This window comes from Streptomyces sp. NPDC050448, from assembly GCF_040655295.1.
GTDB lineage: Bacteria > Actinomycetota > Actinomycetes > Streptomycetales > Streptomycetaceae > Streptomyces.
In genome coordinates this window covers 57,672-114,048 of the sequence record NZ_JBFAJR010000018.1, presented here as the reverse complement: position 1 = coordinate 114,048, position 56,377 = coordinate 57,672, and the positions used below count along the sequence as shown (strand labels likewise).

At 71.8% G+C, this 56,377-nt stretch carries 52 protein-coding genes, 1 pseudogene and 1 riboswitch (2 of these 54 only partly in view); of the genes and pseudogenes, 35 read left to right on the top strand and 18 right to left on the bottom strand.

The window, feature by feature from the left end; all coding sequences use genetic code 11:
• Window positions 1-69, top strand: partial view of a hypothetical protein gene (locus AB0I68_RS22060; protein ID WP_363179030.1) — the final stretch only. 606 nt of this gene lie to the left of the window's left edge; 69 of the gene's 675 nt are visible here — the last part of the coding sequence; its start codon lies beyond the left edge, outside the window; it ends in the stop codon at window positions 67-69.
• 133 nt (window positions 70-202) lie between these two features.
• Here the strand turns inward: AB0I68_RS22060 and AB0I68_RS22055 are convergent, their stop codons facing one another.
• Both AB0I68_RS22055 and AB0I68_RS22050 read right to left on the bottom strand, forming a co-directional pair.
• Window positions 203-1,321, bottom strand: coding sequence for a glycosyltransferase (locus AB0I68_RS22055; protein ID WP_363179029.1), 1,119 nt, complete (start codon window positions 1,319-1,321; stop codon window positions 203-205).
• Complete coding sequence (locus AB0I68_RS22050; protein ID WP_363179028.1) at window positions 1,318-1,857, bottom strand: WcaF family extracellular polysaccharide biosynthesis acetyltransferase; 540 nt, start codon at window positions 1,855-1,857, stop codon at window positions 1,318-1,320. The genes AB0I68_RS22055 and AB0I68_RS22050 overlap by 4 nt, the downstream gene beginning before the upstream one ends.
• A 124-nt stretch (window positions 1,858-1,981) precedes the next feature.
• Here AB0I68_RS22050 and AB0I68_RS22045 point away from each other — a divergent pair, with 124 nt between their 5' ends.
• Entirely contained in the window at window positions 1,982-3,466 is a 1,485-nt protein-coding gene (locus AB0I68_RS22045; RefSeq protein ID WP_363179070.1) for a hypothetical protein, read from the top strand.
• A 174-nt stretch (window positions 3,467-3,640) separates the two neighbouring features.
• Here the strand turns inward: AB0I68_RS22045 and AB0I68_RS22040 are convergent, their stop codons facing one another.
• Genes AB0I68_RS22040 through AB0I68_RS22030 form a run of 3 tightly spaced genes read right to left on the bottom strand, consistent with a single transcriptional unit; the run spans window position 3,641 to window position 7,829 of the window.
• Window positions 3,641-4,858, bottom strand: a complete 1,218-nt coding sequence (locus tag AB0I68_RS22040; protein WP_363179027.1) for a hypothetical protein — start codon at window positions 4,856-4,858, stop codon at window positions 3,641-3,643.
• Entirely contained in the window at window positions 4,855-6,627 is a 1,773-nt protein-coding gene (locus AB0I68_RS22035; RefSeq protein ID WP_363179026.1) for a lipopolysaccharide biosynthesis protein, read from the bottom strand. The genes AB0I68_RS22040 and AB0I68_RS22035 overlap by 4 nt, the downstream gene beginning before the upstream one ends.
• The gene (locus AB0I68_RS22030; RefSeq protein ID WP_363179069.1) at window positions 6,624-7,829 is read right to left on the bottom strand and encodes a glycosyltransferase family 4 protein; all 1,206 of its coding nucleotides are present in this window, start codon (window positions 7,827-7,829) and stop codon (window positions 6,624-6,626) included. The genes AB0I68_RS22035 and AB0I68_RS22030 overlap by 4 nt, the downstream gene beginning before the upstream one ends.
• A 173-nt stretch (window positions 7,830-8,002) precedes the next feature.
• Here AB0I68_RS22030 and AB0I68_RS22025 point away from each other — a divergent pair, with 173 nt between their 5' ends.
• Entirely contained in the window at window positions 8,003-8,473 is a 471-nt protein-coding gene (locus AB0I68_RS22025; protein WP_363179025.1) for an adenylyltransferase/cytidyltransferase family protein, read from the top strand.
• A 24-nt stretch (window positions 8,474-8,497) separates the two neighbouring features.
• Here AB0I68_RS22025 and AB0I68_RS22020 read toward each other — a convergent pair whose 3' ends face one another.
• Window positions 8,498-9,220 carry a CDP-alcohol phosphatidyltransferase family protein gene (locus AB0I68_RS22020; RefSeq protein WP_363179024.1) on the bottom strand — a complete coding sequence of 241 codons (723 nt, stop codon included), beginning with the start codon at window positions 9,218-9,220 and terminating at the stop codon, window positions 8,498-8,500.
• Window positions 9,221-9,281: 61 nt separating this feature from the next.
• Window positions 9,282-10,481: an MFS transporter gene (locus tag AB0I68_RS22015; protein WP_363179023.1), complete on the bottom strand. Its 1,200-nt coding sequence runs from the start codon at window positions 10,479-10,481 to the stop codon at window positions 9,282-9,284.
• A gap of 73 nt (window positions 10,482-10,554) precedes the next feature.
• On the opposite strand from AB0I68_RS22015, the gene AB0I68_RS22010 reads away from it, so the two are divergent.
• Window positions 10,555-11,067: a MarR family transcriptional regulator gene (locus AB0I68_RS22010; RefSeq protein ID WP_363179022.1), complete on the top strand. Its 513-nt coding sequence runs from the start codon at window positions 10,555-10,557 to the stop codon at window positions 11,065-11,067.
• A gap of 135 nt (window positions 11,068-11,202) precedes the next feature.
• Here AB0I68_RS22010 and glgX read toward each other — a convergent pair whose 3' ends face one another.
• Window positions 11,203-13,533, bottom strand: a complete 2,331-nt coding sequence (glgX, locus tag AB0I68_RS22005; protein WP_363179021.1) for a glycogen debranching protein GlgX — start codon at window positions 13,531-13,533, stop codon at window positions 11,203-11,205.
• A 181-nt stretch (window positions 13,534-13,714) separates the two neighbouring features.
• Between glgX and AB0I68_RS22000 the strand changes: the two genes are divergently transcribed.
• The 6 genes from AB0I68_RS22000 to AB0I68_RS21975 all read left to right on the top strand — a co-directional run bounded on the left by AB0I68_RS22000 (window position 13,715) and on the right by AB0I68_RS21975 (window position 20,282).
• Window positions 13,715-14,935, top strand: coding sequence for an Ig-like domain-containing protein (locus AB0I68_RS22000; RefSeq protein WP_363179068.1), 1,221 nt, complete (start codon window positions 13,715-13,717; stop codon window positions 14,933-14,935).
• A gap of 162 nt (window positions 14,936-15,097) precedes the next feature.
• The gene (locus AB0I68_RS21995) at window positions 15,098-16,321 is read left to right on the top strand and encodes an Ig-like domain-containing protein (RefSeq protein ID WP_363179067.1); all 1,224 of its coding nucleotides are present in this window, start codon (window positions 15,098-15,100) and stop codon (window positions 16,319-16,321) included.
• A gap of 86 nt (window positions 16,322-16,407) precedes the next feature.
• The gene (locus tag AB0I68_RS21990; RefSeq protein ID WP_363179020.1) at window positions 16,408-17,175 is read left to right on the top strand and encodes an enoyl-CoA hydratase-related protein; all 768 of its coding nucleotides are present in this window, start codon (window positions 16,408-16,410) and stop codon (window positions 17,173-17,175) included.
• A gap of 228 nt (window positions 17,176-17,403) precedes the next feature.
• Window positions 17,404-17,907 (top strand): ATP-binding protein, encoded by a 504-nt coding sequence (locus AB0I68_RS21985; RefSeq protein ID WP_363179019.1) that lies wholly within the window; start codon window positions 17,404-17,406, stop codon window positions 17,905-17,907.
• Window positions 17,908-18,255: 348 nt separating this feature from the next.
• On the top strand, window positions 18,256-19,095 hold the full coding sequence (locus AB0I68_RS21980; RefSeq protein ID WP_363179018.1) for a polysaccharide deacetylase family protein: 840 nt from the start codon (window positions 18,256-18,258) through the stop codon (window positions 19,093-19,095).
• Window positions 19,092-20,282 carry a hypothetical protein gene (locus tag AB0I68_RS21975; protein ID WP_363179017.1) on the top strand — a complete coding sequence of 397 codons (1,191 nt, stop codon included), beginning with the start codon at window positions 19,092-19,094 and terminating at the stop codon, window positions 20,280-20,282. The genes AB0I68_RS21980 and AB0I68_RS21975 overlap by 4 nt, the downstream gene beginning before the upstream one ends.
• A 156-nt stretch (window positions 20,283-20,438) precedes the next feature.
• Here AB0I68_RS21975 and AB0I68_RS21970 read toward each other — a convergent pair whose 3' ends face one another.
• Complete coding sequence (locus AB0I68_RS21970; RefSeq protein ID WP_363179015.1) at window positions 20,439-20,930, bottom strand: tRNA-dependent cyclodipeptide synthase; 492 nt, start codon at window positions 20,928-20,930, stop codon at window positions 20,439-20,441.
• A gap of 254 nt (window positions 20,931-21,184) precedes the next feature.
• Between AB0I68_RS21970 and AB0I68_RS21965 the strand changes: the two genes are divergently transcribed.
• Window positions 21,185-21,397 (top strand): EF-hand domain-containing protein, encoded by a 213-nt coding sequence (locus AB0I68_RS21965; RefSeq protein ID WP_266625258.1) that lies wholly within the window; start codon window positions 21,185-21,187, stop codon window positions 21,395-21,397.
• Between the two features lie 123 nt (window positions 21,398-21,520).
• Here AB0I68_RS21965 and AB0I68_RS21960 read toward each other — a convergent pair whose 3' ends face one another.
• Window positions 21,521-22,081, bottom strand: coding sequence for a PadR family transcriptional regulator (locus tag AB0I68_RS21960; protein WP_363179014.1), 561 nt, complete (start codon window positions 22,079-22,081; stop codon window positions 21,521-21,523).
• 262 nt (window positions 22,082-22,343) lie between these two features.
• Window positions 22,344-22,878 (bottom strand): annotated as a pseudogene (locus tag AB0I68_RS21955) (ATP-binding cassette domain-containing protein); the annotation flags it as partial.
• Between the two features lie 88 nt (window positions 22,879-22,966).
• Here AB0I68_RS21955 and AB0I68_RS21950 point away from each other — a divergent pair.
• Window positions 22,967-23,680: a flavodoxin family protein gene (locus tag AB0I68_RS21950; RefSeq protein ID WP_363179013.1), complete on the top strand. Its 714-nt coding sequence runs from the start codon at window positions 22,967-22,969 to the stop codon at window positions 23,678-23,680.
• Between the two features lie 475 nt (window positions 23,681-24,155).
• Here the strand turns inward: AB0I68_RS21950 and AB0I68_RS21945 are convergent, their stop codons facing one another.
• The 5 genes from AB0I68_RS21945 to gcvT all read right to left on the bottom strand — a co-directional run bounded on the left by AB0I68_RS21945 (window position 24,156) and on the right by gcvT (window position 29,529).
• Entirely contained in the window at window positions 24,156-24,572 is a 417-nt protein-coding gene (locus AB0I68_RS21945; RefSeq protein ID WP_363179012.1) for an SsgA family sporulation/cell division regulator, read from the bottom strand.
• 226 nt (window positions 24,573-24,798) lie between these two features.
• A complete protein-coding gene (locus tag AB0I68_RS21940; RefSeq protein ID WP_363179011.1) occupies window positions 24,799-26,181 on the bottom strand; it encodes an L-serine ammonia-lyase in 1,383 nt (460 codons plus the stop codon).
• A gap of 499 nt (window positions 26,182-26,680) precedes the next feature.
• A complete protein-coding gene (glyA, locus tag AB0I68_RS21935) occupies window positions 26,681-27,937 on the bottom strand; it encodes a serine hydroxymethyltransferase (RefSeq protein WP_363179010.1) in 1,257 nt (418 codons plus the stop codon).
• Window positions 27,938-27,952: 15 nt separating this feature from the next.
• Entirely contained in the window at window positions 27,953-28,333 is a 381-nt protein-coding gene (gcvH, locus tag AB0I68_RS21930) for a glycine cleavage system protein GcvH (protein WP_363179009.1), read from the bottom strand.
• Window positions 28,334-28,413: 80 nt separating this feature from the next.
• Window positions 28,414-29,529: a glycine cleavage system aminomethyltransferase GcvT gene (gcvT, locus tag AB0I68_RS21925; RefSeq protein WP_363179008.1), complete on the bottom strand. Its 1,116-nt coding sequence runs from the start codon at window positions 29,527-29,529 to the stop codon at window positions 28,414-28,416.
• A 184-nt stretch (window positions 29,530-29,713) separates the two neighbouring features.
• Window positions 29,714-29,817, bottom strand: a riboswitch (glycine riboswitch).
• 243 nt (window positions 29,818-30,060) lie between these two features.
• Between gcvT and AB0I68_RS21920 the strand changes: the two genes are divergently transcribed.
• The 11 genes from AB0I68_RS21920 to AB0I68_RS21870 all read left to right on the top strand — a co-directional run bounded on the left by AB0I68_RS21920 (window position 30,061) and on the right by AB0I68_RS21870 (window position 42,660).
• A complete protein-coding gene (locus AB0I68_RS21920; protein WP_363179066.1) occupies window positions 30,061-30,693 on the top strand; it encodes an AAA family ATPase in 633 nt (210 codons plus the stop codon).
• Window positions 30,694-30,840: 147 nt separating this feature from the next.
• A complete protein-coding gene (locus AB0I68_RS21915) occupies window positions 30,841-31,575 on the top strand; it encodes an enhanced serine sensitivity protein SseB C-terminal domain-containing protein (protein ID WP_363179065.1) in 735 nt (244 codons plus the stop codon).
• Window positions 31,576-31,635: 60 nt separating this feature from the next.
• The gene (locus AB0I68_RS21910) at window positions 31,636-32,376 is read left to right on the top strand and encodes an enhanced serine sensitivity protein SseB C-terminal domain-containing protein (RefSeq protein ID WP_363179007.1); all 741 of its coding nucleotides are present in this window, start codon (window positions 31,636-31,638) and stop codon (window positions 32,374-32,376) included.
• Window positions 32,377-32,910: 534 nt separating this feature from the next.
• On the top strand, window positions 32,911-33,903 hold the full coding sequence (locus AB0I68_RS21905) for an ABC transporter permease (protein WP_363179006.1): 993 nt from the start codon (window positions 32,911-32,913) through the stop codon (window positions 33,901-33,903).
• 41 nt (window positions 33,904-33,944) lie between these two features.
• Entirely contained in the window at window positions 33,945-35,711 is a 1,767-nt protein-coding gene (locus AB0I68_RS21900) for an ABC transporter substrate-binding protein (protein WP_363179005.1), read from the top strand.
• A gap of 141 nt (window positions 35,712-35,852) precedes the next feature.
• Window positions 35,853-36,854, top strand: a complete 1,002-nt coding sequence (locus AB0I68_RS21895; RefSeq protein WP_363179004.1) for an ABC transporter permease — start codon at window positions 35,853-35,855, stop codon at window positions 36,852-36,854.
• Window positions 36,851-38,005, top strand: coding sequence for an ABC transporter ATP-binding protein (locus AB0I68_RS21890; RefSeq protein WP_363179003.1), 1,155 nt, complete (start codon window positions 36,851-36,853; stop codon window positions 38,003-38,005). Before AB0I68_RS21895 ends, AB0I68_RS21890 begins: the two co-directional genes overlap by 4 nt.
• A 5-nt stretch (window positions 38,006-38,010) precedes the next feature.
• Window positions 38,011-39,087 (top strand): dipeptide ABC transporter ATP-binding protein, encoded by a 1,077-nt coding sequence (locus tag AB0I68_RS21885; protein WP_363179002.1) that lies wholly within the window; start codon window positions 38,011-38,013, stop codon window positions 39,085-39,087.
• A gap of 421 nt (window positions 39,088-39,508) precedes the next feature.
• Window positions 39,509-40,165 carry a trimeric intracellular cation channel family protein gene (locus AB0I68_RS21880; protein ID WP_363179001.1) on the top strand — a complete coding sequence of 219 codons (657 nt, stop codon included), beginning with the start codon at window positions 39,509-39,511 and terminating at the stop codon, window positions 40,163-40,165.
• 58 nt (window positions 40,166-40,223) lie between these two features.
• The gene (locus AB0I68_RS21875) at window positions 40,224-41,075 is read left to right on the top strand and encodes a thioesterase family protein (protein ID WP_363179000.1); all 852 of its coding nucleotides are present in this window, start codon (window positions 40,224-40,226) and stop codon (window positions 41,073-41,075) included.
• 421 nt (window positions 41,076-41,496) lie between these two features.
• Complete coding sequence (locus tag AB0I68_RS21870; RefSeq protein WP_363178999.1) at window positions 41,497-42,660, top strand: cysteine desulfurase family protein; 1,164 nt, start codon at window positions 41,497-41,499, stop codon at window positions 42,658-42,660.
• Here AB0I68_RS21870 and AB0I68_RS21865 read toward each other — a convergent pair.
• Window positions 42,653-43,342: a peptidoglycan recognition family protein gene (locus AB0I68_RS21865; protein ID WP_363178998.1), complete on the bottom strand. Its 690-nt coding sequence runs from the start codon at window positions 43,340-43,342 to the stop codon at window positions 42,653-42,655. The genes AB0I68_RS21870 and AB0I68_RS21865 overlap by 8 nt on opposite strands.
• Window positions 43,343-43,411: 69 nt before the next feature.
• On the opposite strand from AB0I68_RS21865, the gene mnmA reads away from it, so the two are divergent.
• Entirely contained in the window at window positions 43,412-44,545 is a 1,134-nt protein-coding gene (gene mnmA / locus AB0I68_RS21860; RefSeq protein WP_363178997.1) for a tRNA 2-thiouridine(34) synthase MnmA, read from the top strand.
• 12 nt (window positions 44,546-44,557) lie between these two features.
• Here mnmA and AB0I68_RS21855 read toward each other — a convergent pair whose 3' ends face one another.
• The gene (locus AB0I68_RS21855; protein ID WP_363178996.1) at window positions 44,558-45,481 is read right to left on the bottom strand and encodes an NADP-dependent oxidoreductase; all 924 of its coding nucleotides are present in this window, start codon (window positions 45,479-45,481) and stop codon (window positions 44,558-44,560) included.
• Between the two features lie 135 nt (window positions 45,482-45,616).
• Between AB0I68_RS21855 and AB0I68_RS21850 the strand changes: the two genes are divergently transcribed.
• The 11 genes from AB0I68_RS21850 to gatB all read left to right on the top strand — a co-directional run.
• Window positions 45,617-46,606, top strand: a complete 990-nt coding sequence (locus tag AB0I68_RS21850) for a helix-turn-helix domain-containing protein (protein ID WP_363178995.1) — start codon at window positions 45,617-45,619, stop codon at window positions 46,604-46,606.
• A 43-nt stretch (window positions 46,607-46,649) separates the two neighbouring features.
• Window positions 46,650-46,982, top strand: coding sequence for a hypothetical protein (locus tag AB0I68_RS21845; RefSeq protein ID WP_363178994.1), 333 nt, complete (start codon window positions 46,650-46,652; stop codon window positions 46,980-46,982).
• Window positions 46,983-47,086: 104 nt separating this feature from the next.
• Window positions 47,087-47,431 carry a DUF1330 domain-containing protein gene (locus tag AB0I68_RS21840; protein WP_363178993.1) on the top strand — a complete coding sequence of 115 codons (345 nt, stop codon included), beginning with the start codon at window positions 47,087-47,089 and terminating at the stop codon, window positions 47,429-47,431.
• 67 nt (window positions 47,432-47,498) lie between these two features.
• Window positions 47,499-48,188, top strand: a complete 690-nt coding sequence (locus tag AB0I68_RS21835; protein WP_363178992.1) for an SDR family oxidoreductase — start codon at window positions 47,499-47,501, stop codon at window positions 48,186-48,188.
• Window positions 48,185-49,168, top strand: coding sequence for a methionine synthase (locus AB0I68_RS21830; RefSeq protein WP_363178991.1), 984 nt, complete (start codon window positions 48,185-48,187; stop codon window positions 49,166-49,168). Before AB0I68_RS21835 ends, AB0I68_RS21830 begins: the two co-directional genes overlap by 4 nt.
• Window positions 49,169-49,198: 30 nt before the next feature.
• Window positions 49,199-51,412 carry an NAD-dependent DNA ligase LigA gene (gene ligA, locus AB0I68_RS21825; protein WP_363178990.1) on the top strand — a complete coding sequence of 738 codons (2,214 nt, stop codon included), beginning with the start codon at window positions 49,199-49,201 and terminating at the stop codon, window positions 51,410-51,412.
• Between the two features lie 398 nt (window positions 51,413-51,810).
• Window positions 51,811-54,009, top strand: a complete 2,199-nt coding sequence (locus AB0I68_RS21820; protein WP_363178989.1) for a bifunctional diguanylate cyclase/phosphodiesterase — start codon at window positions 51,811-51,813, stop codon at window positions 54,007-54,009.
• A gap of 160 nt (window positions 54,010-54,169) precedes the next feature.
• Complete coding sequence (gene gatC / locus AB0I68_RS21815; RefSeq protein WP_010984178.1) at window positions 54,170-54,466, top strand: Asp-tRNA(Asn)/Glu-tRNA(Gln) amidotransferase subunit GatC; 297 nt, start codon at window positions 54,170-54,172, stop codon at window positions 54,464-54,466.
• Window positions 54,467-54,471: 5 nt separating this feature from the next.
• Window positions 54,472-55,968 carry an Asp-tRNA(Asn)/Glu-tRNA(Gln) amidotransferase subunit GatA gene (gatA, locus tag AB0I68_RS21810; RefSeq protein WP_363178988.1) on the top strand — a complete coding sequence of 499 codons (1,497 nt, stop codon included), beginning with the start codon at window positions 54,472-54,474 and terminating at the stop codon, window positions 55,966-55,968.
• Window positions 55,965-56,210: a hypothetical protein gene (locus AB0I68_RS21805; protein WP_363178987.1), complete on the top strand. Its 246-nt coding sequence runs from the start codon at window positions 55,965-55,967 to the stop codon at window positions 56,208-56,210. The genes gatA and AB0I68_RS21805 overlap by 4 nt, the downstream gene beginning before the upstream one ends.
• Before the next feature lie 15 nt (window positions 56,211-56,225).
• Window positions 56,226-56,377 carry the 5' end (the start) of an Asp-tRNA(Asn)/Glu-tRNA(Gln) amidotransferase subunit GatB gene (gatB, locus tag AB0I68_RS21800; protein ID WP_363178986.1) on the top strand. Its footprint extends 1,357 nt past the window's final position, so the window shows 152 of its 1,509 coding nt (coding positions 1-152); its start codon is at window positions 56,226-56,228; the stop codon falls past the right edge of the window.

Below are 56,377 nucleotides of genomic sequence, written 5' to 3'. Positions count from 1 at the left end.
ACGGCAACGATCCTGTCGGGCACGACCGAGTTCACGTCGACGGGCTGCTACGCCTGGATCCCGGCGTAAAGCCCCGCCGCCGCTGTACGGATACGCCCCCGAGGCCGATGGTTCGGCCTCGGGGGCGTCGCGTTTCCGCCCCGCCGCCGTTTGAGGTGCGGGTCCGGCGGAACCCGGGGAACGGGGGAAGGGCGGATTCGTCCTAGCCCCGCAGGGCGCTCTCGTACACCGGGAGGAGGGTGTCCAGGACCGAGTCCATCGAGTAGGACTCCGCGGCCAGTGTGCGGGCGGCCGCCGAGGCCGTGGCGTTGGACTGCGGGTCCAGGAGGGCGAGGACCGCCTCCGACACCCCCGCCGGGCCGGGCGCGACCGCCCGCCCCGCCCCCGCGGAGGCGATCTCGCGGGCCAGCCCGTTCGAGTGCGTGACCACCGACGGGACGCCCACGGACAGGGCCTCCAGGACCGACATCGGGAACGGCTCGTCGACCGAGGGCAGGACGTACACGTGCGCCCGGCGCAGCTCCGCCAGGACCTCGGCGGTGGACAGCGCGCCCGGCACCGTGAAGCGGGCGCCGAGGCCCAGCTCGGCGATGCGGGCGCGGACCGCCGGCAGTTCGCCCTCGTCGGGGCCGGCCACCACGAACTCCGCCTCGGGGTGCGCCGCCAGGATCGCCGGGGCCGCGTCCACGAAGTCCACCGGGCGCTTACGGGCCTGCAGGCGCGCCGAGTACAGGATGCGCGGGGGACCGGACGGCACCGGGCGCTCGTCCTGCGCGGGGGTGCCGTTCACCAGGCGGACCGCCCCGGGCAGCGGGGAGCCCACCACCGCGTCGAGGCCCTCCCGTTCGTGCGGGGTCAGGTACAGCACCGCGTCCGCGCCGCGCAGCAGCCGGCGTACGGCCACCGCGTCCAGCACCTTGGCCAGCAGCTTCTCGCTCGGGTCCACCATCCCGTGGGTCTGCAGCACCAGCGGCTTGCCCGCCCGCAGCGCCGCGAGGGCCACCGGCAAGGTCACCAGGTCCCGCGCCAGGTGGACGTGGACCACGTCCGCGTCCCGGACCAGCCGCCCCGCCGAGGCCAGCAGGGCCGGGGAGGTCATCCCGCTGAAGCCCAGGGGGAGGATGCGCCGGGCCGGGAACAGCTTCGCCGGCACCCCCTCCACGGCGGTCGGCCACGGGTCCGGGAAGCCTTCGCCGAGCGCCAGCAGGCCGGCCTCGTGGCCGCGCGCCCGCAGCCCCTTGGCCAGGTTCAGCGCGACCCGGACCGGCCCGCCGAAGGCGTGCGAGGGGGAGTGCAGAGTGACGGCGTGCAGGACTCTCACTTGGGCTCCTCGACCAGGCGGCGCTGCCCGTCCATCGTCTGCAGGGTCAGTGCAGGAAGGTTTCTGTGGATCACCGAACCGGCGCCCGCCACCGCGCAGCGGCCCACCGTGACCCCGGCCAGCACGGTCGCCCGTACGGCCACCCACGCGCCGTCCTCGACCACGATCGGCGCGTTGCGGTAGCGGAAGTCGGCGGCCCGGTGGTCGTGCGAGCCGGTGCACAGCATGGCTTCCTGCGAGATGCAGACGTTCGACCCGACGGTCACCGGCTCCAGGTTCAGCAGCCAGGCGCCCTCGCCGATCCACGTGTGGTCCCCGACGGTGAGCTTCCACGGCCACAGCACCCGCACCTTGTGCCGGATCAGCACGCCCTCGCCGATCTGCGCGCCGAACGCCCGCAGCAGCGCGACCCGCAACCGGGCCGGGCAGAACCACGCCATGAACAGCGTGTTCATCACGGCGAACCAGAGCGCCTGCGTCAGCAGCCCGCGCCCCTTGTCGTATCCGGCCAGCGTGAAGGCAGGAAGATCACGCAACTGTCGCCCCTCATCGTGCTCTGCAGGCGTGCCTCCCCTGGCGCCGCCCGCTCAGACTAGACTGCGCGCGGACCAGGCACATGGGGTGGGGGCGGCAGTGGCAACGGACATACGCAAGCCCTCCGTGACCCCGCCGGCCAACGAGCCCGAGGACGAGCACAAGTGGGGCCGGGTCACCACCCCGCGCACCCTGCTCTCCCGCGCGCTGTCCGTCCCGCTCATCCTCGGCTTCACCGTCTTCCTGCCGCTCTTCGTGGCCGTCCAGTCCGGCGACGGCCAGCGCGACGCGGCCTTCTGGCTCCAGCTCCTGCTCACGATGTACGCGGGCGCCCGGCTCTCCGCGATGGTCCTCACCAGCCGCCGCAAGCTGCTCCAGGGCTCGTTCTGGCTCTTCGTCTACATGGCGATGGGCGTGGCCCCGCTCGCGCAGGCCGTCCTCGGCCGGGTCCCGACCCCCGTGGTCGGCCCCCGCTCCGACCTCACCATCGCGATCGGACTGGTCCTGCTCGGCTGCACGGCGTTCGACGTCGGCGTCCTGCTCGCCCGCCACCGGCCGGCCGGCCGGGCCGGCGGCTCCCCGAAGGAGCCGCGCCCGGTCATGGCCCACCGGCGCCGCCTCCAACTGCTCACCGGGCTCGCCTTCCTGTGCAGCGCGGCCTTCATCGTGAAGCTCGGCGGCCCGGCGGTCTTCTTCTCCAGCCGCCAGGAGATCATCGCGGGCATCGAGGAGGCCGGCGTCTCCAACGGCGACGGCCAGGCCGGCCAGGCGCTGCTGCGCGGCTTCGGCACCGTCCCGGCGCTGCTGGCCCTGCTGCTGTACACGCGCTGGCTGATCACCTCGACGTACGCCCGCCGCAAGGTCTCGGTCATCGTCGTCTGGGGGGCGCTCGCCCTGCTGAACCTGGTGGTCAACAACCCGATCTCGAACCCTCGGTACTGGTTCCTGACGGTCATGTTCGCGCTGCTCTTCACCGTCTTCCCGGTGAGCGCCGCGATGTACCGGGTCGCGCTGTCGATGGCGGTGGTGATCGCCCTGCTCGTGTTCCCGTTCGCGGACCGCTTCCGGTACGACGAGAAGAACTACAAGCCGGTCGAGACGACGTCGTTCCTGGAGCCGATGGCGCTGAAGGACTACGACCAGATCGGCATGTTCGCGAACACCATCACCTACTCGAACTCCGGCCCCGGGCACCTGTACGGGCGCCAGCTCGCCGGATCCCTCTTCTTCGCGGTGCCGCGCTCGGTCTGGCCCGGCAAGCCGAAGGACACCGGCGTGATGATCGGCGAGTGGATGGGGACGGTCAACACCAACCTCTCCTCCCCGATCTGGGCCGAACTGTGGCTCGACTTCGGGCCGCTGGGCATGGGCGCCGGGCTGCTGGGCGTGGGGTACGCGTCCGCGCGCGTGGACCGCCGGTACGCGAAGCGCGCCACCCGCCGCTCCCCGCCGGGCAGCCTGATCTCGGTGGTGGTCCCGCTGGTGGCGGGCTACTCGTTCATCCTGCTGCGGGGGCCGCTGCTGCAGGCATCCGGGCGAGTGGCGATCGCGGGCCTGTGCCTGGCGCTCGTCGCGACGTACCGCCAGGACAAGTCCACCACCCTCCGCTGACCCCCGCTGCCGGGCCGGGCCCCGAACCCCGGCGGGCCGGGGGGAGGAGCCCGCGCAGCGGCGGCCCTCCGGGTGGCCGGCGCTGACCGGCTCGGCCGGGGCCGGGCCCTCCGGATGCCGGAGGCGGCCGGCTCACGCGGAGCCGCAGGGCAGGGGGCGGGACGGTCCGCAGGGTCACGCCGGCGTGGTGACCGGTTCTGCCGGGGCCCGGAGACGGGAGACGCGGAGCCAGGCCGCCACGGCCTTGAGGGCCGAGCCCGCCGCCAGGCCCCACGCGGCGCCGGCCGCGCCGCCCACCGCGTACCCCCCGAGCAGCAGGGCCACCGACAGCAGCGAGAACACCACCTGCAACGACAGCGTGGCCTTCGGGTTGAGCACCCGCAGGGTCAGCAGTGCGCACGTGCCCAGCCCCATCACCGCGTACTGCGCCCCCGTCGCCGGCAGCAGAGCCGCCGCGGCCGCCCAGGTCTCGCCCAGCAGCTGCCGCCCCACCCGCTGCGGCAGCGCGTACAGCACGGCCCCCCACCCGGCGCCGAGCACCGCCAGCACGCCGCCCATCAGCACGGTCATCCGGACCACGCCCCGCTTGCCCGAAGCCCGCCCCACCACCGGCGGCCCGAACGCGTTCGCCGAGTTGAACAGCACGTTCAGCGGCCCGAACAGGGTGGTCGCACCCCGCAGCGCGCCCACGGCCAGCGGGGTCGCGAAGACGCCGAGGCCGAGCACCGCGAGCTGGCTGGAGCCGTTGCCCACCGCGAACTCGACCACGAACCGCTGCCCCAGGTGGCCGCGCCGCAGGTACGGCCGCAGGTCGGCCCGCGCCCCCTGCACGTACGGGCGCAGCAGGAACAGGCCGAGCGCGAGCGCCGGAAGCGCGGAGACACCCCACACCAGAACCAGCCGGCCCGCCGAGGCCCCCTCGGGCTGGAGCAGCAGCGCGGCGACGACGCACGCCAGTCGCAGCGCGTCCGCGGCCAGCGCCCGCTCGGGGGTGCGCAGCGCGGAGAAGCAGTACCGCAGCCCGTCCTGGACGAGCACCAGCGGCAGTACGAGGCCCAGCGCGAGGAAGGCCCAGCCGCCGGCCCCCGGCAGGGCGATGCCGACGACGGCCAGCGCTGCGCCCACCGCCGCCGAGGCGGCCCCGGTGAACGCGAGGCCCGAGCGGCAGACCGCGCCGAGCCGCTCCTCGTCCTTCTCCAGCACCACCGTCTGGCCGACGTACGCCATGTTCAGTCCGAGGAGCACGCTGAAGGTCACGTACACCATCGAGAAGTCGGCGAAGCCGGATGCCGAGGACAGCCGGGCGGCCAGCACGAGCACCAGGATGTTGGTCGCGCTGGACGCGGCCTGGTCCAGGATCGAGGAGACGGCGGCGAGGCCGCGCCGGCTCATCTGCGGCCCATGCGCACCGTGCGCAGGGCCACCGTGTCCGTGCCGTCGCCCGGGATGTGCTGCTCGGGCTCGCCCTGCCGGTGCGCCTGGCCGGGCTGGTTCGGCTCCCGCGTGAGCGGCTGCGGCGCGGCCGGCCGGGAGGCCCGGGCCGGGGCGGCCGAGCCCTTCGGCTTGCCGCCGCGGCCGCGCTTCTCGCCCGGCAGCGGGGCGTGCAGCACCGCGCCGAGCACCGTGCCGCCGGCGCCGCTGATCAGCTCACGGATCCGGGACAGGTCGCTGCGGTGGACGGCGCGCGGGTCGCAGACGACCAGGACGCCGTCGACGCGGTCGACGAGCGCGAGGGCGTCGGCGTACGAGAGCACGGGCGGCGCGAGCACGACGACGGTGGAGTTGGGGGAGTCGGCCTCGGAGATCAGCCGGGTGGCGCGCGGAGAGGTCAGTGCCCGGGCCACGTTGCGGACCGGCTCGCCCGGGATCAGGTCGAACGCGCCCGACTCCCCGGCGTCGACGACGAGTTGGCGTCCGTCGGGCCAGTCGGAGTCGCCGTGCGCCGCGGAGTGCCCGTCGGCCGCCGGGCCGCCGGGCGGCTGGCTCCAGCGCGGCCGTCCGCCGGCGCCGGTCGGCAGCTGGCTGGCCAGCACCGGCGTGCGCAGGTCGGCCTCGATGAGCAGGACGTCCTTGCCGGTCTCCGCGAAGGAGGCGGCCAGGTTCACGGCCGCGGCGGCGGCGGTCTCGCTGCTGCCGCGCGGGGCGACGACGAGCAGTCGGCGCCGGTCGGCGAAACGGGAGTCGTAGGCGAGCCGGAAGGCCACCGAGCGGAACTCCTCGGCGAGCCGGGGGTCCTCCTCGCCGGCCGCGAGGAGCGGCCCGCCGCCGGTCTTGGGCCGCGGCAGGTAGCCGAGTACGGGTGCGCGCAGGGCCCGCGCGACATCGCCCTCGGAGCGCGGCGAGGGGTCGAAGACGAGCCGGACCCACGCGGCGAGGAGGCCGAGGGCGAGGCCCACGGCCGCGCCGAGCGCGAGCGCCATCGGGATGCCCGGGCCGTCGGCGGCGGACGGCGGGGTGGCGGCGCTGGTGACGCGGCCCGGGGTCATGTCCAGGGCCTGGAGCTTGGCGATGTTGCTGTTGAGCGTGTTGACCTTGCTCTGGAGGTCGGTCTTCGAGGAGTACGCGGCGTCGCGCCCCGGACCGGCCGGCATGCTGTTGATCTGCTTGACGAGCTCGTCGAGGTTCTTGGCGACCGGATCGCGCTGGTCCTGGTACCCCTTGACCATCTTGTCGCGGGTCACGTCGAGGGATTCCTGCCGCTTGAGCAGGTAGGCCTCGGTCATCGCGTTGGCGCGGGTGGCGGCCTCCTTGGGGGAGGACGCGGTGTAGGTGAAGCGCAGCACCATCGTCTGCGGCGGGTTGGTCACCTGGAGGCCGCTGCGCAGCCCGGCGAAGTCCTTCGCGGACACGCCGAGCTTCTTCGCGGCCTCGTTGGCTATGGAGGAGCTGAGCGCGACCTGCCGCTCCGAGCCGATGTTGATCGCCTTGTCGGGGGCGAGGCTCGGGTTGAACGGGTCGTCGGTGGGTGCGCGCAGCACGATGTCCGCGGTCGCGACATAGGTGTCGGACGTGGAGACGCCGAGGTAGACGCCGCCCAGCAGGCCGATGCCGATACCCGCCCCGAGCAGGCGGCGGTAGCGCAGGAGCTGCTTGAACTGGTCCCTGAGGAGATCCGGTTCGTCGTCGGCCGGGACCGACGCAGGGCGGTTGGTCTCGATCACGTCTGCGGACCCCCAAGTGCTTCGTCTATCAGTGCGTCGATGCGGGCCAGGCCCGCGTCACGGCTCAGGTGGGCCGCCACGTGGCGTGGCCCGGCCGCCCCCAGTGCATCCGCGCCCTCGGGGTCCTCGGCCAGGGCCCGTACGGCCTTCAGCAGGGCGTGGGGGTCCTCCGGCGGTACGAGCACCCCCGCGCCCGAGCGTTCCACTTCCTGGGCGGTACCGCCCTCCGCCGCGACGGAGGCGACGACGGGCCGGCCGGCCTGGAAGTAGGAGGTCAGTTTGGACGGCACGCTCATGTCGAGCACGGCCGCGTGCTGCGTCACGGCGAGCACATCCGCCGCCGCGAGGATATCCGGGAACTCTCCATCGGCGGCAGGGGGGATGATGTCCAGGTTCGGTACGTCGGCCGCGAGGTCGGCGAGGGCCGAGCGCTGGCTGCCGTCGCCCATGAGGACGAAGCGGACGCCCGGATCCAGGCGGGCGGCGCCGACGAGCACCTCGAGGCCCTGCTTGAGGCCCATGTTCCCGGAGTGCAGGACGACGGGCTGGCCGGGCGCCCAGCCGAGGTGGCGGCGGGTCTGGCCGCGCGGCTTGGTGGGCTGCGGGACGTGGGACCAGTTGGGGACGAGGCGGATCTTCTTCGGGTCCACGCCCATGCCGACGACCCGGTCCACGAAGGTCTCGTGGATGACGCCGACCAGGGTGGCCCGCTTCAGGGCGTACGCCTCCGCGCGCCCGGCGATCGCGGCCGCCTTGTCGCCGCCGCTGATCCCGCTCTGCGCGGCGGCCGCGCCCATCAGGTCCTGGACGACCGGGATGTACGGGACCTTCCAGCGCGCGGCGAGCCGGGCGGCGACGACGCCGCCGGCCAGGCTGGGCATCTGGGCCATGACCGCGTCCGGGCGCGGCATCCGGGGCGGGGCCACGGTGCCGTGCAGCAGAATCGATCCTTCAAACAGGGCCCGCTTGACGGCGGTCTGGCGGGGCGGCACGGTGTGTGCACGCCGGTGCAAGGTGACCCCAGCGCGCTGTTCCGTGCGCCGGAGCGCCCCCTGGTACTCCGGCTCCAACGACCATGACGGATAGTGCGGCATGCCGGCGAGGACATGCGTGTCGTGGCCGAGATCCGCCCAGTGCTCCGCGATCTGGGTGGCGTACGGCCCAATCCCCGCGTGCTCGGGAGCGTAATTGGTGGAAACCAGCAGCAGGCGCCGGTGACCGGATCTCGACACTGAACGTCCCCTTCTCCCCTGGATGATGCGCACGTCACCCTATTCGTTCACCGGCAGGCTGCGGAACGTGCACGCTATTGTCTGCTAATCCGCCGCGCCGGGGGGGCGCGGCTGCTGGGGGGTAACTCATGACGGAGCGCGACATGTCCGACCTTGGCGCACCCGCGCACAGTCCGTACCGGGTCGGGTATGCCCCGGGCGCCTACGACCTGTTCCATATCGGACATCTCAATATCCTTCGGCACGCCCGGAGTCAGTGCGACTACCTGGTGGCCGGAGTGGTCTCCGACGAGATGGCGGAACTGGCCAAGGGCCGCCGCCCGATGATCCCGCTCGTCGAACGGCTGGAAATCGTCCGCAGCGTGAAGTACGTGGACGCGGCCTTCGTCGAAACGGTCCCGGACAAGGTGGAGACCTGGAAGCAGGTCCGCTTCGACGTGATCTTCAAGGGTGACGACTGGCGGGGCACCCCCAAGGGCGACAAGCTGGAGAAGGACTTCGCCGCCGTCGGCGTCGACGTCGTCTACTTCCCCTACACGGTGCACACCTCCAGCACCCAGCTGCGCCGGGCGCTGGACGCGCTGTCCGAGCCGCTCAGCGCCGAACGCTGCTGACCGGCGCGGCCCGAGCGGTGCGGCTCAGCGCGGTACGGCGCTGAGCTCCCGAAACCACTTCGCGAGGAACGCCACCAGGAACAGCCCGGCGACCGCGCCGAGCCCCGCGTACGCCCAGCGGAACAGCCCCCCACCCCCGAGCGCCAGGAACACCAGGCAGAACACCCCGTAGTCCACGGGCAGCAGCGCCACCGCCCGCAGGGTCGACGGTGCGGCGGCGGGGCTCCCCGGCGTCGGCCGGGGCTTGAGCTTGTCGGTCAGCAGCCCGCCGAAGAAGGTGACGACCGAGGCGAACTGGAAGCCCAGCGGCACCAGCAGCCAGCCGTTCCCGCCCGTCCCGTACGCCTCGGGGAAGCGGTAGAACGCGATCAGCACGCAGGTGTGCAGGGCGGTCAGCTTGGCGCAGTCCACGACGTGGTCGAGCCATTCGCCCGCCGCGCTGCCGCCCCCGCGCAGCCGGGCCAGCTGCCCGTCGGCGGAGTCGAAGGCGAAGCCCACGGCGAGTGCGGCCCACACGGCGATGCCCAGCCCCCACGAGGGCGCGGCGAGCGCGACGGCGGTCACGGCGGCGAAGCTGAAGACGGCGCTGACCAGCGTCACCTGGTTCGGGGTCAGCCCGAGCGCATACGACACGGCGGCCAGGTACCGCCCCGCCGGCCGGTTGACGAACCGCGAATAGAGGGACACCCCCTTCGCCGACTTCTGCGCCCCGCGCAGCTCCCGCAGCGCGGTCCCGACTTTCGCCATGCGTACCCCTGATTCCCTGCGGTGGCACACGTGTACGGGTGCACGTGTGTACGAGGGCACATCATCGCAGGGCGAGTGCAGGTTCCCGCTCCGGTTCCCTGCGGACGTCCGGGAGCAGCAGTACGGAGAGATTTGCCGCGGCGCTGAGGGCGGCCGCCACCAGCAGTGGCGCCGCCGTCCCGGTGACCCCCGCCAGCGGCGCCGCCACCGCCAGCCCCAGCGGCCGGGCGGCGAAGGAGATCAGGGTGTCGAAGGAGCCGACCCGCCCCAGCGTCTCCACCGGGATGCGGCGCTGCATCTCGGTCTCCCACAAGGGGCTCAGCACGCCCAGGCCGAACATCGCGACGAAGAAGGCGGTCGCCGTCACCGCCGCGGGCAGCCGCAGCGCGAGGGCCGTGAGTGGCAGGGCCTGCGCCGAGGCCCCGAGGGCCACCCCGTACAGCGGCCGCCGCACGGGCAGCCGGCCGGCCGCCCAGACCCCGACGAGCATGCCGACCGTGCCCACCTGGGCGATGACCACCCAGGTCGCCGCGCCGCCCAGGCTCTGTACGGCGATCAGCGGCCCCAGGGTGAGCAGCAGGCCGGCCGCGAGATGCCAGACCCCGTGGGCGAGCACATTGGCCAGGAACCAGGGGTGGCGCCGGGTCTCGGACCAGCCGGCCCGCAGCTCGGCGGTGAACCCGGCGCGGGCGCGCATGCGCGGGGCCGGGGCGGTCCGCAGCCCGCCGAGGGTGAGCGCGGAGGCGGCGAACAGCGCGCCGGTCAGCAGGGAGGACCAGCCGGCGCCGAGGGCCAGCATCATCGTGCCCGCGGCGGCGGGCCCCGCCATCTGCGCGAGCCCGGTCGCCACCCCCAGCCGGGAGTTGACCCGCAGCCGGCCCTCGGCGGGGACGACCGCGGCGACGAGCGAGCGGGCGGAGGGGTTGCCGAAGGCGACGCCGGCGCCGGTGGCCGCCGCCAGGGCCGCCAGCTCGGGGATCCGTACCGGACCGGCCAGCAGCAGGGCCCCGGTCGCGCACTGCGCGCAGGCGCGCACCAGATCGGCGGCCAGGACGACCCGCCGGGCGGGGAGGCGGTCGGCTGCCACGCCCGCGACGGGCAGCAGGAGCAGCATCGGGAGCAGTTCGCTCGCGAGCACGATGCCGAGGTCTCCCGCCGAACCGGTGCGCACGACGGCCAGGGTGAGGGTGGTGGGGATCAGGGCGCCGGCGAAGGCCGCGAAGGTGCGCCCGGCGAGGAGCCGCCAGATCGACGAGGTCATGACAGCAGATATTATTTCGCCAGCGAATCATTCGTCAACGAAGCATCGGCTCCGGGGTGCGATACTTCCGACCATGGACACGGAGTACGCCGAGGATTCGGTCGACCGGCACATCGCCCGCTGGAGCGGCAAGGTCCCCTTCGACGTGCCCACCGAAGCGGTCATCACGCGGATCCAGCTCCTGGCCAAGCACGTGAAGTACGGCAAGGAACGGGCCCTGGCCGAGACCGGACTCCAGGATTTCGAGTTCGAGACCATGCACCGGCTCGCCTCCCGCGGCACACCCTGGCGGGCCCCCTCCGCCGAGCTCGCCGCCGAACTGCTGCTCTCCCCGGCCGGGATGACCGGCCGCCTCGACACCCTGGAGAAGTCGGGGCTGGTCCGCCGGGTGCGCGCCTCCGGGGACCGCCGCCGGGTCGACGTGGAGCTGACCGAGGACGGCCACCGGCGCTGGACCGAAGCCATGCGCTGGCGCGGGATCGCCGAGGCGGAGATGATCGAACCCCTCGACGACGGGGAACGGGCCGCGCTCTGCGCCCTCCTCAAGCGGATGCTGCTGCACGTCGAGGAGAAGCAGGAGAAGTAGCGGCCGGTTCCGCCGCCCCCGGCCCAGGCCCCCCGGCCCAGGGCCCCCTTCGGCCCAGGCCCCCCGGCCCAGGGCCCCCTTCGGCCCAGGCCCCTCGGCCCAGGTCCCCCGGCCCGCGATCCCGGCCCGGTTTCCTCAGCCCACCACGCGCAGCAGCAGCACCGACCGCGCCGGCACCGTCAGCGTCTCCCCGCCCCGGTGCCGGGTGCCGGGAGGCGCGGCCTGGTCCTCCCGCGCGGTGTCCAGCACCAGTTCGTACTCCGCCGCCCACGGCGCGCCCGGCAGCGCCCACGCCACCGGCCGGTCCCCGGTGTGCAGCAGCGCCAGGAAACTGTCGTCGCTCACCTGCCGCCCCCGCTCGTCGCGGCCCGGGATGTCCCGCCCCGACAGGTACATCCCGAGCGCGGCGGCCGGCGCGTACCAGTCCCGCTCCGTCATCTCCGCGCCCGCCGGGGTGAACCAGGCCAGGTCCCGCAGCCCGTCCGCGCCCTGCGGCCGCCCCGAGAAGAACGCACGCCGGCGCAGCACCGGATGCTCCTGGCGCAGCGCCACCAGCCGCGCGGCCAGCGCGAACAGCTCCCGCCAGGCCGGGTCCTCCAGCAGCGACCAGTCCACCCAGCCCGTCTCGTTGTCCTGGCAGTACGCGTTGTTGTTGCCGCCCTGCGTCCGGCCGAACTCGTCGCCCGCGACCAGCATCGGCACCCCGGTGGACAGCAGCAGCGTGGTCAGCAGATTGCGCAGCTGCCGCCGCCGCAGCACCCCGATCCGCGCGTCCGTGCCCCCCGGCGGATCTCCCTCCACCCCGCAGTTCCACGAGCGGTTGTCGTTGGTCCCGTCACGGCCCGCCTCCCCGTTGGCCTCGTTGTGCTTGCGCTCGTACGACACGAGGTCGCGCAGGGTGAAGCCGTCGTGCGCCGTCACGAAGTTCACCGAGGCGTACGGCCTCCGCCCGCCCCACGCGTACAGGTCGCTGGAGCCCGACAGCCGGTACCCGAGGTCCCGTACATCGGGGAGCGCACCCCGCCAGAAATCCCGCACGGCATCCCGGTACCGGTCGTTCCACTCCGTCCACAGCGGCGGGAACGCCCCCACCTGGTAGCCGCCCGAGCCCACGTCCCACGGCTCGGCGATCAGCTTGACCCGCCGCAGCACCGGGTCCTGGGCGATCACCGCCAGGAACGGCGACAGCATGTCCACGTCGTGCATCGAGCGGGCCAGCGCCGCCGCCAGGTCGAATCGGAAGCCGTCCACCCCCATCTCCGTGACCCAGTAGCGCAGGGAGTCCGTGATGAGGCGCAGCACGTGCGGGCGCCCGGCGTGCAGGGTGTTCCCGCAGCCCGTGTAGTCGGCGTACCGGCGCTGGTCGGACTGGAGCCGGTAGTAGCCCCGGTTGTCGATGCCGCGCAGCGACAGCGTCGGGCCCAGCTCGCCCGCCTCCGCCGTGTGGTTGTAGACCACGTCGAGGATGACCTCGATCCCGGCCGCGTGCAGGGCCTTCACCATCCGCTTGAACTCGCCGACCTGCTGCCCGGCCGTACCGGACGAGGAGTAGCCGGCGTGCGGGGCGAAGTAGCCGATCGAGTTGTAGCCCCAGTAGTTGCGCAGCCCCCGGCGCAGCAGGTGGTCCTCGTGCGCGAACTGGTGCACCGGCAGCAGTTCGACCGCCGTCACCCCGAGCCGGGTCAGGTGCTCGATCGCCGCCGGATGGGCGAGGCCCGCGTACGTGCCGCGCAGCCCTTCGGGAATACCCGGATGGCGCATCGTGAACCCGCGCACGTGCAGCTCGTAGATCACCGAATCGGCCCACGGGGTCTTCGGCCGGACGTCGTCCGCCCAGTCGTCGTCATCGTGGACCACGATCCCCTTGGGGACGTACGGTGCCGAATCGCGGTCGTCGCGCACGGTGTCCGCGATGTACTGCTGGGGCCAGTCGCGGACGTGCCCGTACACCTCCGGCGGCAGCACGAAGTCGCCGTCGACGGCCCGCGCGTACGGGTCCAGCAGCAGCTTCGCCGGATTGAACCGGGCCCCCGTCCACGGGTCCCAGCGGCCGTGCACCCGGAACCCGTACCGCTGCCCGGGGCGCACACCGGGCAGGAAGCCGTGCCAGATCTCGTGCGTCAGCTCGGTCAGCGCGCACCGGGTCTCGGCGCCCTCCGCGTCGAAGAGGCACAGCTCCACCGCTTCCGCGCCCTGGGCCCACAGCGCGAAGTTGGTGCCCGCCGTCCCGTCCGGGCCGGTGCGAAAACGCGCCCCCAGGGGGTGCGAGGACCCCGGCCACACCGGGGGCCCCGCGCGCGTGACGGCCTGTAAGGCCGACTCGCGGTCCGGTGCCACCGCGCCGTTCACCCGGCCGTTGACGTGCGGGACGGGCGGCGCGGCCCCGCCGCTCCGCACCGCGTCCACGGCCTCCACTGCCTCCATGGCGGTGGCATCCACCGCCTCTTGCTCGGCTGCGCTCGACACTGCCCGCCTCCACGGCTCCTGGTACCGGCGGGGGTGTGGGGAGTGCAGCCCCGGCGTCCCGGCCTGGGCCCGCCCCCGTCTGGTCCTTCCCACTGTTCTGCCCGGACAGATCTGCCCGGAACGTGGCCCGCGCTCACGTTTCCCCCGGAGGGGGCCGGTCGTTGGAGGGATCGTGACACTTCTGACGAGGCGGGCAGGGGCGGGCTTGGCCGCCGTGGCGGCATCGGCGGCCCTGCTGGGCGGCCTGGCCGGATGCACCGGGAGCGGCGGGTCCCCGGTCGAGATCCAGCTCCCCGGCAAACCCCGGTCGCCCGACGAGGCCATCCGGATCACCCCGGCGGACAACGCCAAGGGGGTCCCGGCCGAAGGCCCGCTGACGGTCAGAGTGCCGGAGGGCCGCCTCGAGCGGGTCGTGGTCACCAAGGTCGAGGACGCCCAGGAGGAGCGCGTCCCGGGAGCCATCGCCCCCGACGGCCTCAGCTGGAGTCCCGACTCCGAGGGCGGCAGGCTCGCGCTCGCCGCCAAGTACACCGTGGACGCGGTCGCCCTCGACGGCCACAACCGCCGCCAGGCCCGGCACACCACCTTCACCACCTATGTCCCCGAGGAGCGGTTCATCGGCTACTTCAAGCCCGAGAACCGCTCCACCGTCGGCACCGGCATGATCGTCTCCTTCAACTTCAACCGGTCGATCGCGAACCGCGCCGACGTCGAGCGGGCCATCACCATCACCTCCAAGCCCCCGGTGGAGGTCACCGGCCACTGGTTCGGCCACGAGCGTCTCGACTTCCGGCCCAAGCAGTACTGGAAGCCCGGTACCGAGATCACCGTCAAGATGAAGCTGCGGGACGTGCAGGGCGCGCCCGGCTCGTACGGCATCCAGGACAAGGCCGTCACCTTCACGGTCGGCCGCTCCCAGGTGTCCACCGTGGACGCGGAGACGCACACGATGGAGGTCCGCCGCGACGGAAAGCTGGTCTCCACCCTCCCGATCAGCGCCGGAGCCCCCAAGAACACCACCTACAACGGGAAAATGGTGGTGCTGGAGATGTTCGACGTGACCCGGATGAACGGCCAGACCGTCGGCTTCGGCGGCGAGTACGACATCCCCGACGTCCCGCACGCCATCCGGCTCACCACCTCCGGAACCTTCCTGCACGGGAACTACTGGGCCAGCCCCGACACCTTCGGCTCCACCAACACCAGCCACGGCTGCGTGGGGCTGCGCGACGACAAGGGCGGCGGCTCGGACACCCCGGCCGGCTGGTTCTTCGACCGGACCCTGGTCGGGGACGTGGTGGAGGTGGTCAACTCGCAGGACAAGACGGTGGCCCCGAACAACGGGCTGGGCGGCTGGAACATGTCCTGGGCGGACTGGGCCGCGGGCTCTGCCCTCGGCTGACGCACCGGGAGACCGGCTGCGACCCCGACACGCCGGTCTTTCCCCACTCTTGGGACGGAACGGTGACAAGACCGTTTCTCTTCGTGATCCCCCCGTGTGATTTCCTGTCGGCAAGCGCGCGACTGTCCGCGCGCGGGGGACATGGGGAGAAGAAGAGTGAACCTGCAGCCGATACGCGGCCGCGCCCGCCGCACCGGCCTGCCGGCCCTCCTGCTCGGAGCGGCACTGCTGCTCACCAGTGCGTGCAGCGGGGGCGGTAACACCGGCGGCGGAGGCGGCGACAACGGGGGCGGTGGCGGAGGCGGCAAGACCGGTACCGAGGCATCGAAGGCCGTTGTCAACGTCAAGCCGGACGACGGCTCCAAGGAGGTCGCCACCAGCGGCATCCTGAAGATATCCAGCACCGGTGGCAAGCTCACCACGGTGACCGTCGCCGACACCAAGGGCAACGCCGTCGACGGCAAGCTCGCCGGGGACGGCGCGAGCTGGGAACCCGCGCGCAACCTGGCCGCCGCCACCGAGTACAAGGTGCACGCCGTCGCCAAGGACGAGGCCGGCCGGGAGTCCGCCAAGGACACCACCTTCACCACCCTCACCCCGACGAACACGTTTGTCGGCCACTACACGCCCGAGGACGGCGAGACCGTCGGCGTGGGCATGCCGGTGTCGTTCAACTTCACCCGCGGCATCACCAACACCGAGGCCGTCGAGAAGGCCATCACGGTGACGGCCGAGCCGTCCGTGCCGGTCGAGGGCCACTGGTTCGGCAACGACCGCCTCGACTTCCGCCCCGAGAAGTACTGGGCCGCGGGCACCAAGGTCACCGTGAAGATCGCCCTCGACGGGGTCGAGGGCCGTCCCGGCGTCTACGGCAAGCAGACCCGTACGGTCACCTTCACCATCGGCCGCTCGCAGGTCTCCACGGTCGACGCGAGCGAGCACACGATGCAGGTCGTCCGCGACGGCCAGGTGCTCAAGAACCTCCCGATCACCGCGGGCGGCCCGTCGACGACCACGTACAACGGGCAGATGGTCATCAGCGAGAAGTACAAGGTGACCCGGATGAACGGCGCCACCGTCGGCTTCGGCGGCGAGTACGACATCTCGGACGTCCCGCACGCGATGCGCCTGTCGAATTCGGGCACCTTCGTCCACGGCAACTACTGGGCCTCCTCCGGCACGTTCGGTTCCGAGAACGTCAGCCACGGCTGCGTGGGCCTCAAGGACGTCCGCGGTGCGGGCGACGGCAACCAGCCCGCCGCCTGGTTCTTCGACGAGTCGCTGATCGGCGACGTCGTCGTCGTGAAGAACTCCAAGGACAAGCAGATCGCCCCGGACAACGGCCTCAACGGCTGGAACATGGACTGGGCGGAGTGGATCAAGTAGTCCTCTCCCGTACGTAGTCCGGTGGCCCGGTGCTGTGACCCACAGCACCGGGCCACTTGGTGTTAACCGCGGCTAACCTTCCCCGTATGACCCTCTCTCTCGAAGTCTCCGAAGGCGTCGGCACCCTCCGCCTGGACCGGCCGCCCATGAACGCTCTGGACATCGCCACCCAGGACCGGCTGCGCGAGCTCGCGGTGGAGGCCACTAACCGGGCCGACGTCCGCGCGGTGATCATCTACGGCGGTGAGAAGGTGTTCGCGGCCGGCGCGGACATCAAGGAGATGCAGACGATGGACCACGCGGCGATGGTCGCCCGGTCCCGCGCGCTGCAGGACGCCTTCACGGCCGTGGCGCGGATCCCCAAGCCCGTCGTCGCCGCCGTCACCGGATACGCCCTGGGCGGCGGCTGCGAGCTCGCGCTGTGCGCCGACTACCGGATCGCCGCCGACAACGCGAAGCTCGGCCAGCCCGAGATCCTGCTCGGCCTGATCCCCGGGGCCGGCGGCACCCAGCGGCTGTCCCGGCTGATCGGCCCGTCCAAGGCCAAGGACCTGATCTTCACCGGGCGCATGGTCAAGGCCGACGAGGCGCTCACCCTCGGGCTCGTGGACCGGGTCGTGCCCGCCGCCGAGGTGTACGAGCAGGCGCACGCCTGGGCCGCCAAGCTCGCCCAGGGCCCGGCGATCGCGCTGCGCGCCGCCAAGGAGTGTGTGGACGCGGGTCTGGAGGCGGACATCGACACCGGCCTGACCATCGAACGCAACTGGTTCGCGGGCCTGTTCGCCACCGAGGACCGCGAGCGCGGCATGCGCAGCTTCGTCGAGGAGGGCCCGGGCAAGGCGAAGTTCCTCTAGTCCTCCCTGAGGGTGGATTAGCCAGGCCTTAAAGCAACCTTAAGGACCTGTGGAGACCCACTCGGGGTGATCATCCGGGGGCGGTGTGTCACCGCAGATCAGGGTGGTTTCGCGGCCTTCCGGTTGCCCAACGCACAGGACGGGACGCCCCCTTGGAATCGACCATTCCGGGGGGTGTTTTCCTGCGGAACGGCCCGGACGGGCGTATCGGCCGTCCATGATGGGTTCATGGCGGGCCTGGAGGGTGTGGAACAGCCGCGGCAGCGCAGCAGCGCTTCCGCCGTACGGCTGACGGCGGCTCTTGAGGACGAACAGGGTCTCAAGGCGCTGGAGTTGTACGGGAATCCGGCCGAGGTGGAAGTGAACCTCCCGTCCATGCCCGAGTCGGCGAGCACGGCCCGCCGGCTCACCCGGTACGTGGTGATCCGCTTCTGGGGATTCTCCCCGCAAGTGTCCGAGCACACCGTCCTGCTGGTCTCGGAGCTCGTGGGCAACGCGGTGCGTCACACCGGCGCCCGCTCCTTCGGCTTACGGATGCTGCGGCGGCGCGGCTGGATCCGGGTCGAGGTGCGCGACCCCTCGCGCGGGCTGCCGTGCCTGATGCCGGTCCACGAGCTGGACACCACTGGCCGGGGGCTCTTCCTCGTCGACAAGCTCTCCGACAGGTGGGGCGCCGACCTGCTGCCGCGCGGCAAGATCACCTGGTTCGAGATGCGGGTGGCCGACCGCTGACCCTCCCGCCGCCGCCCCTCGGAACGCCTGAAGCCCCCGGTCGCCGTGGTGGGGCGTCGTGGGGGCTTCGTGGGTGCGCCGAGGATCGAAGGGGGTGTGATCCTCGGCGTGGTGACTTCGCTCGGGTCAATGGGGAAGCCGTGGTTTCGACTATGGCAGACGGGCGACCAAACGCCAAAAGCCCCAATTTAGACATAAGTGTGCAAATACTAAGAGTTTCTAGTTGAATCCTAGGTGAGGTGGGCCACTCACCTCGCAATCAATGAATAAGTATCCGCCGCTCTGTGTGATTCCTTGATCGCATATCGGACACTCCCTCGTATGGATGCACTCCGGCGAAGGTCCCGAATGGGGTCAATCGTTATCTTCTGGGTCATCCACCACTTAAATGGGCGGGTGCTCTGCTACCCGGACCGCCGATCCGCCCTCCGCGCCGGCGCGGCCGCCGCCGCCGGTGCCCTCACCGCCGCCTGCGGGACGGGCGGCCCGGCGCCCTCCGCGCCCCCGGTCAAGCCCGCCCCGGCCACCGGGGCCGCCGAACGGGCGGGCCGGGCCCCCGCTCCGGCCCCGCGCCGGTTCCCCGGACAGCCCGACGAGATCGGGCACGGTCCCCGCGACCGCCCCCGGGTCGCCCTCACCTTCCACGGCAACGGGGACCCCGCCATCGCCCGGGCCGTGCTGGCCGAGGCCGAAAGAGCGGGCGCGCGGGTTACCGTACTGGCGATCGGCAGCTGGCTCGACGCCCACCCGGACATGGCCCGCCGGGTCCTGGACGGCGGCCACGAGCTCGGCAACCACACCCAGCGCCACCTCGCGATCAACGCGATGCCCGAGGCGGAGGCCTACGCCGAGATCACCGGCTGCGCCCAGCGGCTCAAGCGGCTCACCGGCTCCATCGGCACCTGGTTCCGGCCCTCGCAGACCCAGTACGCGACCCCGCTCGTCACGAAGCTGGCCCGGCGGGCGGGCTACCCGCACGTCCTCTCGTACGACGTGGACTCCCTCGACTTCACCTCGCCCGGCGCCGCGGCCGTCATCCGCACCGTCACCGGGACGATCCAAGGCGGATCGGTGGTGAGCCTGCACTTCGGCTACGCGGACACGGTCGACGCGATGCCGCCCCTCCTCGAAGAACTCGCGCGCCGCAAGCTGCGCGCGGTGACCACCACGGAGCTGCTGACGTCATGACGACCACCCGCCTTCCCCGGAGGGCCACCGTGCTGCTGGCCGGTCTGGTCCTCGCCGCCCTGGCCGGCTGCGGATTGGCCGACAAGGAGCCCGCCGAGGCGCTCGGCTCCGCGGCGCCGGCCCGGCAGCCCGTCAAGGCCGTCCCCGCCGTCCCACCGGGCCTGGCCGGGATGCCGCCGCTCCTCGACCCGAACGACGTGTACGCGGCCGACCGGCCGAACCACCTCTCCCCGGTGGTGAAGGACTTCCCGTCCCGCGTCTACGTGCCGAACACCACCTCCAACACGGTGTCCGTCATCGACCCGAAGACGTACAAGGTCATCGACACCATCCCGGTCGGCGTCCAGCCCCAGCACGTCGTCCCGTCGTGGGACATGAAGACCCTGTGGGTCAACAACAACCGCGGCCACACGCTCACGCCGATCAACCCGGCCACGGGCGAGGCGGGCGAGCCCGTCGAGGTGCACGACCCGTACAACCTGTACTTCACGCCGAACGGCAAGTACGCCGTCGTGATGGCCTCCATGGACCGCGAGCTGGTCTTCCGCGACGCGCACACGATGAACCGCGTGAAAACCGTTCCCGTGACCTGTTCCGGCGTCAATCACGCGGACTTCTCCGCCGACGGCCGCTACTTCATCGTGAGCTGCGAGTTCTCCGGCGAACTCCTCAAGGTCGACACCGAGAAGATGGAGGTCATCGCCCAGCAGAAGCTGCCCTTCGAGGGCGCGATGCCGCAGGACGTGAAGATCTCCCCGGACGGAAAGACCTTCTACGTCGCGGACATGATGGCGCACGGCATGTGGGTGTTCAGCGGCGCCACGTTCGACGTCCCCAAGCTGCTCCCCACCGGCAAGGGCACCCACGGCCTGTACGTCAGCCGCGACTCCAAGGAGATGTACATCTCCAACCGCGGCGAGGGCAGCATCTCGGTCTTCGACTTCAAGCAGAACAAGCTCACCAAGAAGTGGGAGCTCCCCGACGGCGGCAGCCCCGACATGGGCGGAGTCTCCGCCGACGGCAAGGTGCTGTGGCTGTCGGGCCGCTACAACTCCGAGGTCTACGCCATCGACACGGTGACCGGCCGGCAGCTCGCCAGGATCCCGGTGGGCGGCGGCCCGCACGGCCTGGCCGTCTACCCGCAGCCCGGCCGCTACTCGCTCGGCCACACCGGCATCTTCCGCTAGGCCGGGACGGCGGTGCCCCGGGAGCTCGCACAGCTCCCGGGACACCCCGCGAACATGTCGTCGGTCAGGTGCGCCGACTCAGGGTCCGCCTCCTTCGGATCCGCGGCCTGCCGAGCAGCCCCGTACGCTGCTCGGCAGGCCGCGCGAGCTGCGCGTTCAGCCGGCCGGCGAAGCAGCCGACGTCCTTGTACCAAAGCGCCAGGCCATCTTTTCGCAGCCCTTGCGGAATTCGTCGTCGGTCTCCAGGAAATGCAGGACGCGGCGGTGCGGAAGTTGGTGGACGGGGTTCGACTGGAACTCGGAAAGTTCCCTCACGCGGATTTCCGCATGGGGATGTCCTGATTCCTCCACGCCCTTGAGAATGCGCCGCCGGACCGCCTTGATCTCCTTCGCGGCGCGCTTCTCCGCGCGCTCCCGGGTGTAGCCGAAGGCGGCGAACATCCGGTCCGCGTGGAGGTCGGCGTACACGAAGTCGACCTGGGCGAAGCGGATCACGGCCCAGCCGGCGAGACTGCCGATGCGCCCTGCGCTGAAGTGGCTGTTTCCAGGACCGACTCCGATGAATATGCGATCGCCGTCTTCCCGGATATGGCGGCGCGTGCGGGTGAAGGGCAGAACTTCGAATGACGCGTCGACTGTGCTCGTCACCTGTGTGATCGCCCTTGTTGCCGCTTGTCCCCGGGAGCCCTGCGCTCCTGGTGTGGCGGCAATGCCGGTACGTTATGCCGCGATCCCGGAACGTGACAAGTCCGGGTGGATTTCTTGCGCGGAATTATCGGTTCCGCCTTACGGGAGAGTAATTGAATTTCTATCTGCCGCCCGAACGGGACCCGCGGGAGGGAAGGGGTCCGGCTGCCGCTACCCTGGGCCGGTCAACAAGCACCAAGAAGGGGTGGATCCCAGTGGCTGACATCGAGAGCGCGCGGGCGACGTTCGGCAAGTTCGACGCGGACGGTGACGGCTTCGTCACGGCCGACGAGTACAGCGCGGCCATGAAGGCAATGGGTGACGCGTACGTGACCGGCGCCGTCGCGGACGCCGTGATCGCCGCGAAGGACACCAACGGCGACGGCCTGCTGAGCTTCGACGAGTTCTGGGCCTCCCTGAACAAGTAAGCCCCGTTCCTCCCGGCCGGTGCCGGGAGGGGCCCGCAGCCCCCGCGACGCCCGCCTGCCGGGCGGGGCGGGGGCATCGCGCTGCCCCCGCGTCTTCGCCCGCGTGCTCCGCCGGTCCTGCGCTCAGGCTCGGGCCGCGCCGCCGGGCGGCGTCATGTCCTCGACCTCGTCCAGGGCCTCCTCCAGCCAGCGCAGCCAGAACGTCTCCAGCCCGATGCCGCCGTGCAGCACCAGCCGGCGCAGCCGGTCCTCGTCGGAGTTCCGCTCCGGCGGGAAGTCCTTCTCCTCGATCGCCTCGTAGACGGCCAACTGCCGCCGGTGCAGATCCAGATGGCGCCGCAGCTCCCCGGCCAGCCCGTGCGGGCCCACCACGGCGGCCGCCCGGATCCGCAGCAGCAGCGGATCCCGGATGGCCTTCGGGTCCTGGCTCTCGCCGACCCACCGCGCGAGCTCCGCGCTTCCGGCGGCCAGCACCTCGTACTGCTTCTTCTGTCCCCGTACGGGCGCCTCGCTGGGCAGTGCCCGGATCAGCCCGCCCTCCTCGAGCCGGCCGAGCTCGCGGTAGATCTGCTGGTGCGTCGCGGACCAGAAGTACCCGATCGACTTGTCGAACCGCCGGGTCAGCTCCAGCCCCGACGAGGGCTTCTCCATCAGGGCGGTGAGGATGGCGTGCGGCAGCGACATGCGGCCATCCTAGGTAGGCGGGAGGCCGAGGACCGCGATCCCGTTCCCGGCGGCGATCGCGAGACGGCTCCCGCCGGTGTGCAGGGCCGTGACCGGCGAGGGGATGCGGTCCACGCCGAGGGCCCCTCCCCGGTGCGACACCGGCACCCCGGTCCATTCCTCGAGGGCGCGGGGCGTGCGCCGCCCGGCGGTGCGCCGTTCCCCGGAGACGGTGTCCTCGACCCGGAGGACGCCGCGCTCGTCCGGGCATCCGTGAACGCCAAGCCCAACTGGCCAGTGCCTCCGGGGTTTTCGGGCCCGGGGCCTCCCCGTCGAGCAGGTCCCGCGCCCGCAGGAAGGCCGTCACCGCCGGGGACCACGCCTGGCGCAGGCCCGCCGAGGCCAGCAGCTCCGGGTCCGACAACAGGGCCTCCGCCGGGCCGACACGGATGCCCGACGGGGTCAGCACCGCCGCGTCGTCGGCCCAGCGGACCGCCAGGTCGACGTCGTGCGTGGCCATGACCACCGTGGTGCCGCGGCCGAGCGCGGGCCCGCCAGGACGTCCAGCAGGCGCTCCTGCCCGTCCGGGTCCAGGCCGGCCGTCGGCTCGTCCAGGATCAGCACCCGCGGAGCCATCGCCACCGCGCCCGCGATCGCCGCGCGCTTGCGCTGGCCGTACGGGAGCAGGTGCGTCGGGCGGTCCCGCAGCGCCGTGATGTCCAGCGCGCCGAGTGCGGAGTCCACCCGCGCCCGTACCTGCTCGGCGGGCAGGCCAGGTTCATCGGCCCGAAGGAGACGTCCTGTTCCACCGAGGCGGCCCGCCCGAACGGGTGCGATCCCGGGCAGGCGGCCCCGAACGGCTGCGGCCCGGTGGCGGCGCCGCCCGCCGGCGCACAGGCTGGTGGCGTGGCCTCCGACTACGACTACTCCGACCTGTCCGCCGTCTACGTCAACTGCACCCTCAAGCGCTCGCCCGAGACCAGCAACACCGAAGGCCTGATCGACAGGAGCCGCGCCGTCATGGAGGCGGCCGGCGTCCGGACCTCGCTGATCCGGGCCGTCGACCACGACATCGCCACCGGTGTCTGGCCCGACATGACCGAGCACGGCTGGGAGACCGACCAGTGGCCCGTGCTCTACAGCCAGATCATGGACGCCGACATCCTCGTCCTGTGCGGCCCGATCTGGCTCGGCGACAACAGCTCCGTCATGAAGCAGGTCATCGAGCGGCTCTACGCCTGCTCCTCGCTCCTGAACGAGCAGGGCCAGTACGCCTATTACAGCCGCGTCGGCGGCGCACTCATCACCGGCAACGAGGACGGCGTGAAGCACTGCGCCATGAACATCCTCTACAGCCTCCAGCACCTCGGCTACACGGTCCCGCCGCAGGCCGACGCGGGCTGGATCGGCGAGGCCGGGCCCGGGCCCTCGTACCTCGACCCCGGCTCGGGCGGCCCCGAGAACGACTTCACCAACCGGAACACCAGCTTCATGACGTGGAACCTCATGCACCTGGCCGCCCTGCTCAGACGCTCGGGCGGGATCCCGGCGCACGGCAACCAGCGCTCGGAGTGGGACGCCGGCTGCCGCTTCGACTTCCCGAACCCCGAGCACCGCTGAGGGGAATGGCCCGGGGCGGATCACCATCCGTTCGGCGAAGCGTTGCGGTGACGGTTCGCCGAACGGAACCTGGCGGCAGCTTCGCTACGCACTAGATGTCGGCACTCCGGCGAAGATCCCGACGGATGCGCCATCCCGAGCGATCTCATCCGTTCAGCAGCATCCCGAGGGCGCGCGGCTCCGGCGGGCGCGGCGCACCGGGCCTCAGCAGCAGACGCTGCGGTGTGCGATGTCCAGCACGAACCGCTCGGGCGCGTGCCGCTTGAAGGAGGTGAAGGGGGGCTTGCCGTTGAAGGCGGCGCCGAACGTGACGTACCCCTCGAAGTCGCCGGTCAGGGCGAGGCCCTCGAGCCGGGGCAGGTAGAACCGGATTCTTCAGAGGCGGGGACAGGTGACACCGCTGAGGACGCTCCCGGCGGGCTCATAGGTGCACCCAAATCAGATGAAACAAAAAGAAACCGGAGTAATCGGTCACCTACCGGGGCAGGAGGGTGCTCAGCTCGGCGTCGAGGTCGTAGTGCCGCTGCTCCTCGCCCCGCGGCACCAGCCCGACCAGCCGCCGGCCCAGCGCGCGCACGTCCTTCGCGCGGGCGGACACGACACAGCTCTGCTCGCCGTTGCTGAAGGCGAGGAAGACGCGCGGCTCGCTGCCGTGCCACCGCGGCCACACCTGGATGTCCCCCTGGCCCGTCGCGCAGGTCTCCCCGTCGAGCAGCAGGTCCCGGGAGAACACCCAGCGCGCCAGGTGCATCCCGGCGCCCTGGAAGTCGAGGGCCAGCTCGTAGGGCCGGTCGCAGCGGTACGTGAAGACCCCGTGCACCGGCACGGGCGCGGGCGAGGCCTCCAGCCGGAGCGGGAGGACGCGGTGCTCGATGCCGTCTATGCCGTCCATGCGCACGCCTCTCTGTCGGCCGTCGGGGGGATCCACACCCCCTCGGGCAAGCTAGCCCACCTCCCGGCCGCCCCCGTGGGCCGAAGGTCCCGACCCGGAGGGCCGCTGGACCTGTCTGGTCACAGGAACGCGAAGGGGCCCGCCCTCCGGGGGGAGGGCGGGCCGGAAGCCGACGGGGGAGGGCCCGACGCGTGGCGTCGGGCCCTCCCCCGTCGTATGTGCCGGATCAGCACTCGATGACGTTCACCGCCAGGCCGCCGCGGGCGGTCTCCTTGTACTTGACCTTCATGTCGGCGCCCGTCTCCTTCATGGTCTTGATGACCTTGTCGAGGGAGACCTTGTGGGTGCCGTCGCCGCGCATCGCCATCTTCGCCGCCGTGACCGCCTTGACCGCCGCCATGCCGTTGCGCTCGATGCACGGGATCTGGACCAGCCCGCCGACCGGGTCGCAGGTCAGGCCCAGGTTGTGCTCCATGCCGATCTCGGCCGCGTTCTCGACCTGCTCCGGGGTGCCGCCCAGGACCTCGGCGAGGGCTCCGGCCGCCATCGAGCAGGCCGAGCCGACCTCGCCCTGGCAGCCGACCTCGGCGCCGGAGATCGAGGCGTTCTCCTTGAACAGCATGCCGATCGCGCCCGCCGCGAGGAGGAAGCGGACCACGCCGTCCTCGTCCGCGCCCGGCACGAAGTTCATGTAGTAGTGCAGGACCGCCGGCAGGACGCCCGCCGCGCCGTTCGTCGGGGCCGTCACGACGCGGCCGCCCGCCGCGTTCTCCTCGTTGACCGCCATCGCGTAGATCGTCGTCCACTCGCTGCGGTGCATCATCGGGTCGCCCTCGGTGCGCAGCTGGCGCGCCGTGGAGGCCGCCCGGCGCTTGACCCGCAGGCCGCCCGGGAGGATGCCCTCGCGGGACATGCCGCGCGCGACGCAGGCCTGCATGACCCGCCAGATCTCGAGCAGGCCCTCGCGGATCTCCTCCTCCGTGCGCCAGGCCTTCTCGTTCTCCAGCATCAGGGAGGAGATCGACAGGCCGGTCTCGTTCGCCAGGCGGAGCATCTCGTCGCCCGAGCGGAACGGGTACTTCAGCACCGTGTCGTCGAGCTTGATCCGGTCCTCGCCGACCGCGTCCTCGTCCACCACGAAGCCGCCGCCGACCGAGTAGTACGTCTTCTCCAGCAGCGGGGCGCCCGAGGCGTCGTACGCGAAGAGCGTCATGCCGTTCGCGTGGTACGGCAGGGACCGGCGGCGGTGCAGGATCAGCTGGTTCGGCTCGTCGAAGGCGATCTCGTGCGCGCCCCCTATCTCGGTGCCGAGCAGGCGCAGGCGGCCCGTCCGGCGGATGCGCTCCACCTCGTCGTCGGCCGTCTCCACGTTCACCGTGCGGGGGGAGTGGCCCTCCAGGCCCAGCAGCACCGCCTTGGGCGTGCCGTGGCCGTGGCCGGTCGCACCGAGGGAGCCGTACAGCTCGGCCCGGACCGCCGCGGTCTGGGCGAGCACGCCGTCCTTCTTCAGCCGCGTCACGAACATGCGGGCGGCCCGCATCGGACCGACCGTGTGGGAGGAGGAGGGGCCGATGCCGATGGAGAAGAGATCGAAGACGGAGATGGCCACGGTGGCGGACTCCCTTGTCTGCTCGTGGGGTGGGAGGGGGCAGAAGAGGTGGGTGATGCAGGCGGAGCGGGTGATGCGGATGGTTCAGGAGGGGTGATTGTTCGGATTTTGTCCGACAGACGAGCTTAACGCGGTGAAGTGAACGGTTCGGCTGCCGGACCGGGTGCGCGAGGTTGCGGTTGGGCGTGGGTCAGGTCACGTTCCCGTGCCACGACGGTGTGGCGAGGGGCTTCCTCGCCTCCAGGATGGGATCCGGTCCTGGCGGCCCCGCGGAGCGGGCCCGGACGCCCGCGCGGACCGCCCGGACGCGGGCCGCCGAGGTGCGGGAGCGGGGGCGCGGCGCCGGTCGGGGCCGCGGCGATCCCGGGGTCCGGCCGCCTCGACCGGTGCGGCGCGCAGGCCACGCGCGCGCAGGCCGAGACCTTCGGAGGTCAGTGGTCATGAGAAGGGCCCGGTTCTGGGGACTGCGGAACCGGGCCCTGCTCATGAATCCCGGACGTCAGAGCGTCGGGTACAGCGGGAACTTCGCCGCGAGCGCGGAGACGCGCGCCTTGAGGGACTCGCTGTCGTACGCGGGCTTCAGCGCCTGCGCGATGATCTCGGCGACCTCGGTGAAGGCCTCGGCGTCGAAACCGCGGGTCGCGAGGGCCGGCGTACCGATCCGCAGACCCGAGGTGACCATCGGCGGCCGCGGGTCGTTCGGGATGGCGTTGCGGTTGACCGTGATGCCGACCTCGTGGAGGCGGTCCTCGGCCTGCTGGCCGTCCAGCTCGGAGTTGCGCAGGTCGACCAGGACCAGGTGCACGTCGGTGCCGCCGGTGAGGACGTCCACGCCCACGGCCTTGACGTCGTCCTGGACCAGACGGGCGGCGAGGATCTTCGCGCCCTCGAGCGTGCGCTCCTGGCGCTCCTTGAACTCGGGCGAGGCCGCCACCTTGAAGGAGACCGCCTTGGCCGCGATCACGTGCTCCAGCGGGCCGCCCTGCTGACCCGGGAAGACCGCGGAGTTGATCTTCTTGGCCAGCTCCTGCGTCGACAGGATGACACCGCCGCGCGGACCGCCGAGGGTCTTGTGCGTGGTGGTGGTGACGACGTGGGCGTGCGGCACCGGGTTCGGGTGCAGGCCCGCGGCCACCAGGCCGGCGAAGTGCGCCATGTCGACCATCAGGTACGCGCCGACCTCGTCCGCGATGCGGCGGAAGGCGGCGAAGTCCAGCTGGCGCGGGTAAGCGGACCAGCCGGCGACGATCAGCTGCGGCTTGGACTCCTTGGCGAGGCGCTCGACCTCGGCCATGTCGACCTGGCCGGTCTCGTCGACGTGGTACGGGACCACGTTGTAGAGCTTGCCGGAGAAGTTGATCTTCATGCCGTGGGTCAGGTGACCGCCGTGGGCCAGGTTCAGGCCCATGATCGTGTCGCCCGGCTTCAGCAGCGCGAACATCGCGGCGGCGTTCGCCTGCGCACCCGAGTGCGGCTGGACGTTCGCGGCCTCGGCGCCGAACAGCGCCTTGATGCGGTCGATCGCGATCTGCTCGACCACGTCGACGTGCTCGCAGCCGCCGTAGTAACGGCGGCCCGGGTAGCCCTCGGCGTACTTGTTGGTCAGGACCGAGCCCTGGGCCTCCATGACGGCGACCGGAGCGAAGTTCTCCGACGCGATCATTTCCAGGGTGGACTGCTGGCGTGCGAGCTCGGCGTCGACGGCGGCGGCGACGTCCGGGTCGAGCTCGTGGAGGGGGGTGTTCAGAACAGACATCAGGATCCCCTGTGGTCAGTTACCGGCGGTGAGCTTGGCGTACTCCTCGGCGGAGAGCAGGTCGGCCGGCTCCTCCGCGATGCGCACCTTGAACAGCCAGCCACCCTCGAACGGGGCGGTGTTCACGAGCGCCGGGTCTTCCACGACGTCCTGGTTGGCCTCGACGACCTCACCGGTCACGGGGGAGTACAGGTCGCTGACGGACTTGGTCGACTCCAGCTCACCGCAGGTCTCGCCCGCGGTCACGGTGTCGCCGACCTCGGGGAGCTGGGCGTAGACGACGTCACCGAGCGCGTTGGCCGCGAACTCCGTGATGCCGACCGTCGCGACGCCGTCCTCGGCGGTCGACAGCCACTCGTGCTCCTTGCTGTAACGCAGCTGCTGGGGGTTGCTCATGACCTGATTCTCCTGGATGCGGGGGAGTGGATACGAACAGCGGTCTTGCGTACTGAGACGGCCGGTACGGCGTACGGGCGCTACTTCTGCCGCTTGTAGAACGGCAGGGCCACGACCTCGTACGGCTCATGCGTACCGCGGATGTCCACGCCGACGCCGGACGTGCCGGGCGCGGCGTGCACCGCGTCCACGTACGCCATCGCGATCGGCTTGCCCAGCGTCGGGGACGGGGCGCCCGAGGTGACCTCGCCGATGACCTGTCCGCCGGCCACGACGGGGAAGCCGGCGCGCGGGACGCGGCGGCCCTCGGCGATCAGGCCGACCAGCTTGCGGGGCGGGTTCGTGGCGGCGCGCTCGGCGGCGGCCTCCAGGGCGGCGCGGCCCACGAACTCGCCCTCCTTCTCGAACTTGACGACCCGGCCCAGACCCGCGTCGAACGGGGTGAGGGAGGTGGTCAGCTCGTGCCCGTACAGCGGCATGCCCGCCTCCAGGCGCAGGGTGTCGCGGCAGGACAGGCCCGCCGGGACCAGGCCGACGCCCTCGCCGGCCTTGGTCAGCGCCTGCCACAGCTCGACGGCGTGCTCGGGGGCGACGAACAGCTCGAAGCCGTCCTCGCCCGTGTAGCCCGTACGCGCGATCAGCGCGGGCACGCCCGCGACCGTGCCCGGCAGGCCGGCGTAGTACTTCAGGCCGTCCAGGTCGGCGTCGGTGAGGGAGGCGAGGATGCCGGGGGACTCCGGGCCCTGCACGGCGATCAGCGCGTACGCGTCACGGTCGTCGCGGACCTCGGTGTCGAAGCCGGCGGCGCGCTCGGTCAGGGCGTCCAGGACGACCTGGGCGTTCGAGGCGTTCGCGACGACCATGTACTCGGTCTCGCCCAGGCGGTAGACGATCAGGTCGTCGACGATCCCGCCGTCCTCCTGGCAGATGTGCGTGTAGCGGGCGCGGCCGACGCCGACGGTGGAGATGTTGCCGACCAGCGCGTAGTCCAGGGCCTTGACGGCCTCCGGGCCGGTCAGCGTGATCTCGCCCATGTGGGAGAGGTCGAAGAGACCGGCCCTGGTCCGAACGGCGTTGTGCTCGTCGCGTTCACTGGCGTACCGCAGGGGCATGTCCCAGCCCGCGAAATCGGTCATGGTCGCACCGAGGAGGCGGTGCAGCGCATCGAGGGCGGTCAGGCGGGGGGCAGTGCTCATGGGTGTGGCTCCCGGGTCCCAGGGCATGACATGACGAGGACGATCCTCCCCATCTGTCATCGGAACCTGAGAGGTTCGCCGAGAGTTCCCGGTCGGACCCGGGGAACGTCGACTTGCACCTTGGGTGGAGCGCACGCGGATGCCGTCGTGAGGGACGGCGGCGCGGCTCGCTTTTCAGATCTGCCTCATCCACGCGGTACGGGGCCTGAGAGATTCAAGGGAGGTACTTGCTCCTTCGGCGCCCGGGCACGGCCTCGCGGCCTGCCGGGACTCTCCCGCGCGGATTCAAGCGGCCGGTATGCAGTTGGTCCAGATGGCGCACATCATTGCACGCCGTCCGGGCGATTGGGCGGGCGGGCCCGAAAGAACGTACGGACCGGTGATGCGGCCGGGAAGCGGGGACCGGAACCGGGGACTGCCGGATTACCGTCTCTTTACACTCAGTGGGCATGGGGTCCTGCGTGGGCCCGATTGGGGGAGGCGATCACCGTGCGGAGATTCGGAGCGCTGGCGGCGACCGGGACGGGAGCCGTGGACGGGGTGCCTGCGGCGCGGCGGGCGCGCTCCGACGGCGGTCCCGTACGCGACCTGCGCGGCCGGGGGGCGCACGGACCGCAGTGGCTCGGCTTCGCCGAAGGGGACATCGTCGTGGTCTCCGGCCTGCCGGGCGGCGGCAAGAGCACGCTGATCAAGCGGGCCGCGGAGGGCGGCGGCATCGACTCCCAGGACGTGCGCGAGCGCTGGGAGCGGCGGATGCCGCGGGCGCTGCCGTACGGGGTGTACCGGCCGCTGGTCCGCTGCGCGCACTACTGGGGGCTGTGGCGGGCGCTGCGCTCCGGGGCCTCGGCGGTGGTCCACGACTGCGGAACGCAGAGCTGGGTCCGCGGCCTGCTGGCGGCGGCCGCGCGGCGGCGGGGCCGGGGGCTGCACCTGCTGCTGCTGGACACCACCCCGGACGAGGCCCTGGCCGGGCAGGCGGCGCGGGGGCGCGGGGTGTCGGCGTACGCCTTCGCCCGCCACCGCGGCGCGGTGGCCCGCCTGCTGCGCGAGGCGGAATCGGGCCGCCTCCCCGCGGGCTGCACCTCGGCGATCCTGCTGGACCGCGGCTCGGCCTCCCGCGTGACCCGCATAGCCTTCCGCGCCCCCGGCTCCGTGATGCCCTGAGGCCGGGGCCCCCGGCCGGCCCCCGCGGCACCGGGCCCGCACCCGTCGGCACAGGCGGTGCGGGAGGCGCGGAGCACGGGCGTACGGGGACCCACTAGCCTCGGCGTGACAGCAAGGCAGCGAGAGCGACCACAAGCGGAGGCGGAGATGCACGGCGGCGGCTGGCCGGACAACGAGCTGGAGCACGTGCTCGGGGCGGCCCTCGGGCAGGCGGACGCCGGGGCCCGGATCGTCGAGGTGCTCGGGCGGAGCCAGGTATGGGTGCCCCTGCCCGGCGGTGGCGGCCCGGACGGGGCCGGCCTCATGCTGCCCACCATGGACATCAACGGGGCGGCGTACGTCCCCGTCTACAGCTCCGAGGCCCAGTTCCGCGCCTGCGTCGGACCCGCCATGGACTTCGCCGTGGCCCCCGCCGTCGAGTTCGCCCGCGGCCTGCCCCCGCAGCTCGGCATCGCCGTGAACCCCGAGGGCGCCGTCGGCGTCCCGCTGCCCCCGCCCGCCGTCGCGGAGCTCTGCCGCGTCGGCCGGTCCCCGCTCGACGGCCCCGCCACCGGCGGCCGCGTCCGGCTCTACGAGCCCGACTGGCAGGACGACCCGGTGGACTTCCTGAACGCCGCCGCCGAGGAGTTCCGCGCCACCGGCGTGGTCGCCGCCGCCCACCGCTGCCTGGCCAGCGTCGAGGGCGGGGCACCGGAGCTCTACATCGGTGTCCGGCTGCTGGGATGGGAGCCCGGAATGCGGAACGCCCCGATGGACGCCCTCGGCCGGGCCCTGACCCGCGTACCGCCGCCCTGGCCCGTGCAGTTGATCCTTCTGGACGCCGCGCAGGACCCGGTGGTCGACTTCATCGTTACGCGCGTACGCCCCTTCTACCTCCCTTAGGGCCGCTTAAGCTGGGTGCGGATACGGGTGGGACGACGGGCAGACGAAGAGGAGTACCGGGTGAGTGCGTCAGGCACGGCCGCGGCCGGGCAGGTCGAGCACATGATGCGCCAGGTGACTCCCGGGCGCTTTGAGAGTTATGAGTCGCTTCTGCATGCCCTCGCCGAGGGCCGTCTGTGGATGCTGCTCTGGCAGGGCCAGCCGGGCTCCCCTGACGCCCAGTACGGCGGCATGGAGGTCGAGGGCCTCGGGTACGCGCCGTGCGTGACCTCCCCCCAGGAACTGGCCGCCAGCGGCTGGAGCCGCGGCTACGAGGTGGTCACCGGCCGGGACATCGCCCGCGCCCTGTACCCGGACCGCTGGGGGCTGTGGCTCAACCCGCACGCCCAGGGCGGCGGCCTCGGCATCCCCTGGGCCGACCTGCGCCGGATCGCCACCGGCCTCGACCGGATGCCGGCCGGTCCGCTGCGGCTGTCCGAGCCCGCCCTGGAGCTCCCGCAGTTCTACGGGCTGCTGACCCAGCACGCGCACCGTACCCCCGCCGTCCGCTCGCTGCGCCGCGCCTGGGTGCAGCCTGCGCTGGGTTCGCCGTACCTCGCGGTCGGGCTCGACCTGTACGACGCCTCCGCGCCCGCGCTGGAATCCGTACGGGAGATGATGCGCCAGTCGGTCGGCGCGGTCCCCGAGGGTGTCCCGGTGTGCACGGTGGCGCTGGCGGACGAGCACGACCCCGTCGCGATGTGGCTGCGCACCCAGAGCCGCCCCTTCTACGACCGCGAGGGCCAGGCCCCCGCGTACTGACCCCGGGCCGCCGACCCGGACTGCCGACCTCCGGGCCTCCCGTCCGAGGTCTGCCCGGGCTTTGAGACAGCCGTATCGAGTCAACCGAAGGCCGCAGGGAACCACCGTTCCCTGCGGCCTTCGACTTGTCCTGATTTCATCGTTGTTGTGGGGCCAAAAGGCATGCTCCTGCCGCCAGTTGGGCGCCATGTCCGATTGCGTACCGAACGGACGGTGTTGATCCGCTCAGGCGGGAGCGAAGTCCGGATAACGGGAACTCGACCCTCACATCACGGTTGCGCATCCATTCACCTGCGGGTCTGGCGGCTGATCGACGCGCCGATGAAGACTCCCCACCCAAGAGCCGGTCAGTCCTCCAAGACGCGGTTCGGCATATGTCTTTCGCTTGTTGCTTCGCACAGCTCTTCCCGCAGTTCCTGCACTTCACACGCGTATTGCGTGGCACCACGCACTCCGAGCGCCACTCCGCACCAACGCCGCCACAGCGGCGGGCATGGGCCGGCAACCCGTCGGCCGAGAGGGGTCCCCACCACGATGACGGCACCACTGCATGACACGAGCGCGGAATCACCCGCACCCGTGTCCGTAGCCGACGTCCCAGCCAAGGCCATCGAAGGCCGCTCGCCCGGCCGCATCGCCTGGATGCGGCTCAAGCGCGACAAGATCGCGCTGACCGGCGGCGTGGTCGTGATCTTCCTGATCCTGGTGGCGGTCTTCGCACCGCAGATCGTGAGCCTGCTGGGCCACCCGCCCAACGAGTTCCACGAGGACTTGATCGACCCGGACCTGGGCACACCGCTCGGCTCCTTCGGCGGCATGAGCTCCGACTACCTGCTCGGCGTCGAACCCACCAACGGCCGCGACGTGTTCAGCCGGATCGTCTACGGCGCCCGCATCTCCCTGGTCGTCGCCTTCCTGTCGGCCTTCGTGTCGGTCACCATAGGCAGCCTGCTCGGCGCGCTCGCCGGGTTCATCGGCGGCTGGGTCGACGGCCTCATCAGCCGCCTGATGGACCTGCTGCTCGCCTTCCCGCAGCTGCTGTTCACCATCGCCCTGGTGTCCGTCGTCCCCAACTCCCTGTGGGGGTTCTCGGGTTCGGGCGTCCGGATGGGCGTACTGATCGTCGTGATCGGCTTCTTCGGATGGCCCTACATCGGCCGTATCGTCCGAGGCCAGACGATCTCCCTGCGGGAGCGCGAGTACGTCGAGGCCGCGCGCAGCCTCGGCGCGGGCCGCGGCTACATCCTCATCAAGGAGCTGCTGCCCAACCTGGTCGCGCCGATCCTCGTCTACTCGACGCTGCTCATCCCGACCAACATCCTGACGGAGGCCGCCCTCAGCTTCCTCGGTGCCGGCGTCAAGCCGCCCACCGCCTCCTGGGGAAAGATGCTCTCCGACGCCATCCCCATCTACCAGGACGACCCCGCGTACATGGTGGTCCCCGGTATCACGATCTTCATCACCGTCCTGGCGTTCAACCTCTTCGGGGACGGGCTGCGTGACGCACTCGACCCCAAGGGCAGCTGAACCGCTTCATCGATTCACCCACCTATGGAGGTTGGACCAACGTGATCCGCAGAAAGCAGGCATTCGCGATCACCGCCGTGATCGCCGCCCTGTCCCTGACCGCCGCGTGCGGTGGCAATGACGGCGACAAGAAGTCCGAGGGCAAGGGCGGAGGCGGCGCTGCCTTCAACGCCGCGACCACCGCCATGGTGAACCCCTCGGACGCCAAGGGCGGTGAGCTCAAGCTCTGGTCGCCGCAGGACGTCGACTACCTCGACCCGGCGCGCGCCTACTACGGCTTCGTGTGGGACATCCAGCGCCTCTACGTGCGCCAGCTGCTCGCGTACGACAGCAAGCCGGGCAAGGACGGCAGCAAGCTCGTCCCGGACCTCGCCGAGGGCCTGCCGGTCCTGAGCAACGACGGCAAGACGTACACCCTCAAGATCAAGGACGGCGTCAAGTTCGAGGACGGCACGCCGATCACCTCGAAGGACTTCAAGTACGGCATCGAGCGCGTCTTCGCGCAGGACGTGCTGTCCGGCGGTCCCACCTACCTGATCGACCTCCTCGACCAGGGCCAGAAGTACCCCGGCCCCTACAAGGACACCGACGCCAACAAGATGGGTCTGAAGTCCGTCGAGACGCCGGACGACAAGACGATCGTCTTCAACCTGGCGAGCGCCAACTCCGACTTCAGCTACCTGCTGGCCATGCCGTCGTCCTCGCCGGTCCCGGCGGCCAAGGACACGGGCGCCACGTACACCAACAAGCCGGTCTCCACCGGCCCGTACAAGGTCGAGAGCTTCACCGCGAGCAAGGGCGCGACCTTCGTCCGCAACGAGAACTGGGACCCGAAGACCGACACGATCCGCAAGGGTCTGCCGGACAAGGTCTCCTTCACGGTGACGACCAACCCGGACGACATGGACGCGCGTCTGCTGTCGGGCGACATCGACCTCGCCATCGACGGCACGGGCATGCAGCAGGCCGGCAAGAACAAGGTCCTCAAGGACGAGAGCCTGAAGAAGAACGCGGACAACCCGTTCACGGGCTACATCCGCTACTTCGCCTTCCCGACCACGGTCGCGCCGTTCGACAACGTCGAGTGCCGCAAGGCCGTCATCTACGCGGCCGACCCGAAGTCCCTGCAGACCGCCCGTGGCGGCCCGACCAGCGGTGACCTCGGCGCCAACATGCTGCCGCCCGGCATCCCCGGCTCCGACAAGAGCTACGACCCGTTCAGCCTGACCAAGGGCGAGCCCCAGGAGGCCAAGGCCAAGGAGGCCCTCAAGGCCTGCGGCAAGCCGGACGGGTTCGAGACCACCATCGCGGTGCGCAACAACCGCGCCCCCGAGGTGAAGACCGCCGAGTCCCTGCAGGCGTCGCTCGCCAAGGTCGGCATCAAGGTCACCATCGACCAGTACGACGGCAAGCTCTCCTCCTCCACGATCGGCTCGCCCGAGAACGTGAAGAAGAAGAACTACGGCATCATCGTGATGGGCTGGGGCGCCGACTACAACTCCGGCTCGGGCTTCCTGCAGCCGCTCGTCGACGGATCGTTCATCCAGCCCAACGGCAACAACAACTACACGATGATCAACGACCCGGAGATCAACCAGCTGTTCAAGACGGCCGCGGCCGCCGCGACTCCGGAAGCTGCTGCTCCGTTCTACACGGACATCAACAAGAAGGTCATGGAGAAGGCTCTCTACCTCCCGATCAACTTCGACAAGGCCTTCGTCTACCACAACCCGCGTCTGACGAACGTCTACTTCAACGACTCCATGGGCAAGATCGACCTGGCCACCGTCGGCATCGCCGCCAAGTAGTCGAGTCGTCGAGTCGTCACGTAACAACAGGCAAGTGCCTTCACCGCACATGCGCTAGTCCGAAGGGCAGGTGAAGGCCGCAGGCGGCGGCTGTCGTCCCCACGAGGGACGGCAGCCGCCCGCCCCGGGCGGCCGACTGCAGTGCTCGTCTACCTCATACGACGGCTTTTCAACGTCGTCGCCACGCTGCTGGTGGTCTCCGTGGTCACCTTCGGTATCTTCTTCGCGGTCCCCAAGCTCACAGGCAGCGATCCGGCCCTGATGTACGCCGGCCGCGAGACCAACGAGACCGCCCTGGCGGGCATCCGCGTGAAGATGGGCTTCGACAAGCCCATCTCCGAGCAGTACCTGACCTTCGTCAAGGGCATCTTCGTCGGCCGCGACTACGACGGCGGCACCGATGTCACCCACTGCGCCGCCCCCTGCTTCGGCTACTCCTTCAAGACCGAGGCGCCCGTCTGGGAGACCATGGTCGACCGCATGCCGGTCACCCTCTCGCTCGCCCTCGGCGCAGCGGTGATCTGGGTGATCGCCGGTGTGGCGACCGGTGTGATCTCGGCACTCAAACGCCGGACCGCCATCGACCGCACCGTCATGGTCGGCGCGCTCGCAGGCGTCTCCCTGCCGATCTTCTTCACCGGCATGGTGGCTCCCGCGATCTTCGTCTACAGCCTCGGCTGGCTGGACGTGTCCAACTACAAACCGTTCACCGAGGATCCACTGGCCTGGCTCAACTCCCTGATCCTGCCGTGGGTGACCCTGGCCTTCCTCTTCGCCGCGACCTACGCCCGCATCACCCGCGCCACGATGCTGGAGGTCCTCGGCGAGGACTACATCCGCACCGCCCGAGCCAAGGGGCTCAAGGAGGGCGTGGTCATCCGCAAGCACGCCCTGCGCTCCACCCTCACCCCGATCGTCACGATGTTCGGCCTGGACCTCGGCGGACTCCTCGGCGGCGCGGTGCTCACCGAGACGACCTTCAACTTCCAGGGTCTGGGGACGGCGGCCGTGGCCGCCATCGGCCAGGGCGACCTGCCCGTGATCATGGGCGTCACCCTGCTCGCCGCGCTCTTCGTGGTGATGGCCAACCTGATCGTGGACCTGCTGTACGCCGTCATCGACCCGCGCGTGAGGCTGACGTGACCGAGAACCCCACCACCGGCAGCGGCTCCGGCGAGTCCGCCGACCGCGAACCCGTCGTCGGCGGGCCCGCGTTCGTACCCGAGCAGGCCGGGCCGCCCAAGACCGGCCCGTCGAACAGCGCGGCCTTCCTCTCCGTACGCGACCTCAAGGTGCACTTCCCGACCGACGACGGCCTGGTCAAGTCCGTCGACGGGCTCTCCTTCGACCTCGAGCGCGGCAAGACGCTCGGCATCGTCGGCGAGTCTGGCTCCGGCAAGTCGGTGACCTCGCTGGCCATCATGGGCCTGCACCGCACCGGCAACGCCCGCAGCCGCCCGCACATCTCGGGCCAGGTCGTGCTCGACGGCGAGGACCTCGTGCGGGCCGACGCGGACCACGTGCGCAAGTTGCGCGGCCGCAAGATGGCGATGGTCTTCCAGGACCCGCTGTCCGCGATGCACCCGTACTACTCGGTCGGCAAGCAGATCATCGAGGCGTACCGGACCCACCAGGACGTCGACAAGAAGACCGCCCGCACCCGCGCGATCGAGATGCTCGACCGGGTCGGCATCCCGGAGCCCCACCGGCGCGTGGACGGGTACCCGCACGAGTTCTCCGGCGGTATGCGCCAGCGCGCGATGATCGCGATGGCACTGGTCAACAACCCCGAACTGCTGATCGCGGACGAGCCGACCACCGCGCTGGACGTCACCGTCCAGGCGCAGATCCTCGACCTGATCCGCGACCTGCAGAAGGAGTTCGGCTCCGCGGTCATCATGATCACGCACGACCTCGGCGTGGTCGCCGAGATGGCCGACGAGATCCTCGTGATGTACGGCGGCCGGTGCGTCGAGCGCGGCACCGCCGAGAAGGTCTTCTACGAACCCCGCCACCCCTACACCTGGGGCCTGCTCGGCTCCATGCCGCGCATCGACCGCGAGCAGACCGAGCGCCTGATCCCGGTCAAGGGCTCGCCGCCCAGCCTCATCAACATCCCGAGCGGCTGTGCCTTCAACCCGCGCTGCCCGTACGCCGACATCCCCAAGGGCGGCATCACCCGCACCCAGCGGCCCGAGCTCACCGAGGACGACAGCCGGCACTGGTCCGCCTGCCACATGTCGCAGGAGGAGCGGACCCGGATCTGGACCGAAGAGATTGCGCCGAAGCTGTGACCGACATGAAGAAGGACTCCGAGGCCGCCGCGGCGGAGCAGCCGCTGCTGAAGGTGACCGGCCTGGTCAAGCACTTCCCCATCAACAAGGGGCTGCTGCGCCGGCAGGTCGGGGCCGTCAAGGCCGTGGACGGCATCGACTTCGACGTCCGGCGCGGTGAGACGCTGGGCGTGGTCGGCGAGTCCGGCTGCGGCAAGTCGACGATGGGCCGGCTGATCACGCGTCTGCTGGAGCCCACGGGCGGCACGGTCGAGTTCGAGGGGCGCGACATCACGCACCTCGGGGTCTCCGGGATGCGTCCGCTGCGCCGCGACGTGCAGATGATCTTCCAGGACCCGTACGGCTCGCTGAACCCGCGGCACACGGTCGGCACGATCGTCAGCGCCCCCTTCAAGCTCCAGGGCGTGCAGCCGGAGGGCGGCCTGAAGGCGGAGGTGCAGCGCCTCCTGTCCCTGGTGGGTCTCAACCCGGAGCACTACAACCGGTACCCGCACGAGTTCTCGGGCGGCCAGCGCCAGCGCATCGGCATCGCCCGCGCGCTGGCCCTGAAGCCGAAGCTGGTCGTCGCCGACGAGCCGGTCTCGGCGCTGGACGTGTCGATCCAGGCGCAGGTGGTCAACCTGCTGGACGACCTCCAGGAGGAGCTCGGCCTCACGTACGTGATCATCGCGCACGACCTGTCGGTCATCCGGCACGTGTCGGACCGCATCGCGGTGATGTACCTCGGCAAGATCGTGGAGCTGACCGACCGCAAGTCGCTGTACGAGAACCCGATGCACCCGTACACCAAGGCGCTGCTGTCGGCCGTGCCGGTGCCGGACCCGCGCCGGCGCGGCGCGAAGAGCGGGCGCATCCTGCTCAAGGGCGATGTCCCTTCGCCGATCTCCCCTCCTTCCGGCTGCCGCTTCCACACGCGGTGCTGGAAGGCCACGCAGATCTGCACCACGCAGGAGCCGCCGATGCTGGCCCTGGCCACGGGCCACCAGGTGGCCTGCCACCACCCGGAGAACGCCGCCGACCAGGCCCCGGGCGACCCGGCCCTGCCGGGCGCGTCGGAAGCGGTGGTCACGGTCTCGGGGTAACCCGGGCCCACATCGTCCGGTGTCCCGGTCTCCGCGTAGCGGTCGGAGCCCGGGACACCGGCTTGTCCCCGCCCAACCCCGGCTCGGGCCTCGGGTCCGGCTCCGGCCTCGGCCCCGGCTCGGGTGCCGCCCTCGGGTCGGGCCTCGGCCCTGGCCTCGGGTCCAGCCTCGGCTCGGGTGCCGCCCTCGGGTCGGGCCTCGGTCCCGGCCTCGGGTCCGGCCCTGGCCTCGGGTCCGGCTCCGGCCTCGGGTCCGGCTCGGCCCCGGCCTCGACTCGGGCTCCGGGCTCGGCTCGGGCCCGGCCTCGGCCCCAGCCTCGGGTCCGGCCTCGGCTCGGGTCCGGCGGGTCCCGGGTGGGGTGCCGGGCCGGTGGCGGCCCGGCCCGTCAATGCGCCGGCCAGGCGAACGGCACAATGGGGCAGTGCTCCACGATCTCTTCCCGCCCGGGATCCAGCATGCCCTGGACCTCGCCGGCATCTTCGTCTTCGCCACCGCAGGCGCCCTGCTCGCCGTACGCAAGAACTTCGACGTCTTCGGCATCTGCGTCCTCGCGCTGGTCACCGCCCTCGGCGGCGGCCTCTTCCGCGACCTCGTCATCGGCGCCGTCCCGCCGGCCGCCTTCGGCGAGCTCAGCTTCTTCGTCACCCCGCTGATCGCCGCCGGCCTCGTCTTCTTCCTGCACCCCGAGGTCCAGCGGATCAACCGGGCCATCAACGTCTGCGACGCCGCCGGCCTCGGCCTGTTCTGCGTGACGGGCACGACCAAGGCCTACCAGTTCGGCCTCGGACTCACCGCGTCCGCCGCGCTCGGCCTGGCCACGGCCGTCGGCGGAGGCGTCCTGCGCGACGTCCTGGCCAACGAGGTGCCGTCGCTGCTGCGCGACCGCGAGATGTACGCCGTCCCCGCCATCGTCGGCGCCTCGATGGTGGCCGAGTTCATCGCCTTCGACGTGCTCAACGGCGTGACCACCGCCCTCGCGATCGTCACCACCTTCGTGCTCCGGCTCCTCGCCATGCGCTACCACTGGCGGGCCCCACTGGCCTGGAACCGCCGCTCCTCGGTGGCCGAAGAGCTGTAACCAGCACGTGGCAATGGAAAGCTACCGCTTAGTAGCTTCGCGTTGTAGTGTCGAATCCATGGCATACGCAGCGGCCCAGGCATCCATCGGCGACAGCGAGTTCGACCGCGACACCACCGTCACCGCCCGCGCGGGCGAGTCCGAGGTGTACGACACGGAGCTCTCCGCGGGATGGACGATCATCACCGCCGTCAACGGCGGCTATCTGCTGGCCCTGGTCGGCCGGGCCCTGTCGGCGGCCCTGCCGCACCCGGACCCCTTCACCGTCTCCGCCCACTACCTGACCTCGTCGGTACCCGGCCCCGCCGTCATCCGCACCGAGGTCGTCCGGGTGGGGCGCACCCTCTCCACCGGCCAGGCCTCCCTCTTCCAGTACGACGAGAGCGGCGCCGAGATCGAGCGGATCCGGGTCGTCGCCTCGTACGGCGACCTCGCCTCCCTCCCGGACGACGTCCGCACCACGGCGGTCCCGCCGGTGATCCCGCCCTACGCGGACTGCCTCGGCCCGGAGGCCGGCCCGGCCCCGATCCCCGGCAGCAACGCGATCGTGGACCGGCTCCGGCTGCGGCTGGACCCGGCGACGGCGGGCTGGGCGCTCGGCGCACCGTCCGGGAAGGGCGAGATGCGGGCCTGGTTCGAGCTGGCCGACGGCCGTGACGCGGACCCGCTGTCGCTGCTGCTCGCGGTGGACGCGCTGCCGCCGACCTGCTTCGACCTGGGCCTGATGGGCTGGAGCCCGACCATCGAGCTCACCGCCCACATCCGCCGCCGCCCCGCCCCGGGCCCGCTGCGGATCTCCATCACGACCCGGAACCTGGCCGGGGGCTTCCTGGAGGAGGACGCCGAGGTCTGGGACTCCGAGGACCGCCTGGTGGCCCAGTCCCGCCAACTGGCCCGCGCTCCCCGCTGACCCCCTGCCCCGCGCCCGCGCCCGCGCTGCCGGCCCGGCGCCGGGCCGGCAGCGCTGTGGGTCCGCAGCCTCGGGCCTCGCGCCCCGGGCCGGACGCGGCTCCGCCGAGGTGTGAGGCGCGGGGCTCCGGGGCGGCGTCCGGCGGACCCCCGCGGGGCGGAGCCGGACTCAGCCCCGTCGGCGTTTGAGGAGGGCGAGTTCGGGGGCACAGCCCCAGGGGGACCGGGCCGGGCCCGGTGGGGGACGGTCCCGCAGGGCGGCTCCACCGAGCGGCCGGGTGCGGGAGCGGCGGGGCGGCGCAACCGAGGCGGGGCGGCGGCTGCCCACAGCACCGCGAAGAACGAGCCCGCAAGCCGTCGCCGGGAGGGCCGGGGCCCGCGGGGTCCGGGCGCGTGGAGCGGACTCGTAGAATCAGGGGATCATGGCCTACCTCGACCACGCCGCCACCACTCCGATGCTCCCGGAGGCCGCTGCGGCGATGACCGCGCAGTTCGCCGCCACGGGTAACGCGTCCTCCCTCCACGCCGCCGGCCGCCGCGCCCGCCGTACCGTCGAGGAGGCCCGCGAGGCCCTCGCCGAGGCACTCGGCGCCCGCCCGAGCGAGGTGGTCTTCACCGCGGGCGGCACCGAGGCCGACAACCTCGCCGTCAAGGGCCTCTACTGGGCCCGCCGCGACCAGGACCCCGCCCGGACCCGGGTGCTCGCCAGCCCCGTCGAGCACCACGCCGTCCTCGACGCCGTCCACTGGCTCGGCGAGCACGAGGGCGCCCGGGTCGAATACCTCCCCGTCGACCGCTACGGCCGCTTGCACCCCGATGACCTCCGGGAAGCCATCGCACGCAACCCCGACGACGTGGCCCTGGCCACCGTCATGTGGGCCAACAACGAGATCGGCACCGTCATGCCGGTCCATGAACTGGCCGCCGTCACCCGCGAGTTCGCGATCCCCCTGCACTCCGACGCCGTCCAGGCCTTCGGACAGCTCGACGTCCGCTTCGGCGACAGCGGCCTCGCCGCGATGACCGTCAGCGGCCACAAGGTCGGCGGCCCCTACGGCATCGGCGCGCTGCTGCTCGGCCGCGACCAGAGCCCCGTACCCGTCCTGCACGGCGGCGGCCAGGAGCGGCACGTACGCTCCGGGACCCTCGACGTGCCCGCCATCGCCGCCTTCGCGGTGGCCGCCGTGATCGCCGCCGAGCGGCGCGAGCGGTTCGCCGCCGAGATCGGCGCGCTGCGCGACGAACTGGTCGCCGCCGTGCTCCGGGAAGTGCCCGACGCCGTCCTCGGCGGGGACCCCGACGACCGGCTCCCGGCCAACGCGCACTTCAGCTTCCCCGGCTGCGAGGGCGACTCCCTGCTGCTCCTGCTGGACGCCCAGGGCATCGAGTGCTCCACCGGTTCCGCCTGCACCGCCGGCGTGGCCCAGCCCAGCCACGTCCTGCTGGCCACCGGCACCGACCCGCAGCTGGCCCGCGGCACCCTGCGCTTCTCCCTCGGTCACACCTCCACCAAGGACGACGTCGCGGCCGTCGCCGCCGCCATCGGACCTGCCGTCGAGCGCGCCCGTACGGCAGGCCTCAGCTAGGACGGGCGGGGGCCGCCGCGAGCTCCGAGCGGACCATTCCCAGGTACCGGTCCCAGTCCCAGTGGCGGCCCGGGTCCGTGTGGTCGGTGCCCGGCACCTCGGAGTGGCCCAGGATGTGCGTGCGGTCCACGGGTATGCCGTACCTGCGGCAGATGTCGGCGGCCAGCCGGGCCGAGGCCGCGTACATCGCATCCGTGAAGTCCTGCGGCCGGTCCACGTAGCCCTCGTGCTCGATGCCCACGCTGCGCTCGTTCATCGAGCGGTTGCCCGAGTGGAAGGCGACGTCCATCTCGCGCACCATCTGCTCGACACGGCCGTCCTGGCCCACTATGTAGTGCGCCGACGCCTGGTGCCACGGGTCCTTGAAGGCGTCCACCGAGGACGCGAAGCTGCCCTGCGTGACATGGATGACAATCCGGTCCACCCGGTAGTCGTCGGGCCGGTCCGCCATCCGCCAGTTCGCGGGCGAAGCCGCCGTCCAGCCCACGCCCGGGTGGTCCACCGCGCCCTCCACCCGCGGTTTGCCCGTCCCCGGCAGCAGCCACCAGGCGCGCTGCAGATCGTCATGTCCGGCGATCGCCGCCACCGTGAAGATCCCGAGCCCCCCGAACAGCACCGCCCGGCGCGTTCTGCGCGGCGCCCCCTTCGGCGCTCCGTTGCCCTTGCCGACCTTGCTCCCCATGTGATCCACCCCCCGTAGCCGACAACGCGCTGTGACCCCGGGCGGTTCCCCCGTACTCTGGACGGTGCTATGACTGAGAACCTGCCGCGCACCGCCCGCCCCCTTCGCGTCCTGGCCGCCATGTCCGGCGGCGTGGACTCCGCCGTCGCCGCCGCCCGCGCGGTCGAAGCCGGGCACGACGTGACCGGCGTCCACCTCGCGCTCTCCGCGAACCCGCAGTCCTTCCGGACCGGCGCCCGCGGCTGCTGCACCATCGAGGACTCCCGCGACGCCCGCCGCGCCGCCGATGTCATCGGCATCCCGTTCTACGTCTGGGACCTCGCCGAGCGCTTCCGCGAGGACGTCGTCGAGGACTTCGTCTCCGAGTACGAGGCCGGGCGCACCCCGAACCCCTGCCTGCGCTGCAACGAGAAGATCAAGTTCGCGGCCCTGCTCGACAAGGCCCTCGCCCTGGGCTTCGACGCCGTCTGCACCGGCCACTACGCCACCGTCGTCCTGAACGAGGACGGCACCCGCGAGCTGCACCGGGCCTCCGACATGGCCAAGGACCAGTCGTACGTCCTCGGCGTCCTCGACGAGAAGCAGCTCGCCCACGCGCTCTTCCCGCTCGGTGACACCCTCACCACCAAGGACGAGATCCGCGCCGAGGCGGAGGAGCGCGGCCTGGCCGTCGCGAAGAAGCCCGACAGCCACGACATCTGCTTCATCGCCGACGGCGACACCCAGGGCTTCCTCGCGAACCGCCTCGGCAAGGCCGAGGGCGACATCGTCGACGAGGCGACCGGCGAGAAGGTCGGCACCCACGACGGCGCCTTCGGCTTCACCATCGGCCAGCGCAAGGGCCTGCGGATCGGCCACCCCGCCCCCGACGGCAAGCCGCGCTACGTCCTCGACATCTCGCCGGTGAACAACACCGTCACGGTCGGCCCCGCCGAGGCCCTCGACGTCAGCGCCCTGACCGCGATCCGGCCCCGCTGGTGCGGCTCCACGGCCGCCGCGCCGGGCACCTACACCGCGCAGCTGCGCGCCCACGGCGGTGAGACCGAGGTCTACGCCGAGGTCGTGGACGGCGAGCTGCGGGTCCGCTTCACGGAGTCGGTCCGCGGTGTGGCCCCGGGCCAGGCGATCGTGCTCTACGACGGCACGCGGGTCGTCGGCTCCGCCACCATCGCCACGACCACCCGGGCCGCAGCCACCGTCTAGCCGTCCAGCCTGCTAGGCGACCGTCAGGACGATCTTGCCGGTGGTGCGGCCGAGCTCGCCGATCTCGTGGGCCTTCGCGGCCTGCTCCAGCGGCAGCACCGTGTCGATCAGCGGCCGCAGCCGGCCCTCCTCGACCAGGGCGGCGATCTCGGCCATGCCCTGCCGGTCCGGCTCCACCAGGACCGAGCTGACCCGCACCCCGTCGGTGACCGGGTCCAGGCCCTCGGCGCCGGCGATCGTGACCAGGTGCCCGCCGGGCTTCAGCACCTTCAGCGAGCGCCGCCCGTAGTCCCCGCCCATGGTGTCCAGCACCACGTCCACGTCCCGGACCGCCTCCGCGAAGTCGGTGCTCCGGTAGTCGATCAGCTCGTCGGCGCCCAGCTCGCGCAGCAGCTCGTGCTTGGCCGCGCTGGCCGTGCCGATCACGTACGCACCGCGCGCCTTGGCGATCTGGACCGCGAGGTGGCCCACCCCGCCCGCCGCCGCGTGGACCAGTACCCGCTGGCCCGGCTGCACGCCGGCGGTGTCCACCAGGCTCTGCCAGGCGGTGAGCGCCGCCAGCGGCAGCGCGGCCGCCGCCACGTGGTCCAGGGCCGCGGGCTTGCGCACGAACTGCCGGGCGGGGGCGGTCACGTACTCGGCGTAGCCGCTCGCCTGCCGGGGGAAGCGCGGCATGCCGAAGACCTCGTCGCCCGGCTCGAAGACCGTCACGCCCGCGCCCACGGCCTCCACGGTGCCGGACACGTCCCAGCCCACCACCGGCACGGCGTCCCAGGCGATGAGCACGCCGGAGGCCCGCGTCTTCCAGTCGACCGGGTTCACCCCGGCGGCGTGCACCCGGACCAGGATCTCGGTCGGGCCCGGCTCGGGACGGTCGATCTCGGTCTCGACGAGGACCTCGGGTCCGCCCCACTGGCTGACGACGACGGCGCGCATGGATCTCTCCTTGGATCTGGTTCCTGCTGAATTCCTGCTGGTCACCTCCCGCAATCCCGGAAGGTGACACCAGCTTCGGGTCCGGCAGCCGCCCGCGGTGTTGGCCGTACGGCCACCATGTGACAGGATCTGGCCATGCCCGCTGTGCAGCGAATCGCCGTACTCGCCCTCGAAGGCGTCCCCCCGTTCGAGCTCGGGATCCCCTCCCGGGTCTTCGGGAACGTCCGCGACGACGACGGCGCGCCGCTCTACGAGGTCACCGTCTGCACCGCCGACGGACAGCCCGTGACCAGTGACGCGGGCTTCACGGTCGGAGTCTCGGCGGGCTCCGAGGCACTCGCCGCCGCCGGCACCGTGATCATCCCGCCGACCCACGCCATGGGCGGCCTGGAGCACGGCGAGCCCCTGCCGCCCGCGCTGGCCGCCGCGCTCGCCGGGATCCGGCCCGGCACCCGGATCGTGTCGATCTGCACCGGCTCGATCGTGCTCGCCGCCGCCGGGCTGCTCGACGGCCGGCGCGCCACCACGCACTGGGCGCACGCGCCGCAGTTCCAGCGGGCCTTCCCGCGCGTCAAGCTGGACGAGGACGTGCTCTTCGTCGACGACGGCGACATCCTCACCTCGGCCGGAGTGGCCGCCGGCATCGACCTCTGCCTCTATCTGGTGCGCGCCGACCACGGCACCGCCGCCGCCAACCGCGCCGCGCGGCTGTGCGTCGTACCGCCCTGGCGGGACGGCGGGCAGGCCCAGTACATCGACCGGCCCGTCCCCGAACCCACCGTCGCCACCACCACCGCCACCCGCGCCTGGGCCCTGGAACGGCTCGCCGAACCGGTCACGCTGGCCGAGCTGGCCGCCCACGCCCGGATGAGCCTGCGCACCTTCACCCGGCGGTTCCGCGACGAGGTCGGCATGACCCCGGTGCAGTGGCTGACCGTCCAACGCCTCGAAGTAGCCCGCCAGTTGCTGGAGTCCAGCGACCTGCCGGTCGACCTGGTCGCGCACCGGGCGGGCTTCGGCTCCGCCAACTCGCTGCGCCAGCACATGCGGACCGCCCTCGGCATCTCGCCGATCGCCTACCGCAGGACCTTCCGCCCCGGCAGCCCGGTGTTGGCCGCGGGCTGAGCCTTCCCGATTGCCTCGGGCCGCGCCAGGGCAGCCTGCTGGGATGCGCCACTCGATGAACATCCCGAACTTCGGAGACTTCGCCGACGCGAGAACGGTCGCGGCGGTGGCCGTCGCTGCGGAACAGGGCGTCCCCCGGCCTCTTAGTGACCTGGTCGCCTACATCGGCAAGCACCGCGGCAGCCCGGCGGCCACCTCCTTCGAGGTGGTGGTCGGCGGCGTCAGCCCCGCCCACCCCGCCGCGGCACGCGACCTGCTGGGCCCGCTGGCCGACGCGGGTGCCACCTGGTGGGACGAGCGCCGCCCCTTCGGTGACGGCCTCGACCGCCTCGCCCCGGTCCTCCACCGCCTGGAGCAGGGTCCGCCGGCGCTGTAGGGGTCGTCGTCCATGACCTCGGAGGTCATCGCATCCGGGGCCGCCCGCTGACAGGATCGTTCCAACAGCCCGGACCGCCAGGCCGGTTGAACGAGGAGAAGATCATGACTGCTTACGCCATCGGCCACCTCCGTCCCGAGACCATGAACGAGGAGATCCTGCACTACATGGACGTGGTCCAGTCGACGATGGACCCCTTCGAGGGCCGCTTCCTGGTGCACGGTGCGCAGGTCGAGGTCATGGAGGGGCCCTTCCCGGGCACGATCGTCGTGATCGCCTTCCCGGACATCGAGCGTGCCCGCGCCTGGTACGCCTCCGACGCCTACCAGCAGATCCTCCCGCAGCGCACCCGCCACATAGCGGGCGAGGTCATCCTGGTCGAGGGCGTCCCGTCCGGCTACGACGCGGCCGCCACCTCCGCCCGCTTGCGCGCGGCCGCCGGGCTCTGAAGCGGCCGACCGGGCGGCGGCCGACCGGAGGGGCCGGCGGGGGTGGCCGGGGTGCGAGCATGGCCGTATGGCTACTCACCTGATCACCGGTGCCGGGTCCGGCATCGGCGCCGCCGTCGCGGCGCGGCTGCACGCGCGCGGCGACGAAATCGTTCTCCTGGCCCGCGACGCGGCTCGCGGCAAGCAGCTCGTCGAGCAGTACCCGGGCGCACGGGCGCTCGTCGGGGACCTCGCAGATCCCGACCGGCTCTCCTGGGCCTTCTCCAAGCAGGCGGTGCCCGAGCGGATCGACTCGCTCGTCCACTGCGCCGGGATCGTGGACCTCGGGCCCGTCGGCGAGCTGCGGCCCAAGACCTGGCACCAGCAGCTCAACGTGAACCTCATCGCCCCCGCCGAGGTCACCCGGCTCCTGATGCCCACCCTGCGGGCCTCGCAGGCGACCGTCGTCTTCGTGAACTCGGGTGCCGGGCTCACCGCCCACGCCGAGTGGAGCGCGTACGCCGCCTCCAAGCACGGGCTCAAGGCGCTGGCCGATTCCCTGCGCCAGGAGGAGAAGGGCAACGGCATCCGGGTCACCTCCGTGTACCCGGGGCGTACCGCCACCCCGATGCAGGCCAAGGTGCACTCGCAGGAGGGCAAGGAGTACGACCCCAGCGCCTGGATCGACCCCGAGTCCGTGGCGACGACCATCGTCATGGCCTTGGACCTGCCGCGTGACGCCGAGGTCAACGACCTCACCGTGAGGCCGGGCCGATGACCGCCGCGGCCACCGGTGTCGGATCCCTCCCCGGCGGCGACGCCCGCGAGGCGGCCAAGACCGTCACCGGGTCCTTCGAGGAGTTCCCGTACCTCCCCGAGCTGCCCGCCCGCGGGCCCGGCGCGGACATGATCGGCCGCTCCCTCGGGCTGCTCGTCGAGATGTACGCCCACGTCGAGCCCAGCGGCTGGCGGATCAGCGACCGCCCCGGCCGCGACACGAGGCGCGCCCGGTCCTGGCTCGGCGAGGACCTCGACGCCCTGGAGGAGTTCACCCAGGGGTACGAGGGGAAGCTCAAGGTCCAGGCCGTCGGACCGTGGACCCTGGCCGCCGCCCTGGAACTGCACGGCGGCGAGGCCGTGCTCCAGGACGCCGGCGCCTGCCGCGACCTGGCCGGATCGCTCGCGGAAGGCCTGCGCGAGCACTTGGCCGATGTGCGGGGGCGCATCCCCGGCGCCGAGATCGTGCTGCAGTTCGACGAACCGTCCCTGACCGCGGTGCTGTTGGGGCGCGTACGGTCCGCGAGCAAGTACCGGACGTACCGGGCGGTGGACCGGCAGGTCGTCGAGGGCACGCTCCGCGAGCTGTTCGCCGTCCACGACGGGGAGGTCGTCGTGCACTCCTGCGCACCCGAGGTGCCCTTCGGGCTGCTCCGGCGGGCCGGCGCCACGGGCCTGTCGTTCGATTTCTCCTTGCTCACCGAGCGCGAGGACGACGCCATCGGGGAGGCCGTCGAAGCCGGCGTGAAACTCTTCGCCGGAGTGGTGCCGGGCACCGACGCCCCGTTGTCGGACCCTGCCGGTAGCGTCATGGGTGTCAGGAAGCTTTGGCGCAGGCTGGGGCTGGCCCCGGGGACTCTGGCGGAGTCCGTCGTGGTCACCCCGTCGTGCGGTCTGGCGGGCGCCTCGCCCGCCTACGCCCGCGCGGTGCAGGCGCACTGCGTCAGGGCGGCGAGGTCGCTCGCCGACAACCCTGAGTGACGGATCAGACGGGCCACGGGAGGACACGGCATGGCAGCCGAACAGAAGCAGGCCGGCGACGGCACGGCCGCACCGACGGCGGTGCGTGAGCAGCACGCGCTGCTGGCCGAGCAGGTCGAGGAGCACCGCTTCCGGTACTACGTGAACGACCAGCCGGTCGTCAGCGACGCCGAGTTCGACACGCTGCTGCGCTCGCTGGAGGCGCTCGAGGAGCAGTACCCGGAGCTGCGCACGCCGGACTCGCCCACGCAGAAGGTGGCCGGGGCGTACGAGACGGACTTCGCGTCCGTCGAGCACCGGGAGCGCATGCTCTCCCTCGACAACGCCTTCGACGACGAGGAGTTGGCGGCCTGGGCCGAGCGGGTGGCCCGGGACGTCAACACCCCCGACTTCCACTACCTGTGCGAGCTCAAGGTGGACGGCCTCGCCGTCAACCTCACCTACGAGAAGGGCCGCCTCACCCGGGCCGCCACCCGCGGCGACGGCCGCGCCGGCGAGGACATCACGCCCAACGTCCGCACCATCGCCGAGATCCCCGACCGCCTCAAGGGCGACCGGATCCCGGAGCTGGTCGAGATCCGCGGCGAGGTCTACTTCCCGATGGAGAAGTTCGAGGAGCTCAACGCCCGGCTCGTCGAAGCCGGTGACAAGCCCTTCGCCAACCCGCGCAACGCGGCGGCCGGTTCGCTGCGCCAGAAGGACCCGAAGGTCACCGCCACCCGCCCGCTGCACATGGTGGTGCACGGCATCGGCGCGCGCGAGGGCTTCGACATCGACAAGCTCTCGCACGCGTACGAGCTGCTCAGCGAGTGGGGCCTGCCCACGGCCCGGCACAACAAGGCGGTGTCCTCGCTGGCGGAGGTGCGCGAGTTCATCGCGTACTTCGGCGAGAACCGGCACTCGGTAGAGCACGAGATCGACGGCGTCGTCGTCAAGCTCGACGAGATCCCGCTCCAGGGCCGCCTCGGCTCCACGGCCCGCGCCCCGCGCTGGGCGATCGCCTGGAAGTACGCCCCCGAAGAGGTCAACACCAAGCTGGTGGACATCAAGGTCGGTGTCGGCCGCACCGGTCGCGTGACCCCGTACGCCCAGGTGGAGCCGGTGACGGTGGCCGGGTCGGAGGTCGAGTTCGCGACGCTGCACAACCAGGAGGTCGTCAAGGCCAAGGGCGTGCTCATCGGGGACACCGTGGTCCTGCGCAAGGCGGGCGACGTCATCCCCGAGATCCTCGGCCCCGTGGTGGACCTGCGCGACGGCAGCGAGCGGGAGTTCGTCATGCCGGCCGAGTGCCCCGAGTGCGGTACGGCGCTGCGGCCGATGAAGGAGGGCGACATCGACCTCCGCTGCCCCAACGGGCAGACGTGCCCCGCCCAGTTGCGCGAGCGGCTGTTCTACCTCGCCGGCCGCCAGTGCCTGGACATCGAGAACTTCGGCGCGGTGGCCGCGGCCGCCCTCACCAACCCGCTGGAGCCGGCCGAGCCGCCGATGCTCGACGAGGGCGACCTGTTCGGCCTCACCATCGAGCAGCTGCTGCCCATCAAGGCGTACGTGCTGGACGCCGACAGCGGGCTGCCCAAGCGCGACCCGAAGACCGGCGAGGAGAAGATCGTCACGGTCTTCGCCAACCAGAAGGGCGAGCCGAAGAAGAACGCCCTGGCCATGCTGGAGAACATCGCGGCCGCCAAGGACCGCCCGCTCGCCCGTTTCATCAACGGCCTCTCGATCCGGCACGTGGGCCCCGTCGCGGCGGAGACCCTGGCCCGCGAGTTCCGTTCCATCGAGCGGATCGAGCAGGCCACCGAGGAGGCGCTCGCCGCCACCGAGGGCGTCGGGCCGATCATCGCGGCGGCGGTCAAGGAGTGGTTCGCCGTCGACTGGCACCAGGAGATCCTGCGCAAGTGGCGGGAGGCCGGGGTCCGGATGGAGGAGGAGGGTTCCGGCGAGGACGAGGGCCCGCGCCCGCTGGAGGGCCTGACCGTCGTCGTCACCGGCACTTTGCAGAGCCACACGCGGGACGGCGCGAAGGAGGCCCTGCAGAGCCGCGGCGCCAAGGTGACCGGCTCCGTCTCGAAGAAGACCTCCTTCGTCGTGGTCGGCGAGAACCCGGGCTCCAAGTACGACAAGGCCGTGCAGTTGAAGCTGGCCGTCCTCGACGACGCGGGCTTCGCGGTGCTCCTCGAACAGGGCCCCGACGCGGCACGGGAGGCGGCGCTCCCGGTGGCCGGCGACACCGAAGCGGAGTAACGCCCTCCGAGAGACACGGCGGGACTCGTACCGGGAAAGTGGCGAAGGCGAACGGATGCGTGGCGTGCGGCCGTACGGGCGGGCGCGCGCCGGGCGCAACACCCGGTGGTAAAAGGCCGGTACAGGGCTGTTCGCAGGGCGGTGGCCTGTCGGATCATCAGATGGTTGACCCGGGGGTCCTGGTCCAAACTCACCCGTTCGGCGGATACCGTACTGATGAGGATGGCTGGGTCGCATTCGGGCAACCGCCGCCGACCGCTGCCCCTGGGAGCCTCTCGCGTCCTACTGTTGAGGGGTGCACCTGTCGTGCACGGCTGCGTGATGCGCTTCCGGCCGTGATGGCGTGACATCGGGGCCATCGCGTGGCATCGGCATTGCCGGCTGTGAGAGGGACGGGCATGAAACCCACCGAAAGCGCCGACCCGTCACCTGATATCGGCGGGGAGATCCCGTCCATGCGGACGGGCCGACCAGGCGTCCTGCGTTCCAGGAAGCCGGACACCCACCCCCTCGACACCGGGGCGGGATCGGGAGGAGCGGCGCAGCGCACCGTGCTGCCCTTCATCGTCGTGGGCCTGTCCGCGGTGGTCCTCGCGGCCGGCATCGTCTCCGCGCTGATCGACCGTCACGCCCTGTTCCCCGGCGGCCCGGTCGGCTGGGCGCTCGCCCTGCTGACCGGCATCATCGTCGGCCACCTGGTCGCGCTGGGCCGGGACCGCTGGTGGGGCGGCACCGGGTCGGGCGCGGCCCTCACCCTCGGCGTGCTCATCCTCTACGGGTGGGTGCCCGCGGGACTCGTCTCCCTCGCGGTGGTCTCCCTGGTCGGGGCCGCGCGCCGGCACCGATGGCGGCAGGGGCTGCTGCACGGCGCCACCGACATCCTCGGCATCGGCGCGGGGGCCCTCGTACTCGCCGGGTTCGGCCAGGGGCCCACCGTCGAGGCCCCGTGGCGGCCCACCACCTGGGGGCTGGAGGCGGCCCCCGAGATCATCCTGGTGGCCCTGGCCTATCTGCTGGTGACCAAGGTGCTGCTGTGGCTCGCGCTGACCCCGCGCGGCGGCGCCCTGCCCACCGTCGCCCGCACGGCCCTGCTCCGACAGGCCTTAGTCGCCGTCGCCCTGCTCGGCATCGCCCCGCTGATCTGCGTGGTCGCCGTGACGCAGCCGGTGCTGCTGCCGCTGTTCGCCGTACCGCTGATCGCCCTGGACTCCACCCTGTGGATCGCCCGGGCGCGCGCCGAGGAGCAACTGCGCGATCCGCTGACCGGGCTGCCGAACCGGCAGTGGCTCCTGGAGCGGGCCTGGTCCGCTCTGGACGAGGCTGAACGTTTGGGCACCCGGTCGGCTCTCGTGCTGATCGACCTGGACCGGTTCCGCGCGGTCAACGACACGCTGGGCCACCTCGCCGGCGACCGGCTGCTGCTCCAGATCGCCGACCGGCTCCGCCAGGCCCTGCCCGAGGACGCCGAGGCCGCACGCCTCGGCGGCGACGAGTTCGCCGTGCTCCTGCCCGTCGCCGACTCCACCACCAGCGCCCAGCGGGTCGCCCGCCACCTCGTCGCCGAGCTCAGCTCTCCCCTCGACCTGGACGGCCTGACCCTCGTCCTGGAGGCCAGCGCCGGCCTCGCCGTCTTCCCCGACCACGCGCTGGACGCGGAGGGGCTGCTGCGCCGCGCCGACGTCGCGATGTACCAGGCGAAGCGGGACCGCACGGGCGTGGAGGTGTACGAGTCCAAGCGGGACAGCAACACCCCCGACCGCCTCGGCCTCCTCGGCGATCTGCGGCGGGCCCTCGACGCCGGTGAAGTGGAACTCCACTACCAGCCCAAGGTCCGCTTCGACGGCCAGGTGGCCGGGCTCGAAGCCCTGGTGCGCTGGGTGCACCCGGAGCGCGGCCGGGTCTCGCCGGACGAGTTCATCGCGATCGCCGAGACCTCGGGGCTGATGCCCCACCTCACCGAGTACGTCCTCGAGACCGCCCTCGCCCAGGTGGCGCGGTGGCGGGCCCAGGGCCTGAAGGTCCCGGTGGCCGTCAACGTCTCCCCGCGCGACGTCCACACGCCCGGCTTCGCGGGCGCGGTCGCGGCCCGGCTGGCCCGGCACGGGGTCCCGGCCAGCGGGCTCCAGCTCGAAATAACGGAACACGTCCTGCTGGAGGACCCGCAGCGGGCGGCCGACACCATGGCGGGCCTGACGGGCCACGGCGTGAAGATGTCGCTCGACGACTTCGGCACGGGCTACTCCTCCCTGGTGCACCTGCGGCGGCTGCCGGTCAGCGAGCTGAAGATCGACCGCTCGTTCGTGGCACGGCTCGCGGTGGACGCGCAGGACGCGGAGATCGTGCGCTGCACGGTGGACCTGGCGCACTCGCTGGGGCTGCTCGTCGTCGCCGAGGGCGTGGAGGACGACGAGACCTGGGAACGCCTGCGCGACCTGGGCTGCGACGCCGTCCAGGGCTGGCTGGTCGCGGCCGCCATGCCCCCGCAGGAGGCCACGGCCTGGCTCCTGGCCCGCGGCGAACGCGGCTGGCGCCGCCCGGCGGACATCACGGCGGAACTCTCGGCCTCCCCGACGGGCGCGGAAACCCCGGCCCAGTAGCCGGCGCGCCCTGCCCCTCCGGACCCGCCGCCGTGCGAGGCGCGGGTCCGGGCAGCGGTGCGGGAGGGGGCCCGGTGGGAAACGGTTTCGTGGGTCCGGGGCCCGGCCCCATAGGATTGGGCACGAAACTACACACTCACCACCCCCAGAGGATCGCTGCATGCCTGGCATCACGCGCGAGGAGGTTGCCCACCTCGCTCGGCTGGCACGTCTGGAGCTCAAGGCCGAAGAGCTGGACCACTTCGCCGGACAGCTCGACGACATCATCGGCGCGGTCGCCCGCGTTTCCGAGGTCGCCGACCAAGACGTCCCGCCGACCTCCCACCCGCTGCCGCTGACGAACGTCATGCGCGCGGACGAGGTCCGACCGTCGCTCACCCCCGAGCAGGCGCTTTCCGGCGCTCCCGCCCAGGAGCAGCAGCGTTTCAAGGTGCCGCAGATCCTGGGGGAGGACTAACAGCCATGACTGACCAGATCATCAAGCTCACGGCCGCCGAGACCGCCGAGAAGATCGCCTCCGGCGAGCTCACGGCCGTCGAGGTCACCGAGGCCCACCTGGCCCGTATCGACGCGACCGACGAGAAGGTCCACGCCTTCCTGCACGTCGACCGCGAGGGCGCCCTCGCCCAGGCGCGCGCCGTCGACGCCAAGCGCGAGCGCGGCGAGCAGCTCGGCCCGCTGGCCGGCGTCCCGCTCGCCCTCAAGGACATCTTCACCACCGTCGGGGTCCCGACCACCGTCGGTTCGAAGATCCTCGAAGGCTGGATCCCGCCGTACGACGCCACCCTGACGCGCAAGCTCAAGGAAGCCGACGTCGTCATCCTCGGCAAGACCAACATGGACGAGTTCGCCATGGGGTCCTCCACCGAGAACAGTGCGTACGGGCCCACCGGCAATCCCTGGGACCTCACCCGCATCCCCGGCGGCTCCGGCGGCGGCTCCGCGGCCGCGCTGGCCGCCTTCCAGGCCCCCCTGGCGATCGGCACGGACACCGGCGGCTCCATCCGCCAGCCCGCCGCCGTCACGGGCACGGTCGGCGTGAAGCCCACGTACGGCGGTGTCTCCCGCTACGGCATGGTCGCCTTCTCCTCCTCCCTCGACCAGGGCGGGCCCTGCGCCCGTACGGTCCTGGACGCGGCGCTCCTCCACGAGGTCATCGCCGGCCACGACCCGCTCGACTCCACCTCCATCGACGCCCCGGTCCCGCCGGTCGTCGAGGCGGCCCGCAACGGCTCCGTCGCCGGCATGCGCATCGGTGTCGTCAAGCAGTTCGCCGGCGAGGGCTACCAGGCCGGCGTCGTCCAGCGCTTCAACGAGTCCGTCGAGCTCCTCAAGGAGCTGGGCGCCGAGATCGTCGAGCTGGACTGCCCCTCCTTCGACCTCGCGATGGCCGCGTACTACCTGATCGCGCCGTCCGAGTGCTCCTCGAACCTGGCCCGCTTCGACGCCATGCGCTACGGCCTGCGCGTCGGCGACGACGGCACCAAGTCCGCCGAGGACGTCACCGCGCTCACCCGCGAAGCCGGCTTCGGCGACGAGGTCAAGCGCCGCATCATCCTCGGTACGTACGCGCTGAGCTCCGGCTACTACGACGCGTACTACGGCTCCGCCCAGAAGGTCCGCACGCTCATCACCCAGGACTTCGAGAAGTCCTTCGAGCAGGTCGACGTGATCGTCTCCCCGACGACCCCGACCACCGCCTTCGCCATCGGTGAGCGCACCGACGACCCGCTGGCGATGTACCTCGCGGACCTGTGCACCATCCCGACCAACCTGGCCGGCAACTCCGCCATGTCGCTCCCGTGCGGCCTGGCACCGGAGGACGGCCTGCCGGTCGGGCTGCAGATCATCGCCCCGGCGATGAAGGACGACCGGCTGTACAAGGTCGGCGCTGCCGTGGAGGCAGCCTTCGTCGAGCGCTGGGGTCACCCGCTGCTTGAGGAGGCTCCGTCGTTGTGAGTGGTAGCGCACTGTCCAAGGCCAAGGGCTTCAAGAAGTCCAAGTCCGGTACGTACCTGTCGATCGGCACCACCGCGTTCGGTGCCATCAGCGTGATCAAGCAGGCCCGGAAGGCCCGCACCGAGCACGACACGCTGAAGCTGGTCGACGCCGTTGTGTCCGCCGCCGCCATCGTCACCGGCCTCGCGATCCTGTACCGCGAGCTGAAGCGCCTCGGCGACGACGACGTCCTGCTGGGCTGAGAGGGAAGTTTCACTGTGACCGTCACCGAACTGCTGTCGTACGAGGACGCCCTCGCGTCGTACGACCCCGTCATGGGCCTCGAGGTCCATGTCGAGCTCGGCACCAAGACCAAGATGTTCTGCGGCTGCTCGACCGAGCTGGGCGCCGAGCCCAACTCGCAGACCTG

Excerpts from the sequence above, each read along its gene's own strand:
- AB0I68_RS21865 (WP_363178998.1), bottom strand. The coding sequence starts at position 43,342 with ATGGGGAGCAAGGTCGGCAAGGGCAACGGAGCGCCGAAGGGGGCGCCG.
- AB0I68_RS21840 (WP_363178993.1), top strand. The coding sequence starts at position 47,087 with ATGACTGCTTACGCCATCGGCCACCTCCGTCCCGAGACCATGAACGAG.
- AB0I68_RS21975 (WP_363179017.1), top strand. The coding sequence starts at position 19,092 with ATGACGACCACCCGCCTTCCCCGGAGGGCCACCGTGCTGCTGGCCGGT.
- AB0I68_RS21905 (WP_363179006.1), top strand. The coding sequence starts at position 32,911 with ATGACGGCACCACTGCATGACACGAGCGCGGAATCACCCGCACCCGTG.
- AB0I68_RS22010 (WP_363179022.1), top strand. The coding sequence starts at position 10,555 with ATGGACACGGAGTACGCCGAGGATTCGGTCGACCGGCACATCGCCCGC.
- gcvT (WP_363179008.1), bottom strand. The coding sequence starts at position 29,529 with ATGAGCACTGCCCCCCGCCTGACCGCCCTCGATGCGCTGCACCGCCTC.
- AB0I68_RS21915 (WP_363179065.1), top strand. The coding sequence starts at position 30,841 with ATGCACGGCGGCGGCTGGCCGGACAACGAGCTGGAGCACGTGCTCGGG.
- AB0I68_RS21855 (WP_363178996.1), bottom strand. The coding sequence starts at position 45,481 with ATGCGCGCCGTCGTCGTCAGCCAGTGGGGCGGACCCGAGGTCCTCGTC.
- AB0I68_RS21850 (WP_363178995.1), top strand. The coding sequence starts at position 45,617 with ATGCCCGCTGTGCAGCGAATCGCCGTACTCGCCCTCGAAGGCGTCCCC.
- AB0I68_RS21835 (WP_363178992.1), top strand. The coding sequence starts at position 47,499 with ATGGCTACTCACCTGATCACCGGTGCCGGGTCCGGCATCGGCGCCGCC.
- AB0I68_RS21830 (WP_363178991.1), top strand. The coding sequence starts at position 48,185 with ATGACCGCCGCGGCCACCGGTGTCGGATCCCTCCCCGGCGGCGACGCC.
- AB0I68_RS22040 (WP_363179027.1), bottom strand. The coding sequence starts at position 4,858 with ATGAGCCGGCGCGGCCTCGCCGCCGTCTCCTCGATCCTGGACCAGGCC.
- AB0I68_RS22015 (WP_363179023.1), bottom strand. The coding sequence starts at position 10,481 with ATGACCTCGTCGATCTGGCGGCTCCTCGCCGGGCGCACCTTCGCGGCC.
- AB0I68_RS21945 (WP_363179012.1), bottom strand. The coding sequence starts at position 24,572 with ATGGACGGCATAGACGGCATCGAGCACCGCGTCCTCCCGCTCCGGCTG.
- AB0I68_RS21875 (WP_363179000.1), top strand. The coding sequence starts at position 40,224 with ATGGCATACGCAGCGGCCCAGGCATCCATCGGCGACAGCGAGTTCGAC.
- ligA (WP_363178990.1), top strand. The coding sequence starts at position 49,199 with ATGGCAGCCGAACAGAAGCAGGCCGGCGACGGCACGGCCGCACCGACG.
- AB0I68_RS22025 (WP_363179025.1), top strand. The coding sequence starts at position 8,003 with ATGTCCGACCTTGGCGCACCCGCGCACAGTCCGTACCGGGTCGGGTAT.
- AB0I68_RS22020 (WP_363179024.1), bottom strand. The coding sequence starts at position 9,220 with ATGGCGAAAGTCGGGACCGCGCTGCGGGAGCTGCGCGGGGCGCAGAAG.
- mnmA (WP_363178997.1), top strand. The coding sequence starts at position 43,412 with ATGACTGAGAACCTGCCGCGCACCGCCCGCCCCCTTCGCGTCCTGGCC.
- AB0I68_RS21980 (WP_363179018.1), top strand. The coding sequence starts at position 18,256 with ATGGGGTCAATCGTTATCTTCTGGGTCATCCACCACTTAAATGGGCGG.
- AB0I68_RS21985 (WP_363179019.1), top strand. The coding sequence starts at position 17,404 with ATGGCGGGCCTGGAGGGTGTGGAACAGCCGCGGCAGCGCAGCAGCGCT.
- gatC (WP_010984178.1), top strand. The coding sequence starts at position 54,170 with ATGCCTGGCATCACGCGCGAGGAGGTTGCCCACCTCGCTCGGCTGGCA.
- AB0I68_RS21845 (WP_363178994.1), top strand. The coding sequence starts at position 46,650 with ATGCGCCACTCGATGAACATCCCGAACTTCGGAGACTTCGCCGACGCG.
- gcvH (WP_363179009.1), bottom strand. The coding sequence starts at position 28,333 with ATGAGCAACCCCCAGCAGCTGCGTTACAGCAAGGAGCACGAGTGGCTG.
- AB0I68_RS21990 (WP_363179020.1), top strand. The coding sequence starts at position 16,408 with ATGACCCTCTCTCTCGAAGTCTCCGAAGGCGTCGGCACCCTCCGCCTG.
- glyA (WP_363179010.1), bottom strand. The coding sequence starts at position 27,937 with ATGTCTGTTCTGAACACCCCCCTCCACGAGCTCGACCCGGACGTCGCC.
- AB0I68_RS21870 (WP_363178999.1), top strand. The coding sequence starts at position 41,497 with ATGGCCTACCTCGACCACGCCGCCACCACTCCGATGCTCCCGGAGGCC.
- AB0I68_RS21820 (WP_363178989.1), top strand. The coding sequence starts at position 51,811 with ATGAAACCCACCGAAAGCGCCGACCCGTCACCTGATATCGGCGGGGAG.
- AB0I68_RS21960 (WP_363179014.1), bottom strand. The coding sequence starts at position 22,081 with ATGTCGCTGCCGCACGCCATCCTCACCGCCCTGATGGAGAAGCCCTCG.
- gatA (WP_363178988.1), top strand. The coding sequence starts at position 54,472 with ATGACTGACCAGATCATCAAGCTCACGGCCGCCGAGACCGCCGAGAAG.
- AB0I68_RS21885 (WP_363179002.1), top strand. The coding sequence starts at position 38,011 with ATGAAGAAGGACTCCGAGGCCGCCGCGGCGGAGCAGCCGCTGCTGAAG.